Consider the following 57,671-nt stretch of genomic DNA (forward strand, 5'->3'; position numbering starts at 1 on the left):
TCATGATTTCCTTGAGGGGTCGTGGTGTTGTGGGCTGGTTGTCTCATCGTGTTACGGCGGTCATAGCGTCGAGGAAACGCCCGGTTCCATTCCGAACCCGGAAGCTAAGCTTGATTGCGCCGATGGTACTGCACTCGGGAGGGTGTGGGAGAGTAGGTCGCCGCCGGACATCTTCACCGAGAAGGGGTGGGGGAGCCGCTGAGAGCATCGATCGGTAGATCGAATGCATCTCGCCTCCTCCACCCATTTTCGCATGCCCGATTCTTGGTGTGACGTGGCTTACGGGAGCGGGGTGCTACAGCGGGTTCCCCTTGCACCAGGGGTATCGAACGAAGCGTCTATCCGTGCGTTGAAGTTCTGCACCGGTGTTTGAGGAGTCAGCTCAAGGATTTCAGCAGTGCTTTTTTCTGGCTTACAGTGCGTGTCGATGTGTTGGTTTCTATCGAAGTTCCTCTCCGGAAATTGCTGTTTCAATCAGGGTTTCGGGGTGAAGGGGAGATGTGACGCGAGAGCGAGGGGCGGTCTGGCGAGGCCCACTTTTTCTGGGGCGGGTGCGCCGGCTCCGAGATGCAGGGCCGGCCACGACATCATGGGGAGGCTTCCCTTCATGCGACCTCCGACGGCGCGCGGCGTGCCCTGGGGCCGCCTCCGCACGGGGTCTGACGCCGTCGCTGTTGCCCAGCTTGTACTGTGAGCCAGGTGGGTGGTCCGGGTCTCGGGTGTGTGTGCTGGTCCATCGGCAGGCGCCCCAGGCTGGTGAAAGCAGTCACGGATGGCCGCTGGTCACGATGAGGGAACGAAGCCGTCGCATAAAGTTGGCGCACGGACATCGCAACAGAATATGGATGGGCAGCGTGGCGGACGACAGCAAGATCGAGAAGGACCGAGGGCGGGACGACAAGCGTCAGAGCGCCCCGCGCTCCCACACCAATTCTTCCGGAGACCGCCGTCCTCGTGGGAACGATGACCGTGGCGGATACCAGCGACGTGATGGCCGCGGCGGGTACCAGGGCCGTGACGATCGCGGAGGCTCCCAGCGTCGGGACGACCGGGACCGCGGCGGGTACCAGAAGCGCGATGACCGTGGTGGGTACCAGCGTCGTGATGACCGTGACCGTGGTGGGTACCAGCGGCGGGACGATCGGGACCGTGGTGGGTACCAGAAGCGCGATGACCGTGGTGGGTACCAGCGTCGGGACGATCGGGACCGCGGTGGGTATCAGAAGCGCGACGATCGCGGTGGGTACCAGCGTCGTGATGACCGCGATCGCGGTGGGTACCAGCGTCGTGATGACCGCGATCGCGGTGGATACCAGCGTCGTGATGACCGGGACCGTGGTGGCTACGAGAAGCGCGATGATCGTGGCGGGTATCAGAAGCGCGATGATCGCGGTGGGTACCAGCGGCGGGACGATCGGGACCGTGGCGGGTATCAGAAGCGTGATGACCGTGGTGGGTACCAGCGTCGTGATGACCGGGACCGTGGTGGCTATCAGAAGCGTGATGACCGTGGTGGGTACCAGCGTCGTGATGACCGGGATCGCGGTGGCTACCAGAAGCGTGATGACCGGGACCGTGGTGGGTACCAGCGCCGGGACGACCGCGACCGCGGCAGGGACCAGGGTGGATACCAGCGGCGTGATGATCGCGGCGGCTATCAGCGGCGTGACGATCGCACTGACCGTCGGCCGTCGCGACCCGGGCAGGAGGCTCGTGCGGAGCGACCCTACGAGCCGGAGATCCCGGAGGGGATCACCGGTCGGGAGCTCGACGGGGACATCCAGGCTGAGCTGCGCGGACTGAGCAAGGAGACCGCCGAGCGGGTCTCCCAGCATCTCGTCGCCGCTTTCGTCCTCGAGTCCGAGTATCCCGAGCGCTCGCTGTCCCATGCGCGCTTCGCGGCTCGGATCGGCGGGCGCGTGGGCGTCGTGCGCGAGATGTACGGGATCTTCGCCTACCGTCGCAGCGACTACCGCACGGCGAGCCGTGAGCTGCGGACCGCTCTTCGGATCACGGGCCGATCGGACATCATTCCGCTCCTCGCCGACTGCGAGCGAGGTCTGGGCCGCCCTGAACGAGCGCTCGACATCGCCTCGTCCGAGGAGGCGGCGGGACTCGGCGTGGATGCCTCCATCGAGCTCATGATCGTGGTGGCGGGTGCCTACGCGGACACGGGCGATATCCAGACGGCGCTGCGCACTCTCGAGATCCCCGCACTGCGCCATAAGGTCGACGGTCGCTGGCAGGTGCGCCTGTGGGTGGCCTATGCGGACCTGCTCGAGCGTGCGGATCGCGCCGAGGAGGCGCGGCGCTGGCTCACCCTTGCGGCCGACGCCGATACCGACCGGATCACCGATGCCGCAGAGCGGCTCGGACGACCGGCGCCTGCGCCCATGCCGGAGCCTTCCTGGGAGGACGACGAGGAGATCTCCGTGATCGACGTGTTCGAGGATCTCGACGCGTCGGACGAGGATGATCTGGACGACGACATGGCATCGAACGTCGATGACCTCGACGTCGATGCCTCCGAGGCAGACGATGAGGATGCAGCGGAGAGCTCTGCGGACGAGGGCCGTGACGATGAGCAGGTCGATGACGCTGCCGGAAACGATGGCGTCGCTGATGCTGATGCTGATGCTGATGCTGACGCGGATGAGGACGGGGACGCAGCTGAGGAAGAGGGCGCCGACGAGGACAAGGAGGCCGGGCGATGAGCCGCGTTCCCTCGCCCTCCCTGCTCGACGTCTATGACGCGCTGCTGTTCGATCTCGACGGCACGCTCATGCACGGGGCGCAGGCGATCCCTCATGCTCCTGAGGCGATCGAGGCCGCACGGGCGGCGGGGCGCACCGTCGTCTTCGCGACGAACAATGCGTCGCGGACGCCGCAGCAGGCCGCCGACCATCTGGCGGTCGTCGGGATCCCCTCGTCGCCCGAGGAGTTCGCGACCTCGCCGCAGATCGCGTCCGCCCTGCTCGCCGAGCAGCTGGAGCCGGGGGCGAAGGTGCTCGTCGTCGGTGGGCCGAGCCTGGCCGCGGAGATCCGTGCCGCGGGCCTCGAGCCCGTGGACCGCGACGAGCCGGAGGTCGCCGCCGTCGTCCAGGGCTGGTCGCCCGACCTGGACTGGGCTCGCCTCGCGGAGGGTGCCTACGCGATCCGCCATGGCGCGCTGTGGATGGCCACCAACACCGATGCGACGCTGCCGACCGAGCGCGGGATGGCGCCGGGCAACGGTTCGCTCGTCGCCGCGATCGCGCACGCGACGGGAGCCGTCCCGCAGGTGGCCGGCAAGCCCGAGCCGGGAATGTTCCTGATCGCTGCGAAGAACGTCGGCTCCCGCCGACCGCTGGTGATCGGCGACCGGCTCGATACGGACATCGAGGGCGCGCGTCGTGCGGGCATGGACTCCCTGCTGGTCCTGACCGGTGTCAACACTGCCGAGGATGCGCTGCGCGCGGATCCCGGTCTGCGTCCGACCTTCGTGCTGGCCGATCTCGCGACCCTCACCGCTCCGTTCGATGCGACGGTCGTCGAGGGCGATCGCGTCCGCTGCGGCGGCGTCTCCGCGCACTGGGCGGAGGGCGATGTCGTCGTCGAGGGGTCTCTCGACGGGACGCCCGGTGAGGACCCGAGGGCGCTGCGCGCCGTGCTCGCGCTCCTCGAGGAGCGCAGCGGCGACCGGGCCTGGACCGGACGGCTGCTGACCGGCCGCGAGGACGCCGGCGCAGGTGACGCCGACGGTGCGGGAGCCCGCGGAGAGGCCGACGTCCCCGCCGATCAGCGGTGAGCGATCGGTCAGGCGGCGCGCGGAGGCTCGACCTCGCGCTCGCGGAGGAGGGCCTCGCCCGTTCCCGCACGCATGCACGCCGGATCGTCGAGGAGGGCCGCGCCCGGGTCGACGGGCGGACGGTCTCCAAGCCGTCCGCGATGGTCCCGGCCGGGGCGGGGCTCGAGGTCGTCGACGTGCCGGACGGCGTCGAGTACGCCTCCCGGGCCGCGCACAAGCTGATCAGCGCCCTCGACGCCTTCGATGTCGATCCCGCCGGTCTGCGCTGCCTCGATGCGGGCGCCTCCACCGGAGGGTTCACCGACGTGCTGCTGCGGCGGGGCGCGGCGCACGTGATCGCGGTGGACATCGGTCATGACCAGCTGGCCGCGCATGTGCGGGACGATCCGCGGGTCGAGGTCCGCGACGGGATCAGCGTGCGTGATCTCGACGTCGATCTCGTCGGCGGGAGCGTGGACCTGCTCGTGAGCGATCTGTCCTTCATCTCGCTGCGCACCGTGGTGGCGCCGCTGGGGTCCGCGGTCCGCCGCGGCGGCGAGCTGCTGCTCATGGTGAAGCCGCAGTTCGAGGTCGGCAGGAAGGCGCTGCCGCGCACCGGCGTCGTCGCGGATCCGCGGGCGCGGCGGGATGCGGTCGTCGGCGTCGCCGAGGCGGCGGCCGAGGCGGGCCTGCGGATGCTGGGCGTGCGCGCGAGCGGGCTGCCGGGGCAGGACGGCAACCGCGAGTTCTTCCTCCGTCTGCGTGCCGAGGGCACCGCCTGCAGGGTCGATGCGTCGTCCTATGACATGATCGGTGCCGTCGCGGAGGAGTCCGCGGCCGATGCAGCGCGTCCGCCGGCGGGACAGCACGCCGGACCAGAGGAGGAGACCCGGGGATGAGACGCTTCCTCCTGTACGTCCACAGCGGTCGGCGCGCGGCGCTGCGCGCGACCATGACGGTGCTCGAGGAGCTCTCCGCCCATGGAGTGCGCGGAGTCCTCGTCGACGACCAGGTCGACGAGATCCGGGCCCTTCCCCCGCAGGACGTCCCCCCGGGGCTGGTGGACCTCCTGCAGGGAGACAGCGTCGACGTCCTCGACGCGGTCTCCGCCGCGGACCTCGTCGAGCTCGGGATCGTGCTCGGGGGCGACGGGACCATCCTGCGGGCGCTCGAGGCCGTACGCGAGGCCGACGTCCCCGTCCACGGCGTGAACCTCGGCCATGTCGGCTTCCTCGCCGAGAGCGAGGCGGCGGATCTCGCCACCACCGTCTCCCGGCTCCTGGAGGGCGACTACCAGATCGAGAACAGATCGGCCCTGGACATCACCGTCCTGGATGCCGACGACCGTCCCGTCGCCTCGCATTGGGCGCTGAACGAGGCGTCGCTGGAGAAGGCCGACCGGCAGAAGATGATCACGGTGGCCATCGAGATCGACGGCCGGCCCGTGTCCTCCTTCGGATGCGACGGCGTGCTGCTGTCCACCTCCACGGGCTCGACGGCCTACGCCTTCAGCGCCGGAGGCCCCGTGATCTGGCCCGAGGTCGATGCGATGCTCCTGATCCCGATCGCCGCGCATGCGCTGTTCGCGCGGCCGCTCGTGCTGGGGCGCTCGTCGGAGGCCGCGATCGAGATGACCCTCGACAGCCCGGAGGACGGGATCCTCACCCTCGACGGACGGCGCAGCCAGGAGATCCTCGCCGGCATGCGCGTCGAGGCACGGCTGTCGCCGCAGTCGGTGCGGCTCGTGCGGCTGAGCGCCACCCCGTTCGCGGACCGCCTGGTCGAGAAGTTCCAGCTGCCGGTCGTCGGCTGGCGGGGCCGCGGGCCCGGGACGCGCTGAGGCGACCGCATGCTCTCCACCCTCAGGATCCGCCGGATCGGCGTGATCGACGACGCGATGCTCGAGTTCGGCCCCGGTTTCACCGCGCTCACCGGCGAGACGGGCGCCGGCAAGACGATGATCGTCACCGGTCTCAGCATGCTGCTGGGCGTGCGGCTCGATCGCGGGCGCACCACCGAGTCCAGCACGGTCGACGGCGCTCTCGCGCTCGGCGGCCACCATGAGCTCGAGGAGGCGCTCGACGAGCTGGGCGCCGACGTCGAGGACGGCGAGGTGCTCGTCGTCCGCCGGGTCACCCGCGACGGCCGCTCCCGGGCGCAGATCGGGGGCGTGCCCGTCCCGATCGGGACCCTCGCCCGCCTCGTCGGCACCGCGGTGACCGTCCACGGGCAGTCCGATCAGCAGCGGCTGCGCGATCCCGATGCGCAGCGCGAGGCGCTGGACCGCTTCGCCGAGGACGAGATCGGCCCGCTCCTGGCACGGCACCGCGAGATCTGGAGCGAGCGCGCCGCCCTGCGCACCCGCGTCGACGAGCTCGACGCGCTCCTGTCCGAGCGCGACCGTCGTGGGACCGCGCTGCGCGAGGCCCTCGAGCGGATCGAGGGGCTGGACCCGCAGCCGGGGGAGGACGCCGCCCTGCGTGCGGAGCTCGAGCGGCTGGCCAACGCCGAGCAGCTGCGCGGAGATGCCGGGGCGGCGGCCGCGGCGCTCGTCGGCGACGACGACGGCCCCTCCGCCGGGGCGCTGCTGGACATCGCCTCGCAGTCCGCGGGACGCGCCTCCCGGACCGATCCGGGCCTCGCCCCGCTGGTGGAGCGGATCGATGCGGTGCGCATCGAGGTCTCCGACGTCGCCGCGGAGCTCTCCCGCTATGCCGAGGACATGGACACCACCCCCGGTCGCGTCGACGCGGCGAACGAGCGTCTCGCCGAGCTCACCTCCCTGGTCCGCGACCTCGGAGCGCTGCTCCCCGGCGAGGACGGACCCAGCGAGGACGTCACCGCGCTGCTGACCGCCTCCCAGGGGGCGGCCGCCGCCCTCGACCGCTTCGACGGCGCGGAGGAGGAGCGCAGCGTCGCCGCCGCACGGCTCGCCGAGCTCGAGGCGGAGCTGGAGAGCGCCGCGGAGGCGCTGTCCGCGGCCCGCACGGAGGCGGCGCGCGCCCTCTCGACCGCGGTCCAGGAGGAGCTGCGCCATCTCGAGATGCCCGACGCCGCGATCGAGGTCCGCGTCTCCGCGCACGGGCATCGGTCCCACGGCCGGGACGCCGTCGCGATCCTCCTCGCCCCGCATCCGGGGGCCGAGCACCGACCCGTCGCGCAGGCCGCCTCCGGCGGCGAGCTCTCCCGCGTCATGCTCGCCCTCGAGGTCGCCCTCGCCTCGTCCCGCCGGGACCGCACGGCCGCGCCCGTCTTCGTCTTCGACGAGATCGACGCCGGCATCGGCGGGCGCGCCGCCCTCGCCGTCGGGCAGCGCCTCGCCCGGCTCGCGCGGCACGCCCAGGTCATCGTCGTCACCCATCTGCCCCAGGTCGCCGCGCATGCGAGCACGCACCTGCAGATCGTGAAGTCCTCCCACGACGGCACCACCAGCTCCACCGTCGAGTCCCTCGGACGCCCCGAGCGGATCCGCGAGCTCGCCCGGATGCTCGCCGGCGACGCCGCCTCCGACGTCGCGCTCGCGCATGCCGAGGAGCTGCTGGACGAGGCGTCCGCGGTCGCGCGGGAAGCCCGATGAACGGCCGCGCGGACAGCGTCGAGGGCACGGCGCGCCTGGGCCGACGCACCAAGGACCTCACCAAGCGTCTCGTCCCCGGGGACATCGCGGTCATCGACCACGAGGACATCGACCGCGTCGCCGCCGAGGCCCTCGTCGAGCGCCGGCCCGCCGCCGTGCTGAACGCCGCCGCCTCCACCTCCGGCCGCTACCCCAATGCCGGACCGCGGATCCTCGTGGACGCCGGGATCCTGCTGATCGACTCCCTGGGACCGGATCTGTTCGAGACCCTCCGCGAGGGGGACCGGATCTCGGTCGAGGGCGGCGCGATCCTCCGCGACGAGAAGGTCGTCCTGCACGGCACCGCCCAGGACGACGCCGCCGTCGAGTGCTCCCTCGAGCAGGCCCGCGAGGGGCTGTCCGAGCAGCTCGAGCTGTTCGCGAAGAACACGATGGAGTACATGCTGCGCGAGCGCGACCTGCTGCTCGACGGCATCGGCACCCCCGAGGTGCGCACCGCGATGGACCGCCGCCCCGTCCTGATCGTCGTGCGCGGCTACCACTACAAGGAGGACCTCGCGACGCTGAAGCCCTTCCTGCGGGAGAACCGGCCCGTGGTGATCGGCGTCGACGGCGGCGCCGACGCCGTGCTCGAGGCGGGGTGGACGCCCGACATGATCATCGGCGACATGGACTCCGTCTCCGACCGGGCGCTCGCCTGCGGTGCGGAGCTCGTGGTGCATGCCTACCGCGACGGCCGGGCCCCCGGCATGGAGCGGCTCGAGGCGCTCGGCCTGGGGGAGCGGGCGATCCTCTTCCCCGCCTCCGGCACCAGCGAGGACATCGCGATGCTGCTCGCCGACGAGAAGGGCGCGAGCGTCATCGTCGCCGTCGGCACCCACGGCACCCTCGAGGAGTTCCTGGACAAGGGGAGGGCGGGCATGAGCTCGACCTTCCTCACACGTCTGCGGATCGGGTCGAAGCTGGTGGACGCCAAGGGCGTCTCCCGCCTGTACCGTCAGAGGATCTCGACCTTCCAGCTGGTGCTCCTCGCCGCCGCGGGCCTCGTCGCCCTCGCCGTCGCACTGTGGTCCACCGAGGGCGGCCAGGCGCTCGTGCAGATCATCGGCGCTCGTCTGGACGGCCTGCTGTCCCTGTTCACCACCCTGTTCGAGCCCCGGCCCAACGGGACGTAGGAGGAACCCGACCCCGTGATCGACTTCCGATACCACCTCGTCTCCCTGATCTCCGTGTTCCTGGCGCTCGCCGTCGGGATCGTGCTGGGGGCCGGTCCGCTGCGCGAGAGCCTCGGCGACCAGCTGTCCACGCAGGTCGAGCAGCTGCGCACCGAGCAGGATGCGCTGCGGGTCGAGGCCGAGGACCTCGCCTCGCAGAACGACCAGCTCGCGAGCTTCATCACCGAGATCGGGCCCGAACTGGTGGACGCCACGCTGCCGGGCGCGCAGATCGCCGTGCTGACCGACGACTCCTCCACCCGCTCCTCGGTGGAGCGCATGGTCTCGCTCCTCGAGGACGCCGGCGCCGGCTCCGTCGTGACGGTCTCCCTGGAGACGTCGATGTGGGAGCCGGCGCAGGCCGACGTCCGCGCCGAGGCCGTCGCCGAGATCGCCGCCATCGCGCCGGCCCTGCTCACCTCCGGGGATGCCGGTGTCGACGACGCGGAGGCGCTCTCGGCGCTCATCGTCACGCTGCTCCAGCCGCAGGGACCGGAGGACCTCACGGCGGACCTGCGAGGGCAGGTCTGGCAGGTGCTGCAGGACAAGCAGCTGATCGCGGTCGACGGCGGAGACATCGGCACGGTGGACGGCGTCGTCTACGCGGCGGCCGAGCAGAGCGTGTTCGTCGACGAGTCCGACGACGACGCGACGGCCGCCGAGCGCGCCCAGGGCCAGCTGAGCGCGCAGACCGCGATGCTCGTCGCCCTCACCGGGAGCGGACTGCCGGCCGTCGTCGCCGGCGCCACCCCGGGCAACGACGGCACCGTCAGCCTCCTGCGCACCGTCCGCGGGGACGTCCGCTTCGCCTCCCTGTCCACGACGGATCGCCTGCAGGCGGCCGACGGGCCCGTCCTCGCGGTGCTCGCGCTCATCGAGCAGACCCGCGGCGGCTCCGGCGCGTACGGCACGACGACGGAGGCCGACGATCGCCTCCCCGCCCTCCCCGAGGTCCAGTCCGCACTGGCGGGGCAGGCCACGACCGAGACGCCCGATGCCACCGCGACCGACGGGGCGGGGACCGATGGGACCGACGGGACCGACGGCGCGGACTCCGGCAGCATCGCCTCGGACGCCGGCGGGGAGGCCGACGGATGAACCGGCAGAGCCCCTCGAACCCTCAGAGCCCCTCGACCCCCCAGAGCTCCCGGAACCGCCGGAACACCGTGAGCCGCACCGTGGATGCACTCCGCCGGGAGCTGCGCCGCACGAACTTCGCCGGCCGCACCGTCAGCCTCGCGGAGGGGGCGGCCGTCGTCGCGGGGACCGCGACGCTCGCCGCCCGTGCGGGCCGGCCCGCCGACGCCGCGGTGATCGGGACGATCGGGGCGCTGGGTCTCGCGGACGACATCGTCGAGCCGCGCCAGCGCGCGGCCGGCGTCCCGGTCGCGAAGGGCCTGGCCGGGCATCTCGGACGGCTGCGCGCCGGGCAGCTGACCACCGGCGCGGCGAAGGCGCTGGGCATCCCGCTGGTGGCCCTGGCGGGCACCCTGGCGGCGCCGCGGCCGCGCGGCGGCGCCATGGTCCTCGTCGACGCCGCGCTCGTCGCGGGCTGCGCGAACCTCGCCAACCTCCTGGACCTGCGGCCCGGACGCGCCCTCAAGGTCGTCCTCCCCGCCGCGGCGCTCCTCGCCCTGCCGGCGGCCCCGTCGGCCGCCTCGTCGGACGCCCTGCCGGAGGGGACCTCGACGGCGGGCACCCGCGAGCGCCGGGCGAGCGGAGCGGCCGTCGCACGCTCCGCCCTGCTGCCGGGCCTCGTCGCGCTGCCGGCGGACCTGCGCGAGCGCGGCATGCTCGGCGACGCCGGCGCGAACGCGCTGGGGGCCGCCGTCGGCATCGCCGCCGCCCGCCGGCTTCCGCCGGCGGCCCGTCTCGGCCTGCTCGCCGGCATCGGCGCCCTCACCCTCGCGAGCGAGCGCGTGAGCTTCAGCGCCGTCATCGACCGCACCCCGGCGCTGCGCGCGATCGACCGCCTGGGCCGTCTGCCCGTCCCCGCGCCCTCCGGTGCACCGTCGGTCGCCCCGGACGGGGCATCCGCCCCGGACGGTGCGTCAGGGGAGGGCGCATGAGCACGGCCAGCACCGGCGGACGCCGGCGGAGCCCCGCCCCGTCCACTGCCCCGGGTCCCGCCTCGGGGGTGCTGGTGCGTTCGATCCTCCGCAGCGCCGGCCTGATCCTGATCATCACCGTCCTCGCGCGGATCGCGGGCTTCTTGCGCTATCTCGTCTTCGGGGCGAGCGTCGGGGCGGGCGACGTCGGCACCGCGTACTCCACCGCGAACCTGCTGCCGAACGTCCTGTTCGAGATCGTCGCGGGCGGCGCACTCGCCGCCGTCGTCGTCCCGCTCGTCGCCGGCCTCGTCCCCGGACCGGAGCGCCGGCGCGCCCAGGACGTCGGCGCCGCGGAGCGCGCTGAGGCCGCGTCGACCCCTGAGCACGCGGCGACCAGCGAGCACGCGGCGACCAGCGAGCACGCGGCGACCCCCGAGGCGGCGTCGACCCCTGAGACCGCGGCGGTGTCCGACGAGGCGGCGGACGGCGCGGAGCGCGCGAACCGCATCGTCTCGGCGCTGCTGACCTGGACGCTGCTGGGCACCGTGCTGCTCGGCGTCGTGATCGTCCTCGCCTCGGAGCCGCTCGCACAGCTGCTGCTGGACGCCGACGGGCCCGCCGCCCCCGGCGTCGCCCTCGGAGCGCGCCTGCTGCGCATCTTCGCCGTCCAGCTGCCGTTCTACGCGATCGCCGTCGTCGCCGGTGCCTACCTGCAGGCCCGACGACGCTTCCTGTGGCCGGCGCTGGTGCCGCTGATCTCCTCGCTCGTGGTGATGGCGTCCTACCGCGTCTACGCGATGCTCGTGCCGCCCGTCGCGACCGCCTCGACGATCGACGGGGCCGCCGTGGCCTGGCTCGGCTGGGGGACCACCGCGGGCGTCGTCGTGATGGCGCTTCCCGTCCTGATCGTCGCCCTGCGCAGCGGGCTGCGGCTGCGCCCGACGCTGCGGATGCCCGAGGGATCGGGGCGCCGCGCGCTGGCGCTCGGCGGCGCGGGACTGGGCGCCGTCGGCGCACAGCAGGGCGTGCTCGCGCTCGTCATGCTGCTGGCGATGCGCGCGGGCGGGACCGGCACCCTGCCCGTGTTCCAGTACGCGCAGGCGCTGTACCTCCTGCCCTACGCGATCCTCGTCGTGCCGCTGGTGACCGCGGTCTTCCCGCAGCTGTCCGAGATGCGCCTGGTGGGCGACACCGTCGGCTTCGGACGCGTGGCCGCGGCCTCGGTCCGCACGGTCGTGGTGGTCGCCGTGGTCGGCGCCGCGATGCTCATCGCCGGCGCTCCCGCCCTCGAGCAGTTCTTCCGCGTCGTCGACCGCGCCGGCGCGACCGGCGTCGGGTCGAGCACCGCCGCCCTCGCCCTCGGCCTGGCCGGGTTCGCGGTCGCCACGCAGTGCACGCGCGTGCTGTCCGCGGCGCTCCGGGCGCGGGACGCGCTGCTCGTCGGCTCCGTCGGCTGGGTCGTCGCCGCGGTGCTGATCATCCTGCTGATCCTGCCCAGCCCCACCCGGTCCTCGGCCGAGGCCGCGACCTCCTTCGGCCTCGCGATCGCCGCCGGGATGGCGATCTCCGCGCTGGTCGGCTTCGCGCGCATCGCCGACATCATCGAGCCCGGCGGACACCTCCCGCGGATGCGCCGCACCGCGCTGCTGGCACCGGTCGCGCTGCTGCTCGGCGCCGTGCCCGGCTACCTGATCGCCCATCGGATGGTGACCGTGGACACGACCGTGCCGACGAGCATCCTCGCGGGCGTCCTCGCCGGCGCCGTCGCCGCGATCGTCAGCGCGCTGGTGATGGCCGCGGCCGACCCGCCGCTCGCCCGGGACATCCTCGGGCGCCTCCGGCACCGCGACGGGCGGACGGTCGGAGCATGAGGGTCCTCCTGGTCCGGCCGCGCGCGACCGGCGGCCTCGCCGCCCACGTCGACCAGGAGCTCGCGCTCCTGCGGCAGCACGGAGCCGACATCCGGGAGGCCGACGTCCGGATCCGTGAGCGCCCGCGGCCGCTGGCGGACCTCCGCACGGTGCGCGCGCTCCGCGCCGAGGCCCGCGCGCTGCGACCGGTCTCCGTGCACGCCCACGGGCTGCGCGCAGGAGCGCTCGCCGCGCTGGCCCTCGGACGCCGCCCCCGCTCCGGATCCGAGCAGCGGCTCGTCGTGACCCTGCACAACCGCACCGTCGGCTCCGCCCCCGCGCGCGCGGTCGGGGCCCTGCTGCTGCGGCTGCTGGCCGCCCGCGCGGACATCGTCCTGGCCGTCTCCCCGGATCTCGCCGAGGACGCGCGACGGGCCGGGGCACCGGTCGTCCGCCACGCGGTCGTCCCGGCCCCGGGCGGCGACGCGCCGGGCGGCGACGCGCCGGGACCCGCATCTGTGATGGAGAACGCTGCGGCGGCCTCGCCGCCCGACGGCCGTGATGCTCCCCGCAGCCCGGAGCGCCCCGACGGCCCCGATGCTCCCGACGCCACCGGCGCGCTCGAGGTCCTCGTCGTGGCCCGGCTCGCCCCGCAGAAGGGGCTCGAGGACCTCTTCGACGCCCTCGCGCTGCTCCGCGAGCGGGAGCTCCCGCTGCGCGTGCGGATCGCGGGGGAGGGGCCGCTGCGGGAGGCGCTCGCCGAGCGCATCCGCGCCGAGCGGCTCCCGGTCGAGCTGCTCGGCTGGCGCACCGACACGGCGGAGCTCCTGGTCGCGGCCGACCTCGTGGTGTCCGCGGCCCGCTGGGAGGGGCAGCCCGTCGCGCTCCAGGAGGCGCTGCGCGCCGGCCGGGCGATCGTCGCGACCGATGCCGGCGGCACCCGCTGGGTGACCGGGGAGGCGGCCGCCCTGGTGCCCGTGGGCGATGCCCCCGCGCTCGCCGCCGCCGTCGCCGAGCTCGCCGATCCCGACCGTCGGCGCGAGGCCGAGCGCGCCTCGCGCGCGCGAGCCGCCGAGCTCCCCACGGCCGACGACATGGCCGAGCAGCTGCTCGGACTCCTGGTCGTGCGCCCCGCCCGATGGTAGGTTGACAGTCCGTGGCAGATACCAGCGCGAGCACCCCCAGCCAGTCCAGCCCCGGCCCCATCGCCCACGCCGCCTCGAGCGCCGCGGCGAAGCCCTTCCGGAATCCGGGCACCACCAAGCACATCTTCGTGACGGGGGGTGTGGTCTCCAGCCTCGGCAAGGGACTGACCGCCTCCTCGCTCGGCATGCTCCTGAAGAACCGCGGCCTGCGCGTGCGGATGCAGAAGCTGGATCCCTACCTCAACGTCGATCCGGGGACGATGAACCCCTTCCAGCACGGTGAGGTGTTCGTCACCGAGGACGGCGCGGAGACCGACCTCGACATCGGCCACTACGAGCGCTTCCTCGACGAGAGCCTCTCGGCCGATGCCAACGTGACGACCGGCCAGGTGTACTCCGGCGTCATCGCCAAGGAGCGGCGCGGCGAATACCTCGGCGACACGGTCCAGGTGATCCCGCACATCACCAACGCCATCAAGGAGGCCATGCGCTCGCAGGCCGGCGAGGGCGTCGACGTGATCATCACCGAGATCGGCGGGACCGTCGGCGACATCGAGTCGCAGCCGTTCCTCGAGGCCGCCCGCCAGGTCCGCCAGGACGTCGGCCGCGACAACGTGTTCTTCGTGCACGTCTCCCTGGTCCCGTTCATCGGCCCCTCCCAGGAGCTGAAGACCAAGCCGACCCAGCACTCGGTGGCCGCCCTGCGGTCCATCGGCATCCAGCCCGATGCGATCGTGCTGCGCGCGGACCGGCAGCTGCCGGCCTCGGTCAAGGCGAAGATCTCCTCGATGTGCGACGTCGACCTCGATGCCGTCGTCGTCTGCGCGGACGCGTCCTCGATCTACGACATCCCGAAGGTCATCCACGGCGAGGGCCTGGATGCGTACGCGATCCGTCGCCTCGACCTGCTCAGCCATGACGTGGACTGGTCGCAGTGGGACGAGCTGCTGCAGCGCGTCCACCACCCCGCGCACACCGTCACGGTCGCGCTCGTCGGCAAGTACGTCGACCTCCCCGACGCCTACCTCTCGGTGACCGAGGCCCTGCGCGCCGGCGGCTTCCATCACGCGGCGAAGGTCGAGATCCGCTGGGTCGAGGCCGACGGCTGCATCACCCCCGAGGGCGCCCGGCAGCAGCTCCAGGACGTCGACGCGATCGTCGTGCCCGGCGGCTTCGGCGTCCGCGGCGTCGACGGGAAGGTCGGCGCGCTGCGCCATGCGCGGGAGACCGGCCTGCCGGCGCTGGGCCTCTGCCTGGGCATGCAGTGCATGGTCATCGAGTACGCCCGCCACGAGCTGGGCTGGGCCGATGCGCACTCCACCGAGTTCGAGCCCGGCAGCGCCCATCCCGTGATCGCGACCATGGCCGAGCAGGAGAGCATCGTCTCCGGCGGCGGCGACCTGGGCGGCACCATGCGCCTGGGCGCCTACGACCATCAGCTCGCGGAGGGCTCGCTGGCGGCATCGGTCTACGGCACCACGCAGGTCGCCGAGCGCCACCGTCACCGCTTCGAGGTCAACAACGCCTACCGCGAGGATCTCGAGTCCGCCGGACTGCGCATCTCCGGGGTCTCGGCCGATCGCTCCCTCGTGGAGTTCGTCGAGCTCCCCGCGGACGTGCACCCGTACTACATCGGGACGCAGGCGCACCCGGAGCTGAAGTCCCGCCCGACGGTCGCCCACCCCCTGTTCTCCGGGCTGATCGGCGCCGCCCTCGAGGCCCAGCGCGCCACGCGCCTGCTCGAGGTGGATCCGGTCCCGGCGCCCGCGGTCGATCCCGCGCAGGTCGCCGAGGCCGCCGAGGCCGCCGAGGACGGCGAGCAGGAGTGAACGCCCCCATGGCCTCCGACGACCCCTCGCTCGCCCTCGCCGACGCGGTCGGGCAGCGGCCCGTCTCCGCGCGGCGCACCGTGCATGCGGGGATGGTCGCCGACGTCGTCCGCGACACGGTCGAGTTCGGACCGGGCTCGCGCTTCGACCGCGAGTACGTCCGCCATCCCGGCGCGGTCGCCGTGCTCGCGCTCGACGACCGCGATCGCGTGCTGCTGATCCACCAGTACCGGCACCCGGTCGGCCACACCCTCTGGGAGATCCCTGCCGGGCTCCTGGATCTCGAGGGCGAGGCCCCGCAGATCGGAGCCGCTCGCGAGCTCGCCGAGGAGGCCTCCGTCGAGGCCGCCCGGATGGAGACCCTGGTGGATCTCCGACCGAGCCCCGGCGGCAGCGACGAGGTGATCCGCGTCTACCTCGCCACCGGGATCTCGGCCGTCGTCGACGACGCGTACGAGCGCACCGACGAGGAGGCGGAGCTGGTGCTGCGCTGGGTGCCCGTCGCCGAGGCGGTGCGCGCCGTCCTCGCGGGGGAGATCACCAACGCGACGACGGTCGGCGGCCTGCTCGCCCTGCAGGCCTCGCGGACTCTGGAGGATGCGCCGGCGCTGCGTCCCGCGGACGCGCCGTTCATGGAGCGGCCCGGCCGCGACTGACCCCGTGCTCCGAGCTCCGGGGCTCGATGACAGGGTCTGACGACGGGGTCGCCCGGAAGCAGGGACGGGGCCGCCCGGCAGCAGGTCTGCCGGGCGGCCCCGTCGGCCGTCGGCGACGGCGAGGTCAGCCGACGGAGCGCAGATGCTCCGTGAGCGCGCGGTGGATGACCGGGGCGGTCTGCTCGGACTGCCAGCGGCGGGCGCCGAGATCACGCAGCTCCTGCTCGATGACGTCCTCGTCGGGCGCGGTCTCGTGCTCCCACACCCAGCGGCGCAGCAGCGCGGGCTGGAGGAGGTTCTCCGCCGGCATCTCGAGGTCCTCGGCGCGATCGGCGACGGCCTCCCGGATCGGGAGGTAGCGCTCCCATGCCTCCGGATGCTTCTTGGACCAGAGCTTGTGGGGCGGCGGGTACGAGCGCTCGGAGCGTTCGGGCAGATGCGACGGCGGCAGGTCGAGCCCGCTGCGGGCGGCCTTCCACCACACGTCCTTGCGCCGCAGCGGCGCCGGCAGCGCACGGTCGAAGGCGTCGTGGCCCTGCCCGGCGGCCCGTGCGGCGGCCACGATGTCCTTGTCGCGGATGACCCGGTGCGGGGAGAGGTCCTCGCGCGCGGCGATCTCATCGCGGCGCTCCCACATGGCGCGGGCCGCGGCGAGCTGGCGCGCGGTGCGCAGGGCCCCGAGGCCGTGGAGGCCGCGCCAGCTGCTGGAGCGGGAGGGGGAGGGCTCGAGGGTCCGCTCGTGCTCGAACTCCTCGGCGGCCCAGTCGGCCTTGCCCGCCTCCGCGAGACGGCCGGCGAGCACATCGCGGACCTCGACGAGGACCTCGACGTCGAGAGCCGCGTAGACCAGCCAGCTCTCCGGCAGCGGACGACGGGACCAGTCGGCGGCCGAATGCTCCTTGGCCAGCTGCAGGCCGACGGTGTCCTCCACGACGGCGCCGAGGCCCACCCGCTCCATGCCGAGCAGGCGCGCGGCCAGCTCGGTGTCGAACAGGGAGCCGGGGCGCAGGCCGAGCTCGGCGAGGCTGGGCAGGTCTTGGCCCGCCGCGTGCAGCACCCATTCGCGGTCGGCGAGGAGATCGGGCAGCGCCCGCGGCATCGTGAAGGCGAGCGGGTCGATCAGGGCCGTGCCGGCGGTCTCGGTGCGCAGCTGCACGAGATACGAGCGGGAGCTGTAGCGGTAGCTCGAGGCGCGCTCGGCATCGACCGCGACGGGCTCCTCGGGGGCGGAGGCCGCGGCCTCGCACCACTCCAGGAGCATCTGGATCCGGTCGATCACGGGGACCAGGCCGTCGCGCGGCGCGGTCAGGGGAAGGGGACCGGTCTGCCCGGTCGTGCTCAGCGGGGTGGTGGCTTCGTTCACCGTTCGTCCTCGGGATCCGCCGACCGCGGGGCGCGGGCGCGGTGCGTCGGTGCGATGTGGGCGACCTGCGGGGGCGCCGGCGGGAGCCCGCCGGCGGCGGCGAGCATCGCCGTCCAGGCCGCGAAATGGGGGGCGAGGTCCGGGGGACCGTCGGGGGCGCCGTCGGCGTCGTCCTCGGAGGGCGTCCAGGAGATGCGCATCTCGACGTCCACCGTCGACGGCCGCGAGGCGAGCGCGCCGTAGGACTGCGAGACCACCCGGGTGGCCGTGCAGCCGAGCTCGCGCGCATCCGCGCCGTGCAGCTCGAGCGACTCCGTCACCCACGACCAGGCCACGTCGCCGAGCATCGACTCGATCGCGAACTCGGGCTCGAGCTGCGCCTGGACCAGGGCGACCATCCGATACGTGCCGTCCCAGGACTCCTGGCCCTCGGGATCGTGGAGGATCACCAGCCGTCCTGAGGCGAGCTCGTCCTCGTGCGACATGATCTCGCCGGTCGCCGCCCAGGCGGACGGCGCCATGCGCGAAGGCGCCGGGATCTCCCGCCACACGAACTCGGGGAGGACCCGCGCACGGGTCATCGCGTCGACGGCTGCGCGGAAGGCGTCGTCGGCGGAGCGGATGCGATGGACGGACACGCTGGAAGCGTAGTCGCGCGCGCCGACCGGCGACGGCAGGCGCGCCGGACCGCCCGCCCCGCCGATCGGTTCGCGTCGATCGCTGCGGACCGGTCGGCCCGTGTCCGTCCGCTCAGGTTCGCGCAGGATCGCTCAGGCCTGCTCGGCGCCGGCGTCGTCGCTGTGGACGAGGCTGATCGAGTTGATGCAGTAGCGCTGGTCCGTGGGGGTGGGGAAGCCCTCTCCGTCGAACACGTGCCCGAGGTGGGAGCCGCAGCGCGCGCAGCGCACCTCGACGCGGCGCATGCCCATCGAGGTGTCCTCGAGGAGCTCGACGGCGTCCGAGTCGCTCGGGGCCCAGAACGCGGGCCAGCCGCAATGGGCATCGAACTGCTCGCCGGCGGTGAACAGGGTCTCCCCGCAGGCGCGGCAGGCATAGGTGCCGGCGGGCCGGACCTCCTCGTACTCCCCGGTGAAGGGGCGTTCCGTGGCGCCCTGCCGCAGCACCTGGTACTCGGCGGGGGACAGGCGGCGACGCCACTCGTCCTCGCCGATCGCGACGGGGTAGGGGCGCGCGCCGATGGGCTCGGTGGACATGGGTGCTCCGCTCCGCGGCCGCCCCGTCGTGCCGTCGTGCCGTCGGGCCGACGGCGGGTCCTGCGTCGGCACGGGGAGGGGCCGCTCAGCCATCGATCCTACGCCGCGTCTAGACTGCCCGGCATGACCCGTGCCTTGCGTCGATCCTCCCCGCATCCGACGACCAGGACCGGCCTCCACCGGCTGCGCCCCCGGTCGGAAGGGGGGCGATGGGCGGAGGCGGCGTTCGTCGGCGCCGTCGGCGCCGGGGCGGCGTTCACGCTCAGCGCAGGACTGCTCACCGTCGGCGCCCGCGTCATGGCTCGGCTTCCGCTGGTGCCGCAGCTCGGGGCCCGCATGAAGCCGCACCTGCCCGTGCGCGCCGTGCATCCGGACCGCGTCCACCTGGAGGCGACCGCCGAGTCCGAGCGCGCCGGCTACCTGGCGCTGCGGCAGTCCGGCGGGGCCGTGCACGTCCGGCTCGGTCCGGTCGACGGCCGTCCGACGCCGACGACGATCTCGCGCCCGCTGCTGGCGACCGACACCGCCGAACCGCTGCAGCCCGACCGCTCCTCCATCGACGGCTTCTTCTGGCCGGGCACCCCGTGGACCGCCCATGGCCTGCCCACCGAGGAGGTCGAGGTCGAGTCGCCCGTCGGCCACATGCCCGCCTGGATCGTGCGGCCCGATGAGGCCGCGGGCTCGCAGCCGGGCCTCGCGGACACCTGGGCGATCCTCGTCCACGGCCATGGCAGCACCCGCGGCGAGGCGCTGCGCGTGATCCCGCTGCTGCATCGCCTGGGGCTGACGAGCATGGCGATCACCTACCGCAACGACTCGGGCGCGCCGGCCTCAGCCGATCGGATGCACCATCTCGGCTCCGAGGAGTGGGAGGACGCGGAGGCGGCGATCGACCATGCGATCGCGGCGGGCGCTCGCCGGATCCTCCTGGTCGGCTGGTCCATGGGCGGCGGGATCGTCCTGCGCGTCTCGGTGCGCTCGAAGCATCGCGATCGGATCGCCGCGCTCGTGCTCGACTCCCCGGCGATCGACTGGCAGGACATCCTCATCTACCACGCGACCTCGCTGAAGGCGCCCGCGCCGATGCGACGCATGGCCCTGTGGATGATGACCTCCCCGGCGGGCGCCCGGATGGTGCGGCTGCACGAGCCGCTGGCCCTGGACGAGATGCGCCCCGAGTACTACGAGAAGCACCTCATCCACCGCACGCTCCTCTTCCACGCGCTCGACGATTCGACCGTCCCGCCCGCACCCAGCCGGCTCCTCGCCTCCCTGCGCCCGGACCTGATCCGCTTCGAGCCCTTCGAGGGCGCCTCCCACACGCGCGAATGGAACATCGATCCCGTCCGCTGGGAGCGCACCCTCGCCGAGTTCCTCGTGGAAGCGCTCGGGATCGACCTCGACCCCGCGACCCTGCCGCTGCCGATCCGCGATCCCGCGGCGGCGCCCGAGCCGCAGGCGATCGGTCAGCGCATCTGATCCGCTGATCCGCTGATCCGCGATCTGCGCCCGGGCGCGGGGCGCCGCCCCATGCGGACCAAGCGCCCCATGCGCCCCGGTTCAGCGCTCCCGGCGGTAGCGGGCCATCGTCGCGTGCGTCCCGACGACGAGGGAGGCGAGCTCCCAGCGCAGGTCATGCGCAGGGCCGTCGATCACGCGGGAGGCCGAATCCCCGGGGGCGCCTCCGACGGTGCGATGGGTGGTCGAGAAGCACAGCTCGTCGAGGACCCCGTCGGAGGCGAGCCCGCCGAGCATCCGCGGTCCGCCCTCGGCCTGGATCGCCCGCAGCCCGCGCCGCTCGAGCGCGGCGATCGCCGCGGCCGGCCCGTCGGCCCCGAGCACCTGCGCGGACGCGAGGCCCGTGCGTCGGGCCACCGCCTCGACCCGATCCGAGGGGCACAGCAGGAGCGTCGGCCACGCGGGATCGAGCGCGGGGAGATCGCCCGAACGGGTCATGATCGCGAGCACCGGACGATCGGCGCCGCCTGGCCGACGCGATGGGGAGAGCAGATCCTCGCGCCCGTTCGGCCGCGCATAGTCCTCGGCACGGAACGTGCTCGCACCGATCAGGACGACATCGCACAGGGAGCGCAGCACCGAGAAGACCAGGGAGTCGTCGGGATTGCGCAGCGGGCCGCTCGTGCCGTCGGGGCCGACGATCGCGCCGTCGACGGTCGTGTTCATCATCGCGCGCACCGTCGTCCGGTCGGGGGCGAACGCATACAGGTCGGCGATCGTCTCGGCCCCGGCGGCGTCGTCGGCCAGGGGGAGCGGAGCGGGCAACGGCGCTCCGTCGCGCAGGAGCAGATGCATGGGGACCTCTTCCGGACCGGGACGGGCAGGGGGGGCGGCGGCGCCGTGGACCGATCATCCCCCATGCCGCGCCTAGACTGGCCGTCGTGACTGAAGCGCTTGCCGACCGCCGCCCCGAACCGACTCTGGAGCGGCTGCTCGCGGACCTCGTGCCGCCGCCGCGCTTCGCCCGGGCACGACTGGACAACTACGTCCCCGACCCCCAGCATCCCTCCCAGCAGGAGGCGAAGGAGCGCATCGCCCGCTTCGCCGAGGGCCTGGACCGGCCGACGGGCGGATGGCTCTCCCGGCTGCGCCGGAAGACGGCGACAGCCCAGGGCATCTACCTCGACGGCGGGTTCGGCGTGGGCAAGACCCATCTGCTCACCTCGCTGTTCCACGCGGTCGAGGGGAAGCGCGTCTACGGCACCTTCGTGGAGTGCACGGATCTGGTCGGAGCACTCGGCTTCCAGCGTGCGGTGGACCTGCTGGGGGAGTCCGTCCTCGTGTGCATCGACGAGTTCGAGCTCGACGACCCCGGCGACACCCTGCTGATGACCCGGCTGATCCGTGAGCTCTCGGACCGCGGCGTCGCCGTGGCCGCGACCTCGAACACGCTGCCGGAGGCGCTGGGCGAGGGGCGCTTCGCGGCCCAGGACTTCCTGCGGGAGATCCAGAGCATGTCCGAGCGCTTCGACGTCCTGCGCATCGACGGCGAGGACTACCGGCGCCGCGACGGCGTCACCGAGATCGCCGCGCTGGACGTCGGCACCGTCGGACGACATGCCGAGGAGCAGCCGGGGGCGACGCTGGACGGATTCGAGGAGCTGCTCGCGCACCTGTCCGCCGTCCATCCCTCCCGCTACGGCGCGCTCATCGACGATGTCGCCGCCGCGCACATCACGGGCCTGCGGACCATCGCCCATCACCATGACGCGCTGCGCTTCGTCGTCCTCGTCGACCGCCTCTACGACCGCGAGGTCCCGGTGCTGCTCTCGGCCGCCGACGGCCGAGCCGTCGTCGAGGAGCTGTTCACCGAGGAGCTCCTGCGCAGCGGCTACCGCAAGAAGTACTACCGCGCGCTCTCCCGCCTCGCATCCCTCGCGCACGACGGGGCGGCGATGCTGTCCGTCGACGCGGCCTGAGCCGCGGCCGACGCCGTCAGCGGCGCAGGACCAGGACGCCGGGCCCGCCGTCCGGCTCTGCGTTCTCCGGCATCGCGCCGTCGGGCTCTGCGAGGTCCGGCACGGCGCCGTCCGGCACGGCGGGATCGAGGGCTCGGCGGCTCGAGGCCAGGACCTCGGCGCCCCGGGCGTGCGCGCGGAGCACAGCGCCGTCCCCGCGATGGGCGATCACCTCGATGCCGCCCCGACGCATGCGCACGGTGTCGGCGTCCAGGACCTCGACGTCGGTCTCCCGCAGATCGCCCGAGGCGAGCTCGGGCAGCTCCCGGCGCAGGCGCAGCAGCTCCCGGTACCACCCGAGCATCCGCCCGTGCTCGCCCTCCGCACGCTCCGACCATCGCAGCATCGACATCTCGAAGGTGGAGCGCGACTGCGGATCCGGGACCTCGTCCTCCCAGCCCATGCGGGCGAACTCCGCGACCCGACCGGCGCTGACCAGCGGGCCGAGCTCGTCATCGTGGTCCGTGAAGTACGCGAACGGGGTGCTCGCCGCCCATTCCTCGCCCTGGAAGAGCATCGGGGTGCCCGGCCCCAGCAGCACCAGGGTGGCGCCGACGGCGTGCAGAGCGGGGGAGAGGCGATGGTGGATGCGATCCCCGCGTGCCCGATTGCCGATCTGGTCGTGATCCTGCAGGAAGGTCACGAACGAGAGGCCGTCGTAGTCCGCCGATCCCGGGTCCACCGGAGCGCCCCACACGCGACCGCGGAAGCTCGAGAAGGTTCCTGCATGCAGGAACATCCGCGACAGGACCGTGGCCAGCGCCTCCGTGCTCCCGAAGTCCGCGTAGTAGCCCTGGCGCTCGCCGGTGAGCCAGGCATGGATCCCGTGGTGGACGTCGTCGGCCCATTGCAGATCCATGCCGAGCCCGCCCGCGGCGACCGGCGTGACGGTGCGCGGATCGTTGCGATCGGACTCGGCGATCAGGGTGAGCGCGCGCCCCGTCTCCAGCTCCCAGGCGGAGACGGCGAGCGCGAGCTCGGCCAGCAGATGGGGCACGGAGTCGTCATGCAGCTCATGGACGGCGTCCAGCCGGAGACCGTCGAAGCCCAGGTCGACGAGCCACTGCCGGGCGGCACCGAGGAGGAACGCCCGCACCTGCTCGCTGCCGTCCTGGTCCAGGTTCATGGCCTCGCCCCAGGGCGTCGCATGACGGTCGGTGGCGTAGGGCCCCAGCATCCCGAGATAGTTGCCGGACGGCCCCAGATGGTTCAGCACGAGGTCCAGCACCACGCCGAGCCCGCGCTCGTGCGCGGCGGCGAGGAACCGGGTGAGCGCGGCGATCCCGCCGTACGCCTCGTGCACCGCGTACAGGTCGACCCCGTCGTAGCCCCAGCCGCGTTCGCCGGGGAAGGATGCCAGGGGCATCAGCTCGACGGCGTCGACGCCGAGCTCGACGAGCTCGTCGAGCCGGTCGATCGCGCTGTCGAGGGTGCCGGCGGCGCCGTCGGGCCCCGGGGCGAAGGTGCCGACGTGCAGCTCGTACAGCACGGCGCCGCGCAGGGACCGGCCCCTGCCGGGTCGTGCGCCGCCGGACGCTCGGGAGAGCAGGCCCTCGAGGTCCACGACCTCGCTGGCGGCGTGCACGCCGTCGGGCTGCGAGAGGGACCGCGGATCGGGGATCCACGGGCCTTCTCCGTCGAGCCGGAACGCATAGCGCGTCCCCGGCACCGCAGGGACCTCCGGCAGCGTGAACCATCCGTCGTCCGCGCCGTGCATCGGATGGACGGCGCCGTCGAGGCGGATCTCGACGCGGGACGCCGACGGGGCCCAGATCTCGAAGCGGTCCGTGCGGCGCGACCCGGTCGCGGGCGTGCGCGGGGGGAGGCTCATCGCGCGTCGCTCCCGTCGTGCGGGGCCCGTTCGGCCCGCTCCTCCCGCTCGCCCCGTTCGTCCTGCTCGCCCCGCTCCTCCCGCTCGCCCCGTTCGGTGCGCACGAGCAGGGCCGTCGGCCAGTTCTCGAGGAGCTCGGCGAGGAGGACCTGGCCGCCGTCGAGCTCGTGCCCGCTGAGCAGGTCGCGCCAGCGCCCGGCGGGGAGGGCGAGGAAGGCGCCCGCCCAGCCGCCGCGCTGGGCGAGGGACCGCGGCAGACGGGTGACCACGGAGACCGCGTCGATCTCGCCGTCGCCGCCGCACCGTCCGAAGGCGACGGCGTGGCCGGTGGTGGTCGGCAGCGGCCGGTAGCCGGCCCCGCGCCCGGTGAACAGCTCGGGCCGGTCCCGGCGCAGCACGAGGGCGCGATGGGTCAGCCACAGCTTCTCGTCGGCGACGCCGTCGGGTCCGGCGCCGTCGATCATGCGCGCGAGGCGCGCGGCATGGGCGGCGTGGTCGACGGGGCGGCGGTTGTCGGGATCGACGAGGGAGAGGTCGATGCTCTCGTTGCCCTGGTAGACGTCGGGCACTCCCGGCATCGTCAGCTGCACGAGCTTCTGGCCGAGGATGGCGGCGCGCTGCATCGGCAGCGTCCGACGGGTCCATTCGTGCAGGATCTCGGCGACGCGCGCGGAGGCGAGGGCGGCACGGCCCAGGTCCAGCACCTGCCGCTCGTACTCGACGTCGGGCTCCGTCCACGAGGTCGCCTGCTTCGCCTCCCGCATCGCCTTGGTGAGGTAGCCCTCGAGACGCTCGACGGAGATCCGCTCCGCCTCCGCACCGGGAAGCTCCCAGCATCCTGCGAGGACCTGCCAGAGCAGCAGGCGGATCGCCCCGTCGACCTGGTCGCCCCGGTCCTCGGCCGTCGCCGTCTCGAGCTCGTGGACGACCTCCGCCCACTCCTCGGGGGCCTCGCTGAGGACGGCCAGGCGCGCGCGGACGTCCTCGCTGCGCTTGGTGTCGTGCGTGGAGAGGGTGGTCATGCCATCGGGCCAGGTGCGCACCATCCGGGCCGCGTGGTCGTGGAGGTCGTCGGGCTCGACGCCGATGCGATCGGGATCGGCACCGACCTCGGTGACGGGGAGGAACCGCGGGAAGCGGTAGAAGGCCGTGTCCTCGAGCGCCTTGGCGTGGACCGGCCCGCAGGTCTGCGCGAAGCGCACGACGACCTCGGCGCGCTCGGCGGAGGCGGTGCGGCCGGCGCTGCCCGCCTCGTCGCCGCAGACGAGGGCGACGACGACGTCGAGCGCCGCCAGCTGGTCCTCGCCCTCGCCGAGCCGGCGCCGGGCGCGGCGCGCCGCCTGCTCGATCACGGCCCGCTCCGCCCCCGGGGCCGGCTCTCCCGGGACGACATAGGCGCGATAGCGGTCCATCGAGGTCAGCAGTGCCACGAGAGCCCGCTGGATGAGGCGGCGGGTGGTGTCGCGTAGCCGGATGTCCTCCTGGCAGATGCGGTGGACGAGACCGGTGAGCCGCTCGACCTCCGCCCACAGGCTCGTGGAGACGATGAGGTCGGCGGACTCCTCGGCGACGTCCTCGAAGGGCCGCTGGTCGCCGGTCATCCGCTGCCACAGATGCGTCAGCCCGAGCGCGCCGCGCGGGTCGTGGAACAGCCCGCCGACCCTCCAGAGGGCGTCGTAGCCGGTGGTCCCCGCACAGGGCATGTCTCCGGGCAGCGTCTCCTCGTCCTCGAGGATCTTCTCGATCACGGTCCAGGCCCCGCCGCTGGCCCGGTCGAGATCGCGGAGATAGCCGCGCGGATCGGCGAGACCGTCGGGATGATCGATGCGGAAGCCGTCGATCACGCCCTCCGCCTGCAGGCGCAGCAGGGTCGCATGGGTCGCCTCGAACACCCCGGGCAGCTCGACGCGCACCGCGGCGAGGGTGTCGACGTCGAAGAAGCGCCGGTAGTTCAGCTCGTCGTCGGCGACCTTCCAGTACGCGAGCCGGTACCACTGGCGCTCGAGGAGGTCCACCAGGCCCAGGTGCTCGGTGCCGGCCGCGATCGGCAGCGCATGCTCGAAGTAGCGCACCACCCGCTCCTCGCGGACGGTGCCGTCGGCCTGCGGGACCTCGGCCACGCCGACCGAGATCTCCTCATCCGCGAGGACCGCGCCGATGGGCCGGCCGAGGACGGGCACGAGCACCTGCTGGGAGGCCGGGTCGAGGTCGAACCACTGCGCGAAGGGGGAGTCGGGGCCGTCGCGCAGGACGGACCACAGCGCATGGTTGTGCCAGATCGGGGTCGGGATCGCCATGTGGTTGGGGACGACGTCGACGACGAGCCCCATCCCGTGATGGTGCGCCGCGGCCGCGAGGCGGCGCAGCCCCTCCTCCCCGCCGATGTCGGTGCTGATCCGCGAATGGTCCACGACGTCGTAGCCGTGGAGGGAGCCGGGGGCGGCCTGCAGCACGGGGGAGCAGAACAGATGGCCGACGCCGAGGCGTGCGAGATAGGGGACCAGCGCGGCGGCGTCGTCGGCCGTGTGCCCGGCATGCAGCTGCAGCCGATAGGTCGAGGACGGGACCGGACGCACCGGCGGGAGGGACATCGTGCTGGTGATCGGCGGGGTGGTCGGGGTGCTCGTCGGGGTGCTCACAGCGGCTCCTCCTGCATCGGCTCCTGCATCGGCGGCCGCGACCGGTCGGCCGCGGCGGTGCGCCGGCCGGCGCACCGGACGTTCTCAGGCCCGCACGGGGCCCGCCTCGGGCGCGGTGTCGATCGCCCCGGCGGCCTCCGCGGGGCGCATGAGCACCATCATCGAGAAGGAGGGACGGGTGAGCGTCTCCGAGGCCCGCAGCTCGCTGCCCACCTCGATGGTGTCCCCGGTGCCGACGACGACGCTCCAGACCTCCCCGTGCTCGGCGTCCGGGAGCGTGAAGTCCACGTCGTTGCCGGAGCTGTTGAAGAGCAGCAGCGCGGAGTCGTCGACGATCGGAGCGCCGCGCCCGTCGGGCTCGGGGATGGCGGAGCCGTTGAGGAAGACCGTCAGGCACTTGTTCTGCGCGCTCTCCCAGTCCTCGGCGGTCATCGGGGCGCCGTCGGTGCCGATCCACTCGACGTCCGGGAGCGGCGAGGCGGCGCCGTCGCGGACCACGCCCTGGAGGAAGCGGCGGCGACGGAAGATCGGATGGTCCTTGCGCAGGGCGATCATCTGCTGGGTGAACCAGAGCATGTCCATCTGGTCCGGCTCCAGCTCCCAGTGCATCCAGGAGATCTCGCCGTCCTGGCAGTAGGTGTTGTTGTTGCCGCCCTGGGTGCGGCCCATCTCGTCGCCGTGCAGGATCATCGGGACGCCCTGGCTCACCAGCAGGGTGGCCATGAGGTTCTTGGCGCGGCGCAACCGCAGATCGAGCACGTCCCTGTCCGTGGTCGGCCCCTCCGCCCCGGAGTTCCAGGAGCGGTTGTGGGACTCGCCGTCGTTCCCGCCCTCCCCGTTGGCCTCGTTGTGCCGGTCGTTGTAGGAGACGAGGTCGCGCAGGGTGAAGCCGTCGTGGGCGGTGACGAAGTTGATCGAGGCGATGGGGGTGCGCCCGGTGTGCTGGTAGAGGTCCGAGCTGCCGGCCAGGCGCGAGGAGAAGTCCCCGATCCTGCCCGGCTCGGAGCGATGGAAGTCGCGCACCGTGTCCCGGTAGCTGCCGTTCCACTCCGACCACAGAGGGGGGAACCCGCCCACCTGATAGCCGCCCTCGCCCAGGTCCCACGGCTCGGCGATCAGCTTGACCTGCGAGATCACCGGGTCCTGCTGGATGATGTCGAAGAAGGCGGAGAGCCGATCGACCTCGTGCAGCTCGCGGGCGAGCGTCGAGGCCAGGTCGAAGCGGAAGCCGTCCACGTGCATCTCGGTCACCCAGTACCGCAGCGAGTCCATGATCAGCTGCAGCACGTGCGGGGTCCGCATCAGCAGCGAGTTCCCGGTGCCGGTGGTGTCGTAGTAGTGCGCGCGGTCCTCGTCCACCAGGCGGTAGTACGAGGCGTTGTCGATGCCGCGGAAGGACAGCGTGGGGCCCATGTGGCTGCCCTCGGCGGTGTGGTTGTAGACGACGTCGAGGATGACCTCGATGCCGGCGGCGTGGAGGTTCTTGACCATGGTCTTGAACTCCTGCACCTGCTGGCCCCGGTCTCCGGCGTAGGCGTACTCGTTGTGCGGGGCGAAGAAGCCGATCGTGTTGTAGCCCCAGTAGTTGCGCAGCCCCTTCTCCACCAGATGGCCGTCCTGGACGAACTGGTGCACGGGCATGAGCTCGACCGCAGTCACGCCGAGCTCGGTGAGGTGCTCGATGATCGCCGGATGCCCCATGGCGACATAGGTGCCGCGGATCGACTCGTCGATGTCGGGATGCAGCATCGTCAGGCCCTTGACGTGGGCCTCGTAGATGACGGTGTCGTGGTACTCGTGGCCGGGGGAGTGGTCGTTGCCCCAGTCGAAGAACGGGGAGACCACCACCGAGTGCATGGTGTGGGCCGCGGAGTCCTCGGTGTTGCGCGCCGACACGTCCCCGAACTCGTAGCTGTACAGCGACGGATGGTTGCTCGCCATCCCCGAGATCGCCTTCGCATAGGGATCCAGCAGCAGCTTCGAGGGGTCGCAGCGGTGGCCCGCCCCGGGATCGTAGGGGCCGTGCACGCGGAAGCCGTAGCGCTGACCGGGCTGGATGGACGGGAGGTAGACGTGCCAGACGTAGGCGTCGACCTCGGTGATCTCGATCCGACGCTCGGAGCCGTCGTCGTCGAGGAGGCACAGCTCCACGCGCTCGGCGACCTCCGAGAAGATCGCGAAGTTGGTCCCGGTGCCGTCGAAGGTGGCGCCGAGGGGATATGACTTACCAGGCCAGATCTGCATGGGCTCAGGGTAGCGGGGAGAACGCCCGGTGCCGAGGAGCGTCTGCCCGGAACGCGAAGGAGCCCCGGCCGATGACCGGGGCTCCTTCGTGATGGTGGGCGATACTGGGTTCGAACCAGTGACCTCTTCCGTGTCAGGGAAGCGCGCTACCGCTGCGCCAATCGCCCGATGCGCCGTGAGGCGCGGGGAGTGATTGGAGCGGATGACGGGACTCGAACCCGCGACCCTCACCTTGGCAAGGTGATGCTCTACCAACTGAGCCACATCCGCGTATCGGCTTGGCCGACGAGAAGTAACTCTAGGTGTCTTCCGGGGTCTGCGCAAATCGACAGGGCTCCTGGTGGTGCAGGTCACGAGCGCATCCGATGGGTGTGCTTGCGGTGCGGCCCGCGGCGCCGCTCCCGCGCTCCGGCGCGCGGGCGCTCGGACGCATGGGGCGGCGGATGGGAATCGTGCGGGAAGGGCGGCCGATTCCGTGCGGGGCGCGGCGGGCCCCGGCGGGCGATGCCGGGCGGGCTCGACGGCGCGGTGCGGGGCGGCGACCCGCGGGCCGGCCGACCCGCGGGTCGTCGTCCCTCGTGGAGGCGGGGCGGGATGAGCGGAAGGGTGCCGAGGGAGTTGTCGGGGCGATGGGGCGCAACGCACCCGCGCGTCGCGATATAGGACATGACCTGCTGGGAGGCCAGTCGGCGCGCCGACCTCGGCGGGACGACGTAGGTCACACGCCGGATGGCGACAAGCACTGCCGAGCTCATGTAAGCTTCTACAGGTCCGGCCGAGAGGTCGGGCGGAAGAACTGAATACGGGCGATTGGCGTAGTGGTAGCGCGCTTCCTTCACACGGAAGAGGTCACTGGTTCGAACCCAGTATCGCCCACGGTCGGAGCATTGCTCCTTCCATGCGGATGTGGCTCAGTTGGTAGAGCATCACCTTGCCAAGGTGAGGGTCGCGGGTTCGAGTCCCGTCATCCGCTCCCGGGAGACGGCGCACCCGACATACGTCGGGTGCGCCGTCTCGTATGATGCGGAAGCATCTCCGGTGGGTTGGCCGAGAGGCGAGGCAACGGCCTGCAAAGCCGTGTACACGGGTTCGAATCCCGTACCCACCTCCACCGCGTCCTTCGGGCCGCGGCCCGGGCGATTGGCGCAGCGGTAGCGCGCTTCCCTGACACGGAAGAGGTCACTGGTTCGAACCCAGTATCGCCCACCATCACACCCCGCCCCGGCGGGGGACCGGTCATCGGGCCGGAGAGGAAGAGCGGCCCACGGGCCGCTCTTCGTGCATTCCGGGTGCGATCCCGATGCGCCCCCGTGCCGTCGGCGCGGCCGGCGCAGCCGGAACGGCGGCGGACCCGCGGAGACAGGCCGAGGGCCCGCAGTCCGAAGACTGCGGGCCCTCGCTCGCCTCCGCCCCTTCGCTCGCGCGCAGGGGCGGAGCATCATCAGCGGTCGACCTCCGGGGTCTCCGCACCCGGTGCATCGGCCTGCGCGGCCGCTGCGGCCTTCGTCGATGCATCGTCCACCGGGGTGCTGTCCGCCGGGGCGTCGTCCGCCGGAGCGGTCTCCACGACCGCCTCGACGGTGCGCAGCTCGAAGGGCTCGCCGTCATGGCGCTCGACCGCGGTGTCCACCGAGTCCTCGAGGACATGCCGGGCCAGCTTGCTGCGGATCATCAGCGGATCCTTCGACAGGTCCTTCCAGATCGCCACGCAGAGCAGCAGCATCACGATCACGAACGGCAGCGAGGACACGATCGTGATGTTCTTCAGGCCGTTCAGCGCCTCGGAGGGCTCGTCGCCGCCGGCCAGCAGCATGATCGCCGCGACCGCGCCCGTCGCGACGCCCCAGAACACGACGGACTTCTTCGTCGGCTCCTCGGCGCCGCGCTCGGACAGGCCGCCCATGACGATCGAGGCCGAGTCCGCACCGGTCACGAAGAAGATCGCGATGAGGATGACCGCCAGGACCATCAGGACCAGCGTGATGATGCCCGGGACGGGCAGGCTCTCGAGCATCGAGAACAGGACCAGGTCGAAGTTGATGTCCGGGGAGCCGTCGACGATCGTCGAGAGCATCGAGCCGGGATCGTTGGCGGCCTCGGCGCGCTCCTGCACGCCGATCGCCCCGCCGCCGAAGATCGAGAACCACAGCAGCGACACGATGGACGGCACGAGCAGCACGCCGACGACGAACTGGCGGATCGTGCGGCCGCGGGAGATGCGGCCGATGAAGAGGCCCACGAAGGGCGACCAGCTGACCCACCAGGCCCAGTAGAAGATGGTCCAGGTGCCCATCCAGTCCGAGAGCGTCTGATCGCCGGAGGCCGCGGTGCGCGAGGCCATCTGCGGCAGATCGGCGATGAAGCCGCCCACGGCGTTCGGGATCACGTTGAGGATGAAGAGCGTGGGGCCGCCGATGAAGACGATCAGCGCCAGCAGCACCGCGAGGACCATGTTGGTGTTGGACAGCCACTGGATGCCGCGCTCGATGCCGGAGACGGCCGAGGCCACGAAGCAGGCGGTCAGGATCGCGATGATCAGGACCAGCACGGGGGAGCCGACATCGGAGAGGATCCCCGTGGACTCGATGCCGCCGCCGATCTGCAGGGCGCCGAGGCCGAGCGAGCAGGCGGAGCCGAACAGCGTGGCGATGATGGCCAGGATGTTGATGACCCGGCCGCCGACGCCCTCGGAGACGCGCTCGCCGAAGATCGAGGAGAACATCGCCGAGAAGAGCTGCGCACGGCCGAGGCGGTAGGTGCCGTAGGCCATGCCGAGGCCGACGATCGCATACATGGCCCACGGGTACAGGGTCCAGTGGAAGAGGGTCGTGCCCATCGCGGTGGTCATCGCCTCGGGCGTCTGCCCCTCCACGGTCCCCGGCGGGGGAGACATGTAGAAGAACAGCGGCTCGCCGACGCCGTAGAAGATGAGGCCGATGCCCATGCCGGTCGCGAACATCATCGAGACCCAGGAGGCGGTGCCGAACTGCGGCTCCTCGCCGTCCCGGCCCAGCGGGATCCGTCCGAAGCGGCTGAACGCGACGACGAGGACGAACAGCGTGAACACCGTCGCGGCGATCACGTAGAGCCATCCGAAGTGGGTGATGACGCCGTCGAGTGCGGAGGAGGCGACGTCGCCGAGGTTGTCGGGGGAGACGATCCCCCAGACGACGAAGAGGATCGCGACGGCGGCGGCGACGCCGAAGACGATCCGGTCGGTGCCCTGTCGAGGTGGTCGGCGCCGTCGGGGTTCGGCGGCCTTGAGATCGTCGAGGAGTTCCTTGGTGGCCTTCGTGCTGTGACTCATGGGGAGCGATCCCGCTCGCGCTGCCGAGGGAGTCGGCGCGCTGCGGACTCCTTCCTGGGTGGGGGATGTCAGGCTCCAGAACCATATCCGCTGGAATGTCCGACAATCGGATGCGCGGATGCGCGGCGGCTCCGACGTCGCAGGGATCGCGTGAGGCGGGGCACGTCGCCATGCAGGGCGCCGGGAGCGCGCCGACGGGCGGACGAGGGTGCGCGTACGGCCGCCGACGAGCTCGACGCGGTGGTGACGATGCAGGTCACGCACCCTGCGGAGCGTCGGAGCGGCAACCCGGGGCGGGCACGATCGGGGATGCGGCCGGTCGTCGGCCGACGGAGCCGTCCGCGGCGTGCACGAGATCACGCGGGCGCGGGGCGGCGATCGACCGGTTGCGGAGGTCTCGCCCGGCCGTCGGAGGAGCCCGGGCGCACCGGTAGGATCGTCCGCGGAGCCGGCATCGTCGGCCGGCTCGACCCGAACAGCAAGGAGCAGCCCGTGGCACAGATCGCCATCACCCTCGACGGATCCCCCCAGCGCATCGAGGAGGGGACCACGGGCACCGAGCTCTTCGAGGGGCGCACCGAGATCATCGCGCTGCGCATCGACGGGGAGCTGCGGGACCTGTACACGCCGGTGTCCGACGGGCAGGCGGTCGACGGCGTCGCCCTCTCCAGCGACGACGGCCTCTCGATCCTCCGCCACAGCGCCGCGCACGTCCTCGCGCAGGCCGTGCAGAAGGTCAACCCGGACGCCAAGCTCGGCATCGGCCCGCCCATCACCGACGGCTTCTACTACGACTTCGACGTCGCCGAGCCCTTCACCCCCGAGTCGCTCAAGGCGCTCGAGAAGGAGATGGGTCGGATCGTCAAGGAGGGCCAGCGCTTCGTCCGTCGCGAGATCTCCGACGACGCCGCCCGCGCCGAGGAGGCCTCCGAGCCGTACAAGCTCGAGCTGATCGGTCTGAAGTCCAGCGCGTCCGACGCCGCCGAGGGTGCGAGCGTCGAGGTCGGCGAGGGCGGCCTGACGATGTACGACAACGTCAACCGGCGCGGCGAGGTGGTCTGGACGGACCTCTGCCGCGGCCCGCACCTGCCCTCCACCAAGCTGATCGGCAACGGCTTCGCGCTGACCCGCTCGGCCGCCGCCTACTGGCGGGGCAGCGAGAAGAACCCGATGCTGCAGCGCGTCTACGGCACCGCCTGGCCCACCAAGGACGAGCTGCGCGCCCACCAGGAGCGCCTCGCCGAGGCCGAGCGCCGCGACCACCGGCGCCTGGGCAGCGAGCTCGACCTGTTCTCCTTCCCCGACGAGGTCGGGTCCGGACTGCCGGTCTTCCACCCCAAGGGCGCGATGATCCGCATGGAGATGGAGGACTACTCGCGGCGTCGGCACGTCGAGGCCGGCTACTCCTTCGTCAACACCCCGCACATCACGAAGAAGAACCTCTTCGAGACCTCGCGGCACCTGGACTGGTACTCCGAGGGCATGTACCCCCCGATGCACGTCGACGAGGAGCGCGACGCCGAGGGCAACATCACCAAGCAGGGCCAGGACTACTACCTCAAGCCCATGAACTGCCCGATGCACAACCTCGTCTACCGCTCCCGCGGTCGCTCGTACCGGGAGCTCCCGCTGCGGCTGTTCGAGTTCGGGCATGTCTACCGCTACGAGAAGTCCGGGGTCGTGCACGGTCTCACCCGCGCCCGCGGGTTCACGCAGGACGACGCGCACATCTACGCGACCCGCGAGCAGATGCGCGACGAGCTCGCGAGCCTGCTGACCTTCGTGCTCGACCTCCTGCGCGACTACGGCCTCGATGACTTCTACCTCGAGCTGTCCACGCGGGATCCCGAGAAGTCCGTCGGCGACGACGCCACCTGGGAGGAGGCGACCCGCACCCTCGAGGAGGTCGCGACGGCCTCCGGCCTCGACCTGGTCCCGGATCCGGGCGGCGCGGCCTTCTACGGCCCGAAGATCTCCGTCCAGGCGAAGGACGCGATCGGCCGCACCTGGCAGCTCTCGACCATCCAGCTGGACTTCTTCGAGCCCGAGCTCTTCGAGCTCGAGTACACCGCGCCGGACGGCTCGCGGCAGCGCCCGGTGATGATCCACCGCGCCCTGTTCGGCTCGATCGAGCGCTTCTTCGGCGTGCTCCTCGAGCACTACGCCGGTGCGTTCCCGGTGTGGCTGGCGCCCGTCCAGGTCGTCGGCATCCCGGTCGCGGGGGAGTACGCCCCGTATCTCGACGAGATCGCCGCGAAGCTCCGGGCGCACGGCGTGCGCGTCGAGGTCGACGCCTCCGACGACCGCATGCAGAAGAAGATCCGCACGCACACCAAGGAGAAGGTCCCCTACCTGCTGATCGCCGGCGGCGAGGACCAGGAGAAGGGCGCGGTCTCCTTCCGCATGCGCGACGGCAGCCAGGACAACGGCATCCCCGTGGACGAGGCCGTGGAGCGGATCGTCGCCGCGATCCGCGACAAGGCGCAGGTGTGACCGTCCTCCCTCGCGGTCCCGAGGACCCGGCGTCGGCCCCCGCGCCGACGCCGGGCGTCGGGCCCGCATCCGGCGTCGGGCCCGCGTCCGGTGGCGGTCCCGCATCCGGTGGCGGTCCCGCGGGCGCCGCCGGGCCGGAGCTGGAGGAGGCGGAGTCCTTCGCGGGCGTCCCCGACGGCGTGCAGCGGCTGTGGACACCCCATCGGATGGCGTACATCGGCGGCGAGAACAAGCCCGAGGATCCGCATGACGACGTCCGCTGCCCCTTCTGCGCCGGTCCGCGGCGGAGCGACGAGGACGCCCTGATCGTCCATCGCGGCAAGGTCGCCTACGCGATCCTCAACCTCTACCCGTACAACTCCGGGCACCTGCTGGTGTGCCCCTACCGGCACGTCGCCGACTACACGGAGCTGACGGAGGAGGAGGTCGTCGAGGTCGCGGCGATCACGCGGACGGCCATGCGGGTGATCCGCGAGGTCTCCGGCCCCGACGGGTTCAACCTCGGGATGAACCAGGGCCCCGTCGCCGGTGCCGGGATCGCCGCCCATCTGCACCAGCACGTGGTGCCCCGCTGGCTCGGCGACGCGAACTTCCTGCCGATCGTCGGCCGCACGAAGGCGGTCCCGATCCTGCTGGGGGAGACCCGCCGCCTCTATGCGGAGGCCTGGCCGCAGGACCTGGACTAGCATGACCGACGCCTCGGGCTCGACCCCCGGGACGACTGGCCGACGACCGTCTGGCGCGAGGAGACCGCACCGATGAGCACGATCCCTGCCCCGCCGAGCCCGCCGCGCGCCGCGCCGTCCCACCCCGGCGCGCCGAGGCCGGGCGCGCCGCTGGGCGGACCGGCGGCCGCGGGAGCTGCGCCGACGGGATACGGCTACGACGTCGAGCGCCGCGATCCGCGCGGGCCGAGCCGGATGGGTGCCGGCGGGCCGGGCCGTGCGAAGGGCCGACGGGCCTGGGTGCAGTGGATCAGCTGGGGCATCCCGATCCTCGTGCTGATCGCCATCGCCATCGGCGTGTACATCCTCGCGATCCGCCCCATGGGGGTGGGCACCTCCCTCGTCGCCTTCACTGCGGCCCTGGTGCCGGTGGCGATCGTGCTGAGCGCCGTGTGGTGGATCGACCGCTACACGCCGCAGCCGCGCCTGACCCTCGTCTACGCCTTCATCTGGGGGGCGGCCGGCTCGGTCGCGCTGACCTTCCTCTTCGGCGGCGTCTTCACCTCGTGGATCACCCCGGAGGAACCCAGCGAGCTCGTCGCCGACTTCCTGGGGGCGGTGATCCAGGCGCCGGTGATCGAGGAGTCGACGAAGTCGCTTGGCCTGATCGCCCTGGTCTGCTGGGGCCGACGCTTCATCGGCGGCCCGATCGACGGCGTGGTCTACGCCGTGCTGATCGCCGCCGGCTTCGCCTTCACCGAGAACATCCTCTACTTCGGCCAGTCGTTCCTGCAGGCGCAGGCGGCGGGGGAGGTCGCCGTGTTCTGGCAGACCTTCTTCCTGCGCGGGCTCCTCTCCCCGTTCGCGCACGCATCGTTCACCGCGCTGTGCGGCCTGGGTCTCGGGATCGCCGCCGAGCGGCGCTCGGTGATGCTGTACGCGGGCCTCGGCATCGGAGGCCTCGCCCTCGGGATGTCCCTGCACGCCCTGTGGAACGGATCGACCTTCTTCATCGAGGTCGATCCGGAGCGGCCGCTGGCCGGGTTCCTGCAGTACTACGCCATCGTGCAGGTGCCGATCTTCGTGCTGCTGGCGGGTCTGGTGCTGTTCCTCCGGCTGCGGGAGAAGAGGATCCTGCGCCGACAGCTGGCCGACTACGGGAGAGCCGGCTGGTTCTCGCCGGAGGAGGTCGGGATGCTGGTCTCGATGCGCTCCCGACGCCGGGCCGAGCGCTGGGCGGCGCGGCACGGAGCGGTCGCCCGCAAGGGCATGCGGGATCTGATCCTCGCGTCCGTCGAGCTCGGCATGGAGCGCCATGGCGTGCTGCACGGCCGCCAGACGGAGCGCACCCGGATGCGCGAGCGCGAGCTGCTCGAGCGCATCACCGCCGATCGTCGGATGGTGGCGGCACTGGCCTCCCCGGTCGTGCCCGGGGCCGTCTGAGGGGGCCGTCTGAGGGGGCCGTCCGCCGGAATCCTCGAGCCCCATGAGACCGGAGCGGGCCCGCCCTCGGAGCGGCGATCGGGTCGAGCGCGGAGCGGATCCAGGGGCCATGCGGCGCCTGCCCGTATGATGGGGCGGCAATCCACCCCATCACGGCCGTGAGGAGACCGATGTCCGGGCATTCCAAGTGGGCGACCACGAAGCACAAGAAGGCGGCGCTCGACGCCAAGCGAGGGAAGCTCTTCGCCAAGCTGGTCAAGAACATCGAGGTCGCCGCGCGCGTCGGAGGCCCTGATCCCGCAGGGAACCCGACGCTGTTCGACGCCATCCAGAAGGCGAAGAAGACGTCGGTGCCGAACGACAACATCGACCGCGCCGTCAAGCGCGGCGGCGGCCTGGACGGCGGCGGCGTCGACTACGAGACCCTGATGTACGAGGGCTACGCCCCGGGCGGCGTCGCCCTGCTGGTCGAGTGCCTCACCGACAACAAGAACCGTGCGGTCTCCGAGGTCCGCCTGGCCTTCAGCCGCAACGGCGGCAACATGGCCGACTCCGGGTCGGTGTCGTACATGTTCGAGCGCAAGGGCGTCGTCTCGGTCCCCAAGGGCGATCTGACGGAGGACGCGCTGCTCGAGGTCGTCCTCGACGCCGGCGCCGAGGAGATCACCGACGAGGGCGAGAGCTTCGAGATCATCTCGGACGCCTCCGACTTCGTGGCCGTGCGCACTGCTCTGCAGGAGGCCGGGATCGACTACGACAGCGCCGAGGCGCAGTTCGTCCCGAACATGCGGACCCCCGTGGACCTCGACGGAGCGCAGAAGGTCCTGCGCCTGATCGACGCCCTCGAGGACAGCGACGACGTGCAGAACGTCTTCTCGAACCTCGACATCCCCGCCGACGTGGCGGCGCAGCTGGAGGCCGAGGACTGATCCTCCCCGACGGACCCCGGCCCGAGCACGGGCCGGGGTCCGTCGCATCCGGGGCCGTCGCATCACGAGGAGGAGGACGTCATGACGCTGAGGGTGATGGGGATCGATCCCGGGCTGACGCGCTGCGGCATCGGCGTCGTGGACTCCCTGGGCGGGCGGCGCGCGCGGATGGTCACGGCGACGGTCGTGCGCTCGGGCTCGCAGGACACCATCGATCAGCGGCTGCTCGAGATCTCGCGCGGCATCGCCGCGGCGATCGACGAGTTCGGGCCCGATGCCGTCGCGGTCGAACGCGTCTTCAGCCAGAACAACCTCTCGACGGTGATGGGGACGGCGCAGGTGTCGGGCGTCGCGATCCTGGCGGCCGCCGAGCGGGGCATCCCGGTCGCGCTGCACACCCCCTCGGAGGTCAAGGCCGCGGTCACGGGCAGCGGCCGCGCGGACAAGAAGCAGATCCAGGCCGTCCTCGTGCGGATCCTCGGACTGGATGCCCCTCCGCAGCCGGCCGATGCGGCGGACGCCGTCGCGATCGCCCTCACCCAGCTGTGGAAGGGGACCGGCCCGGTGCAGAAGGATGCGACGGGGCGCGCCCGCACGAGCGCGCAGGCGACCTGGGCGGAGGCCGAGCGTCGGGCCCGACTCGCCCGGGAGCGCTCGACATCCCGCTCCTGATCGAACATCCGTTCTAGAGTGATGCCGTGATCGCTTCTCTCACCGGGCGCGTGGCCCGGATCGCCCTGGACGCCCTCGTGCTGGATGTCGGCGGCGTCGGCTACCTCGTGCGCACGACCCCCGAGGCTCTGACCGCCACCCGGCATGACGCGGAGCTGACGCTGCACACCGAGCTCGTCGTCCGCGAGGACTCGATGACGCTCTACGGGTTCCCGAGCCCGGAGGAGGCGGAGCTCTTCCGCATCGTCCAGTCCGTCTCCGGCATCGGCCCGCGCACCGCCCTCGCCGTGCTCGCGGTGATGTCGCCGCAGGAGCTGCATCGGGCGGTCCACGAGCAGGACGCCAAGACCATCACGCGCACCCCGGGCATCGGCCCGAAGGTCGCCGGGCGCATGATCCTGGAGCTGACCGGCAAGCTCCCCGCGCCCGATCCGGTCGACGAGGCCTCGAGCGCGGAGGTGCCCGCTCCGTCCGCGGCGGATGCGGACGTCGTGGCGGCGCTGACCGGTCTGGGCTGGCCGGAGAAGCCCGCCACCGCTGCGGTCGCCGCCGTGCAGGCCGGATACGACGAGGCGGGGGAGGCATCGCCGGACGCCGCCGCGCTGCTGCGCGAGGCGCTCCGTCGACTGGGCGGCGGCCGATGAGCGCCATGGCCGACGATCCGGCGGGCGCGGGCTCCCTGACGAGCGCCGAATCCGGCGCGCCGGAGCGGGCGGCGGAGTCCGCCCTGCGACCGCGACGGCTCGACGAGTTCGTCGGGCAGCGGGTCGTGCGCGAGCAGCTGTCGCTCGTCCTGGACGCGGCGACCGCCCGGGGCCGCGCCCCGGAGCATGTCCTGCTCTCGGGGCCGCCCGGCCTCGGCAAGACGACGCTGGCGATGATCGTCGCCGCGGAGCTCGGAGCGCCGCTGCGGATCACCTCGGGGCCGGCGATCCAGCACGCCGGCGACCTGGCGGCGATCCTCTCCTCCCTGGAGGAGGGGGAGGTCCTGTTCATCGACGAGGTCCATCGCCTCGCGCGCCCCGCGGAGGAGATGCTCTACATCGCGATGGAGGACTTCCGGGTCGATGTGGTGGTCGGCAAGGGCGTCGGCGCGACCTCGATCCCCCTGGACCTGCCGCTGTTCACCGTCGTCGGAGCGACCACGCGCGCCGGTCTGCTCCCGGCGCCGCTGCGCGACCGCTTCGGCTTCGTCGGGCATCTGGACTTCTATGCGGTCGACGAGCTCCACGAGGTGGTGGTCCGCTCGGCGGACCGTCTCGGCGTGGGCATCGACGTGGAGGCCGCGGCGGAGATCGCCTCCCGGGCGCGGGGCACGCCCCGCATCGCGAACCGTCTTCTGCGCCGGGTGCGTGACTGGGCGCAGGTGAAAGGGTCGGGCGCGCTCGATCTCGCCGCCGCGCGCGAGGCGCTGCGCGTGTACGAGGTCGACGAGCGCGGGCTGGATCGGCTCGACCGGGCCGTGCTCGGCGTGCTCTGCCGACGCTTCGGCGGCGGACCCGTGGGGCTGTCGACCCTCGCGGTCGCCGTCGGCGAGGAGACCGAGACCGTCGAGACCATGGTGGAGCCCTATCTCGTCCGCGAGGGGTTCCTCCTGCGCACCCCGCGCGGGCGGGCGGCCGCTCCCGCCGCCTGGGAGCACCTGGGTCTCGAGGCGCCGGAGGGCGAGGACGGCATCGCACCGATGCTGGGCCGGTTCTGAGCCGGCGCTGAGACGGCGCTGACCCGGTTCAGGCGGTCGGTTCCGAGCTGATCCCGCCCCTCGGGCGTGATGCACGGCATAGCAAGGTCGCTCCCGGGGAGAGCCGAGGAACTGCGGGTACAGTGAGGCGGTCAGTCGCCAGCGGCTGGTCCTGGCCCGCGCCGTCGGCGCCGGTCGAACCCGTCCGCCGAAAGGAACCCCGTGGATCTCCTGCCCCTCCTGCTCATCTTCGCCGTCATGATGCTCCCGCTGCTGTTCATGTCGAACAGGCAGAAGAAGGCCCAGCGCGCCCATCAGGATCTGGTGAAGTCGCTCGGCATCGGCGACGAGGTCCGTACGCACTCCGGCTTCTACGGCCTGATCGTCGAGGAGTTCGACGACGTCGTCATCCTGGAGTCCGAGTCCGGCGCGCAGACGAAGTGGGCCCGTCAGGCCATCGCCGGCAAGGCCGAGCCGCTGGTGCCCGAGGTCGAGGAGAGCGCGGCCGACGAGTCGGGCTCCGCGTCGAGCGATTTCGCCGACGGCGAGGTGCCCGGCGTCACCTCCCGCGACGACGACTCCGGCCGTCGCTGACCCTGCCGTTCCGATCGACCGGGTCGATCATGGCGATCCTGTCCGTCGGGGCGATCGGGTCGATCGTCCCGACATGATCGTCAGCCCGATGGCTCCGCCCTCGGGCCCCATCTGTCCATCTCCCAGCTGAGGACCACCGCACCATGCCCGCACGTCGCATCGCCCTCGGGGCTCTCGCGGTACTCATCCTGCTGCTCGGCGGCGGGATCGGTGCCGGCGTCTGGAAGGCCGACTGGGATCCCGCGCCCAAGCTCGCCCTCGATCTCGAGGGAGGCACGCAGGTCGTCCTGGCGGCTTCGACCACCGACGGCTCCGCCATCGATCGCGATGCCATGGAGCAGGCCCGGCAGATCATCGCCCAGCGCGTGAACGCGATGGGCGTCGGCGAGACCGAGATCTCCGTCCAGGGCGGCACCAACATCGTCGTCGACGTGCCGGGCACCCTGGACCAGCAGACCTCGGACGCGTTGCGCGCGACCGCCATGATGTCCTTCCGCCCGGTCCTCGGAGTGGTGTCGCCGGAGGGGACCTCCGCCTCCGACTCCGGCTCCGACGTCTCGGACGGCGGCGACAGCGCGGACACGGGGGAGCAGTCCTCCACCGCGGACGAGACGCAGGCGCTCGAGGACGAGGCGGCGGCCGAGGACAGCGGGGACACCGAGCCCGCGGAGGCGGCCGATCCCTCGCAGACCCTCTTCTCCGGCGTCCTGAGCACCGACTCCTCGCTCGCGCCGGGCGATCTCCAGTACGACCCCTGGTCGCTCGAGTGGCTCGACGAGGACCTCTCGACCGAGCTCATGGAGGTCGACTGCACCGACCCGTCCGCTCAGAAGGAGGCCAACGCCGACGCCGATCCCGATGCGGCGATCGTCGCCTGCAGCGACGACGGCACCCAGAAGCTCCTGCTGGGCCCCGAGGTCGTCGCCGGCTCCGGCGTGAAGACCGCGGGCGTCGGCGCCGAGACCAACTCCACCGGCCAGGCCACGGGCTACTACGTCGTGAACCTGGAGTTCCAGGAGGAGGCCGGCCAGGAGTTCTCCACCATGACCTCCGCGCTCTACAACGGCGAGGGCGCCACGACCGCCTTCGCGATCGTGCTGGACGGCGAGGTCATCTCGGCGCCGACCGTGGAGGGCGTCTCTGCCGACGGCAAGGCCTCGATCACCGGGAACTTCACCCAGGAGCAGGCGAAGCAGCTGGCCGACCAGCTGAAGTTCGGCGCGCTGCCGCTGCAGTTCGACGTGGCCTCCGAGCAGCAGATCTCCTCGACGCTGGGCTCGAACCAGCTGGAGATGGGCCTCATCGCCGGCCTCATCGGCCTGCTGCTGGTGGTGCTGTACGCGATCGGCCAGTACCGGGCGCTCGCGATCGTGACGACCACGAGCCTCGTGGTCATGGGCGGCCTCACCTACGCGGTCCTCACGGTGCTCTCGAACATCCCCGAGATCGGCTACCGGCTCTCCCTCGCCGGCGTCGCCGGCCTGATCGTGGCCATCGCGTTCACCGCGGACTCCTTCATCGTGTACTTCGAGCGCGTCCGCGACGAGATCCGCGACGGACGCGGGATCGTCGCCGCGGTCGACCACGGCTGGGACCGCGCCAAGCGCACGATCCTGGCCTCGGACTCCGTCAACCTGATCGCGGCGATCGTGCTGTACGTGCTCTCCACCGGAAGCGTCCGCGGCTTCGCCTTCGTCCTGGGCGTCACCACGGTGCTGGACCTGGTGATCGTCTTCCTGTTCACGCACCCGATCCTGCAGACGCTCGTGCGGACCCGGTTCTTCGGGAAGGGGCACCCGATGAGCGGGCTCGATCCGGCGATGCTGGGTCGCAGCCTCCCGGCCTACGCCGGGCGCGGACGCATCCGCACCGCCGCCGACCGCGCCGGGGACCCCGAGGCGGGGGAGCGCCGCGAGACCCTCGCCGAGCGCAAGGCGCGGCTCGCCCGCGAGCAGGCCGAGGGCACCGCGCCCGCCTCCGCCGACGGTGCGACAGCCGACGGCGCGACCGTCGACGATGCGACCATCGATGATGCCGCTTCGGAATCCGACCCGTCCGCTCCTGAGGAGGATGCACGATGAGCGAGGCCCTGTCCCGCTTCGGGAACTCCCTCCACGACGGAACCCGATCGCTGCCGATCGTGCGCCGCCGCCGCACCTGGTACCTGGCCAGCCTGATCATCCTGGTGCTGCTCGGATCCATCGCTGGCTTCCGCGGCGTGAACCTCGGCATCGACTTCACCGGCGGGTCCGAGTTCCAGATCCCCGCGGTGCAGACGACGGACCAGACAATCGCCCGCGACACCGTGCGCGACATGCTCCCGGACACGGAGCCGAAGATCACCGTCATCGGCGGCGACACCGTCCGCGTCCAGACCGAGCAGCTGGACTCCGAGCAGACCAATGCGCTCGCGGCGGATCTCGCCGAGGCGTACGGCGTGGACGCGGACACCGTCTCGGCGTCCTACATCGGTCCCGTGTGGAGCAGCGACATCACCGAGAAGATGCTCCGCGGCATCGTGGTGTTCCTGGTTTTCGTCGCGATCGCGATGGCGCTGTACTTCCGCGACGCCCGCGCCTCCGGTGCGGCGATGATCGCGCTGCTGCACGACATGCTGCTCACCGCCGCCGTCTACGGCGTCGTCGGATTCGAGGTCACCCCGGCGACCGTGATCGGCTTCCTGACGATCCTCGGCTACTCGCTGTACGACACGATCGTCGTCTTCGACAAGGTCCGCGAGAACACCGAGAGCCTGGTGCGAGCACCGCTGTCGGTCTATGCGGACCGGGTGGAGCTGGCCGCCAACCAGACCCTCGTGCGGTCCATCAACACCTCCGTCGTCGCGCTCCTGCCCGTCGGCTCGATCCTCGGGATCGGCGCGTTCGCGCTGGGCGCGGGGACGCTGAAGGACATCTCGCTCGCGCTCTTCGTCGGCATCCTCGTGGGCGCCTACTCCTCGATCTTCCTCGCCCCCGGCCTGCTCGTGGACCTCCACCGCCTGGGCGGTCGCGCCTCCGGCTCCGAATCGGCATCCGCGTCGGCAACCGAGTCGAGGGACAGCGCCGACGCAGGCGGCGCCACGACGACGGGGACCGCGGCGAGCACCGTCTGATCCCGTCCCCGCCCACCGGGGCGAGGACGATCCGCACCCATCGCGCCGACCTCGTCGGCGGACTATCCCGTCGAGGAACATCATGACGAACACCGAGACCGCGCCCACCGTCGAGCAGATCGAGGCGATCCGCCTCAGCCACATCGAGGAGTACCCGGACTTCCCCTCGCCGGGCGTCCTGTTCCGGGACATCACGCCGCTGCTGCGGGATGCCGCGGCGCTGCGCCAGGTGATCCGCCACTGGACGACGCTCCTGCCCGAGGGCATCGAGTACGTCGTCGGCACCGAGGCCCGCGGCTTCGTGCTGGGCGCGCCGCTCGCCTATGAGCTGGGCGCCGGATTCATCCCGGTGCGCAAGGCGGGCAAGCTCCCCGGCGACCCGGCGACGCTCAGCTACGACCTGGAGTACGGCAGCGCCACCATCCAGATCCCGCAGGGGGCGCTCCACCCCGGAGCCCGCACGCTCGTCCTCGACGATCTGCTGGCCACCGGGGGGACCGCCGCGGCGACCGTCGAGCTCGTCCGGAGCTTCGACGCCGAACTGCTCGGCGCGAGCTTCCTGATCGAGCTCGAGGGCCTCGGCGGGCGCGAGCTGCTCCCCGACGTTCCGATCACGACGGTCTGGAGCATCCCGAACTGATCCGGGCCCTCCCTCCGGCCTTCTCCTCCGGTCGTCTCCTCCGGGCCCTCCGTCTGCGCTCTGACGTCGAGGACGGATCACCCGCCCCGCGCGCGTAGACTGGCGCATCACAGCCAGGAGGTGGAGATGCCGGAGACCCCGTCGCAGAACGAGACCGCCAGCAGGACACCGGGCCCCGCCCCCGCGTCCCCGAGCTCGCCGTCGTCGCCCGCGGCCGAGCGGATCCCGGCACCGATCCCCGTGCCTGTGCCACGGCGCCCCCGCGCTCGCCGCTCGTTCTTCGGGGCCCGGGCCTCGACTGCCGTCGACCCGCTCCTGGCACCGCTGCTCGAGACCATCTCCTCGGTCAGCCCCAAGGAGGACCTCGCCCTCGTCCAGCGGGCCTTCACCGTCGCGGAGAAGGCCCATCGCGGCCAGATGCGGCGCAGCGGCGATCCCTACATCACGCATCCGGTGTCCGTCGCGACGATCCTCGCCGAGCTCGGGTCCCCGGCCGAGGTCGTCGCCGCAGCGCTCCTGCACGACACCGTCGAGGACACCGACTACTCCCTCGACGACCTGCGCGAGGACTTCGGCGAGGTCATCGCCGTCCTCGTCGACGGCGTGACGAAGCTGGACAAGGTCACCTACGGGGACGCCGCGCAGGCGGAGACCGTGCGCAAGATGATCGTGGCGATGAGCCGCGATGTGCGCGTGCTGCTCATCAAGCTCGCCGATCGCCTGCACAACGCGCGCACCTGGAAGTACGTGCCGGCCGCCTCCGCCGAGCGCAAGGCGAAGGAGACGCTGGAGATCTATGCGCCCCTCGCGCACCGCCTGGGCCTGAACACCATCAAGTGGGAGCTCGAGGACCGCTCCTTCCAGGTGCTGTACCCCAAGGTGTACGAGGAGATCGTCGCTCTCGTCGCCCAGCACGCCCCGGCCCGCGAGCAGTATCTGCGCACCGTCTCCACGCAGATCCTCGAGGACCTCAAGAAGGCCCGGATCAAGGCCGAGGTCACGGGGCGCCCCAAGCACTACTACTCGATCTACCAGAAGATGATCGTCCGCGGCCGCGACTTCACGGACATCTACGACCTGGTGGGAATCCGCGTCCTCGTGGACACCGTGCGCGACTGCTACGGGGTCCTCGGCACGCTGCACGCGCGCTGGTCGCCGGTGCCGGGCCGCTTCAAGGACTACATCGCGCTGCCGAAGTTCAACCTCTACCAGTCGTTGCACACCACGGTCATCGGGCCGACGGGCAAGCCGGTCGAGGTGCAGATCCGCACCCGGGAGATGCATCGTCGCGCCGAGTACGGCGTGGCCGCGCACTGGAAGTACAAGGCGATGGCCGGTAGCTCCGACGGCGGGGGATCGCGTCCCGGCGGCGGCAACGAGGCGGCCTGGCTGCGCCAGCTGATGGACTGGCAGAAGGACACGACCGACTCGGGGGAGTTCCTCGACTCGCTGCGCTTCGAGATCAACACGCAGGAGGTCTACGTCTTCACCCCCAAGGGGGACGTGCTGGCGCTGCCGCAGGGGTCCACCCCCGTGGACTTCGCGTACTCGGTGCACACCGAGGTCGGCCACCGCACCATCGGTGCCCGCGTCAACGGGCGGCTGGTCTCGCTGGAGTCCGCGCTGTCCACGGGCGATGTCGTCGAGGTCTTCACCTCGAAGTCGCCGGATGCGGGACCGAGCCGCGACTGGCTCGGCTTCGTGCGCTCCGCGCGGGCGCGGACGAAGATCCGCCAGTGGTTCTCCAAGGAGCGCCGCGAGGAGGCGCTCGAACGCGGGAAGGAGGAGCTCGCGAAGGCCCTGCGCCGTCAGGACCTGCCGATGCGACGCCTGCTGACGCATGACACGCTCGCAGCCGTCGCCCGCGACCTCAACCTGCCGTCCGTCGACGCGCTGTACACCTCGGTGGGCGAGGGCCATACGGGCGCCCAGCATGTCGTGGACAAGCTCCGCGCGCTGTTCGGCGGCACCGCCGGTGCCGAGGAGGACCTCGCCGAGACGACCGTCCCGTCGCGTGCGCGGACCCGTCCGAAGGATCGGACGGAGAGGCACACCTCCGAGACCGACCAGGGCGTGGTGGTCGACGGCCAGACCGATCTCTGGGTCAAGCTCGCCAAGTGCTGCGGCCCGGTGCCCGGGGACCCGATCGTCGGCTTCGTGACGCGCGGGTCGGGCATCTCCGTGCACCACGCGGACTGCGCCAACGCGGTCCAGCTCTCCGAGCAGCAGCCCGACCGGATGGTCCCCGTCAGCTGGTCCGGACGGCACGGTGCGGCGTACCTGGTGCACATCAAGGTGGAGGCGCTCGATCGGCCGCGTCTGCTGACGGATCTCGCGCTGGTGATCTCCGAGCAGCAGGTGAACCTGCAGTCCGCCTCGGCCCAGTCGAATGCGGACCGCCTCGCCACGACCTTCTTCTCCTTCGAGCTCGCCGACCCCTCGCATCTGCAGTCGGTGCTCGCACAGGTGCGGCGCGTGGAGGGCGTCTACGACGTCTACCGCGTGACCGCCGACGGGAAGCCCGTCGGCTCGGGCGCACCTCTGACGCCGGCGAGCTGAGCACGGCGGGAGATCACCCGCGGCCGCGGGAAGACGCAGACCCAGGGATCGTCGACAGCGAGAGCGGCGGCGAGGGCGGCGGCCTCCGCGAGACGCAGGCGCACGGCGGGCGCCGCCGGATGGCGTCGCATCGACGCCAGGGCCTGCTCCGCCTCCTCCGCCGTCACATGGCCCGCGGCGATCAGCCCCGCGGCCGCGGCGGTGCGTGCGGGCGAGGGATCGAACCGCAGCAGGTCGAAGCAGGTGCGTGCCGGAACGGTCAGGGGGGCACCGGCGAGGGTCTCCACCTCGTGCGGACGCAGTCGGCTGTTGCGGAGCATAGTCCCGGCGAGGGCGCCGCGATGCGTCGTCGAGACGATCTCGATGGACGCGGGCGGGTGACCGCCGAGCCGCACCCAGGCGGCGGTGATCCCGGTGACCACGTGATGCGGACGAAGCCAGGTTCCGAGAGCGGCGCCGACGGCGAGGATCCGCGGCACCGCTCCGCCGGCGAGCACATCGGGCGGGACGTACAGGCCCGGGCGGAGTCGCACGGCGAGGCCTTCGTGCACGAGGGACTCCGCCCCCGGCCCCTCCGGCCAGGAGACGAGGGCGCGGACGACGGGCTCTGCGAGCTCGGCGGCATGCGTCGACCAGGCGGAGCACGGAGCGGGTTCCTCGAGCATCCTCCGACCATGGGCCCTCGCGGCCCCGACGGCAACCGCCCCACCCGTCCTTGTGGACGGATGGGGCGGGGGGAGGAGTGCTCCGGGCGGTCGCGCGGTGGGCGCGGGCACGGGGGTCCTCAGAACGCCGGGATCGGCTGCGGGCCGCTCTCAGCCGGGGCCTGTCGCAGCCGCGGGCCGGTCTCAGCCGAGATCGCGTGCGGAGCGCTCGATCACGGAGAGCCACTCGCGGCGGGCCTCGAGGGCCGCCTCGGCCTCGGCGATGCGGGCGGGGTCGCCGCCGGCGCGGGCCTTGTCGAGGGCCTCCTCATAGGAGGCGATCGCCGACTGCAGCTGCGAGGAGGCGCCCTCGACGCGCGCGCGGGTGCGCGGGTCGGTACGGCGCCACTCGTCCTCCTCGGCCTTCTTCACCGAGCGCTCGACGGCACGGAGGCGCTCCTCGACGCGGCGCATGTCGTTGCGCGGCACCTTGCCGGCGTCCTCCCAGCGGTCCTGGACGGAGCGGAGCTTCTCCTTCGCGGCCTCGAGGTCCTTCGTCGGGTCGATCGACGCGGCCTCCTCGAGCAGGGACTCCTTGACCGCGAGGTTCGCCCGCTGCTCCTCGTCGGTCGCGTGGAGGTCCGCGTTGCGGGCCTCGAAGAAGCGGTCCTGGGCCGCCTTGAAGCGCGCCCACTGCTCGTCGTCCTTCTTGCGGCCGCCGCGCGGAGCCGAGCGCCACTCGTCCATGAGCGCCTTGTACTCGCGGACCGTCGGCCCCCAGTCGGTGGAGTCCTGCATCGCCTCGGCGCGGGCGATCAGCGCCTCCTTCGTGCGGGCGGCCTCCTCATGCTTCTCGTCGAGCTGGGAGAAGAACTGCTTGCGACGGCGATCGAAGGTCGAGCGGGCCGCGGACAGTCGCTTCCACAGCGCGTCCTCGGTCGCCCGGTCGAGGGAGACGTCCTCGGACTGCATCGTCTTCCAGTCCGGGACCATGCGACGCATGGTCTCCCCGGCGCTCTTCCAGGAGATCTGCTCCGGCGGCGTCGCGACGAGGGCCTCGATGGACTCGACGAAGGCGGTGCGTCGGGCGACGGCCTGCTCGCGGGCCGCGACGCGCTGCGACTCGAGCTGCTGGATCTTCTCCTTGGCGGACTCGCGCAGCGTGTGCGCACGCGCACGCAGGGCCGGGATGTCACCGACGACCTGGGGCTCCTTCATGTTCTTGCGAAGCGTCTCGAGGAGCCTGTTGAGCTCGTTGTGCGTGTGCTCGGGGGCGGCGAGCTTCTTCTCGGTGAGGTCGAGGAACGCCACGAGATCGAGGTACGCGTGCGCGAAGGGCGTCAGCGCGGCGTCGGCGTCGACGGGCGCCCCGTCTTCTGCCGGCGCCGTTCCGACGGTCCGGACCTGGGTGCCGTCCTGCACCGTCACGGTGCCGTCCTCGGCGACGGCGCCGAAGGTCTTGGCGGCGGCGACCTGCTCGTCGTCGTACTCCGTGACGGTCGGCGCCGCCGGCAGCAGCGGGGCCGTGGGCTTGCGGCCCGCGAGCGCGGCCGGGGATGCGCCGGCGGGCTTCGGCCCCGGCACGGGTCGCGGGGATCGGGGTGCCGACGGTCGGGGCGTCGGAGCCTGGGCCGTCGTCGGGGCCTCGGGCACGGTGGCGGTGGCCTCGGTCGGGGACTCTGCCCCGGTCTCGGACGGGGACTCGGACGGCTGGGCCGTCGCCTCCTCCGGGGCCGCGGTCTCTGTCGTGGTCGCCTCGTCGGAGGCGGTGCCGTCCTGGACGGAGTCGGCGGGGAGGGGGGTCTCGGACTCGCTCACGATCGAGCTCCTTCTGAGGATTCCGCTGCGGGGCGGGACACTGCCGCCTGTCAGGGCGGCCGGGCGGGACGGCGGCGGAACCCAGGTCGGGAACCGCCGTTCCACGGAACTCTACAGCGACGGGGGCGCTTCCTCGCCTCCGTTCACCAGGGGCGGCAGAGCTCGGTTCCGCAGGGGATAATGGTCCGGCCCCCTCCATCGAACGATCAGAAGGACCGCACCGCATGGCGAAGATCTCCGCCCTCTCCGGATTCCCCGAGTGGCTCCCCGCCGAGCGCCTCGTCGAGCAGCACGTCATCGACGTGTTCCGTGAGGTCGCCGAGCTCCATGGGTTCTCAGGCATCGAGACGCGAGCGGTCGAGCCCATGGAGCAGCTTCTGCGCAAGGGCGAGATCGACAAGGAGGTCTACGTCCTGCGTCGCCTGCATGCCGAGGAGGGCGAGGAGGCCGCCGAGGCCGCCGATGCCTCCCGCCAGCTCGGGCTGCACTTCGATCTCACCGTGCCGCTCGCGCGCTACGTGCTCGAGCACCAGAACGATCTGGCCTTCCCCTTCCGACGATTCCAGATCCAGAAGGTGTGGCGGGGAGAGCGCCCGCAGGACGGCCGCTTCCGCGAGTTCTACCAGGCCGATCTCGATGTCGTGGGCCAGGACTCCCTGCCCGGTCACATCGAGGCCGAGGTCGCGATCGTGATGGCGGAGATCCTCCGACGCCTCCCGCTGCCGGAGGTGAGGATCCACGCGAACACGCGGCGCCTGTCCGAGGGCTTCTTCCGCTCGATCGGCGTCGAGGACCGTGCGGCGGTCCTGCGCAGCCTCGACAAGCTGCCGAAGATCGGTGCGGAGGCGGTCCGCGCTCTGCTGCTCTCCGACGCCGGCGCCACGCCCGAGCAGGCCGACGCCTGCCTCGCCTTCGCCGCGATCCGCACCCGCGACGCCTCCTTCGCGCAGAAGGTCCGCGACCTCGGAGGCAGCGGGGAGATGGTCGAGGAGGGCATCGCCGAGCTCACCGCCGTCGTGGAGCGGGTGGAGGCCGCGGTCCCGGGCGTGATCGTCGCCGACCTGTCCATCGCGCGCGGGCTCGACTACTACACGGGCACCGTCTTCGAGAGCTTCATCGCGGGGCACGAGGGCCTCGGCTCGATCTGCTCGGGCGGCCGCTACGACTCGCTCGCGCAGGACAACCGCCACACGTACCCGGGCGTGGGGCTGTCGATCGGCCTGTCGCGGCTGGTCTCGCGCATGCTCTCGGCGAAGCTCGTCGAGCCCAGCCGCTCGGTGCCGACCTGCGTCCTGGTCTCGGTGACCGACGAGGAGTCGCGAGCGCTCAGCGACGCCGTCGCCCGGGACCTCCGCACCCGGGGGATCTCCTGCGAGGTCGCGCCGACCGCGGCGAAGCTCGGCAAGCAGATCCGCTACGCGGATCGTCGAGGCATCCCGTTCGTCTGGTTCCCCTCCGCCGAGCCCGGTGCCGACGAGGTCAAGGACATCCGCACAGGGGAGCAGGCCGTCGCCGAGGCGACGAGCTGGGAGCCGCCGGCGGAGGACCGCGGAGTGCGCATCCTGGCGCTGTGAGGCGTCGGCGGCGGACCGAAGGGTTTATCGCCTGCGGGCCGGTCTGCCGCCTGCGGGCCGGTCCACTGCCTGTGAGCCGTCTCACCGCTGAAGATGGCGGGAATACGTCGTGAGGACGATGCGTTGCAGCGGTCATGGCTACCGTCACCATGACTTCCGAGAACCACGACTCCACTGTCGAGGACGGCATCGTCCTCATCGACTTCTGGGCAGGCTGGTGCGTGCCGTGCCAGCGCTTCTCCCCGATCTTCGAGGAGGCCTCCGAGAACCACCAGGACGTCACCTTCGCCAAGGTCGACACCGAGGACCAGCAGGAGCTGGCCGCGCGCTACGGCGTGACCTCGATCCCGAACCTGGTCGTCTACCGCGACGGCGTCCCGGTCTTCTCCCAGCCCGGCGCGCTGCCCCAGTCCGCGCTCGAGGACCTCATCGGACAGGTCAAGGGCCTGGACATGGACGAGGTCCGCAAGGCGTACGCCGAGGCGCAGCAGGGCGAGCAGGCCTGAGATCCGCGACCGGAGGCGCTGTCCTCCGATCCCGCTGAGACCCCGAACATATCGAGGGGCCGACACCCGAACGGGTGTCGGCCCCTCGACGCGTTGGGACCGCGATGCAGATCCCTGGACAGTCGGATCGCTGTCTGACCGCAGCAAGGCCGCTGCCGGATCCGGTCCGTCCGGTCCGGAAGGGACCGAGAGCGCGCGGGCCGGGCTCCTCGCGGAACCCGGCCCGGTGGTCGCAGAGCGGTCTCAGCCCTCGTAGGAGCGTCGCGGCCCGCGACGCTTGGAGTCGTACCGGCCGCCGTCGTCGCGACGCCCGCGGCTCTCGCCGTCACGACGGTAGCCGCCGCGGTCGCCTCCGCGATCACGGTGCGAACGGTCATCATCACGGCGGTAGGAGCGCTCGGAATCGCGACGGTAGCCGCCGCGTCCGCGGTCATCGCCGTCGCGCCCACCGCGCCCGCCGCCGCGCGGGCCGTTGTCGGGACCGATGCGGAGCTCGCGACCGGCGACCTTGGCACGGCCGATCTGCGCGAGCTGCTCGTCCCCGAGGGAGCCGCGGATCTGGACGAGGGAGAAGGACCCGAAGATCGAGACCTTGCCGATCTCCTTGCCGGGCACGCCGCCCTCGCCGGCGATCGCACCGACGATCGCCGCCGGCTTCGCGCCGTGGCTGTGGCCGACGCCGATCCGGTACGAGGTGTAGCCGTGCTCGGTGCGGGGCGCATCTCCGCGGCGGTCATCGCGATCGCGATCGCGATCGCGTCCGCGGCGGTCGTCGCGGTCGTTGTCGCGGAAGGAGGTCGGGATCTCCTCGTCCTCGCGCGAGGTGCCGGGGCCCTCGTCGCCGACGGCCATCGCGGCGAGGACGGCGGCGAGCTCGGCCGGATCGACCTCGTTCTCGGCGATGTAGCCGCTGATGAGCTCGCGGTACAGCTCCAGGCGGCCGCGCTCGGCGCGCTCGGGGACCTTCGTCAGGAGGGTCGCCAGGCGATGCTTGGAGACGTCGCGGGGCGACGGGATGACCGCCTCCTCGAGACGCTGCTTGGTCGCGCGCTCGATGTTCTTCAGCGCGCGGCGCTCATGCGGGCCGATGAAGGTGAGGGCCTCGCCGGAGCGGCCGGCGCGGCCGGTGCGGCCGATGCGGTGGACGTAGGCCTCGGGCTCGCGCGGGACGTCGAAGTTGACGACCAGGCCGATCTTCTCGACGTCCAGGCCGCGGGCGGCGACATCGGTCGCGACGAGGACCTTGAGGGATCCGTCGCGCAGACGCTCGACGATCTTCTCGCGCTCCTTCTGCGGGACGTCGCCGCTGATGGCGGCCGCGACGTGACCGCGGGCGACGAGCTCGGTGCCGACCTCCTCGGCAGCGGCGCGGGTGCGCACGAAGACGATGGCGGCCTCGGCCTCCGAGGTGGCCAGCACGCGGGAGAGCGCGCCGGTGCGGTGGCGGAAGGGCACCAGGGCGTAGGTCTGGTGCACGCTCGCGACGGTCGAGGACTGCGGCGTCACGGACACGCGGACCGGATCCTGCATGTGCTCGTCGGCGACGCGGCGGATCGCCGGGGGCATGGTCGCCGAGAACAGCGCGACCTGACGGGTGCTCGGCGTGTGCGAGAGGATCTCCTCGACGTCCTCCGAGAAGCCCATGCGCAGCATCTCGTCGGCCTCATCCAGGACGGCGAAGCGCACGGTGTCCAGGCGGAGGTTGGAGCGGCGCATGTGGTCCATGACGCGGCCCGGAGTGCCGACGACGACCTGGGCGCCGCGCGCGAGGGCGCGCTCCTGCGGGCCGTAGGGGGAGCCGCCGTACACGGCGACCACGTCGAGCCCGCCGATCGGGGCGGCGAAGGAGGCGATCGCGTCGGCGACCTGCATGGCGAGCTCACGGGTCGGCGCCATGACGATGCCCTGGACCTCGCGGACCGAGGGATCGACGGCGGCGAGCAGCGGGAGGCCGAAGGCCGCGGTCTTGCCGGTGCCGGTCTGCGCGACGCCGACGACGTCGCGGCCCTGGAGCAGCGGCGGGATCGCGCGGGCCTGGATGGCGGAGGGACGCTCGAAGCCGAGATCGGCGACGGCGCGACGGAGCGCGGGCGGCAGGTCGAGCGCGTCGAAGGTCGGCCCCTCGGCGGCGTCCGACGTCTCGGAGGAGTCGGACGTCCCGGCGGAGCCCGCCGGCGCCTCGACGGACTCGGCCGCGGCGGTGGGAGCCTCGTCGGTGCCGGTGGCCGCAGGGGCCTCCGGTGCGGTGGCGGACTCGATGGAGGAGGACTCGGCGGGCTCGGACTCGACGGCCGCGGGGGCTTCGGCGGAAGCGGGCCCGGCCGCCTCGGCGGGGGCGGCGGTATCGGCGATGGGGGTGCTGCTGCTCTCGGCTGCGGGGGTGTCGCCTGCGACAGGGGCGGAGCCCTGTTCGTCAGCAGGCTCGGGGGCAGGGGAGACGTCGGTCATGGTGTCCTTCGACGGAGGGGAGATGGGGTCCCGGCCGTCGGCGCAACTCCGGAGGCGCTCTCGGGAAGGCGGGGACACGGACCCGCAGTCCTGCAGGTCGCACGTCGGGCAAGTCTACGGACCGGGGGCCTCCGCCGACAGCGTCCGGGTGGCGAGATCCCTCACCCCGCGCGGTAGTCTGGTGCTCCCGTGCTCTGCGCGCGGGACCTCGGGACTTCGCTGTTCTCGGCAGATGCGCCGGTCAGGGACCCGTACATATGCCTCCTGCCCGCCGGGACGCATCCCCATGGCGCGGCTCGCTCGGAGCCCGCCCCGCCCCATCGTGAAGGACATCTCGTGCTGCGCACCCATCCCGCCGGCGAGCTCCGACCGGAGCACATCGGACAGACCGTCACCCTCACCGGCTGGATCGGCCGTCGCCGTGACCACGGCGGCGTGACGTTCCTCGACCTGCGCGATGCAAGCGGCGTCGCCCAGGTGGTCGTGCGCGAGGACGAGGCCATGCACCTGCGCAACGAGTACGTGCTGAAGGTCGTCGGGACCGTCGACCGCCGCCCGGAGGGCAACGAGAACCCGCAGCTGCCCTCGGGCGACATCGAGGTCACCGCGACCGAGGTCGAGGTCCTCAACGCTTCGGCGCCGCTGCCCTTCCAGCTCGACGAGCACACCGAGGTGGGCGAGGAGGCTCGCCTGCGCTACCGCTACCTCGATCTGCGACGGACCGCCTCCGCGCAGGCGCTGCGCCTGCGCTCGAAGATCAACCGCGCCGCGCGCGAGACGCTCCTCGACCAGGACTTCGTCGAGATCGAGACGCCCACGCTGACCCGGTCCACCCCCGAGGGCGCTCGCGACTTCCTCGTCCCTGCCCGGCTGTCGCCGGGGAACTGGTACGCGCTGCCGCAGTCGCCCCAGCTGTTCAAGCAGCTGCTCATGGTCGCCGGCATGGAGAAGTACTTCCAGCTCGCGCGCTGCTACCGCGACGAGGACTTCCGCGCCGACCGCCAGCCCGAGTTCACCCAGCTCGACATCGAGATGAGCTTCGTGGACCAGGAGGACGTCATCGCCCTCGCCGAGCAGATCCTCGTCAACGTGTGGGCGGTCGCCGGCCATGAGGTGTCGACGCCGATCCCGCGCATCACCTACGAGGAGTCGATGCGCCGCTACGGCTCGGACAAGCCCGATCTGCGCTTCGACCTCGAGATCACCGAGATGACGGAGTTCTTCGCGGAGACGCCGTTCCGCGTCTTCCAGTCGCCCTACGTCGGCGCCGTCGTGATGGCGGGCGGGGCCTCGCAGCCGCGCCGCACCCTCGACGCCTGGCAGGAGTGGGCGAAGCAGCGCGGAGCCCGGGGCCTCGCCTACGTCCTCATCCAGGAGGACGGCACGCTCACCGGTCCGGTCTCCAAGAACATCTCGGACGCCGAGAAGGCGGGACTGGCCGAGAAGGTCGGCGCGAAGCCCGGCGACTGCGTCTTCTTCGCCGCGGGCGAGGCGAAGCCGTCCCGCGCGCTGCTGGGCGCCGCCCGTGCGGAGATCGCGGAGCGCCTCGGCCTGATCGACCACTCGGCGTTCTCCTTCGTGTGGGTCGTCGACGCGCCGATGTTCGAGCCGGCCGGCGACGCGGTCGCCGCGGGCGACGTCGCCGTGGGCTCCGGGGCCTGGACGGCGGTGCACCATGCGTTCACGTCGCCGAAGCCCGAGTTCCTCGGCACCTTCGACACCGATCCCGGCAGCGCCCTCGCCTACGCGTACGACATCGTCTGCAACGGCAACGAGATCGGCGGCGGCTCCATCCGCATCCATCAGAAGGACGTGCAGGAGCGCGTGTTCTCGGTGATGGGGATCGACGAGGAGCAGGCCCGCGAGAAGTTCGGCTTCCTGCTGGACGCCTTCGCCTTCGGAGCACCGCCGCACGGTGGCATCGCCTTCGGCTGGGACCGCATCGCGGCGCTGCTGGCGGGCACGGACTCCATCCGCGACGTGATCGCCTTCCCGAAGTCGGGCGGTGGGTTCGACCCGCTGACGCAGGCTCCCGCTGCGATCACCCCGCAGCAGCGCAAGGAGGCGGGCGTCGACGCGAAGCCCGCCGAGAAGAGCGCGAAGGACGAGAAGAGCGCGAAGGCGGAGGGCGCCGACCAGGGCGCGGCCTCCTAAGCGATCGCCTCGCGAAGCACGAGGGCCCCGCACGGAGATCATCTCCGTGCGGGGCCCTCGTGCTTCTGCGCCCTCGTGCAGCGCCGACGCCGGCTGGACGGCGCCGATCGCGCCGCGCCGGACGGAACGTCCGTCAGCGGACCTCTTCGCCGTGCTTGATCGCGGGCTTGGGGAGGCGGAAGCGGCGGATCTGGATCGCTCGCATCACGCCGTACGAGACCAGGCCCGGGCTGACGACGCCGAAGGCCTCCTCGAGGCGCGCGCGGAGGACGCGGCGCAGGCGGAACGCGTCGACCACGCACAGCAGGATGCCGCCCCACAGCACGACCAGCATGCCGACGCTCATCAGCGTGTACAGATTCGCGTTGATCAGGGGGAGCACGAGCGAGAGCACCATGAAGACGATCGCCACGGGGAAGAAGTACTCGGCGAGGTTCCGGCGCGCATCGACGATGTCGCGCACCAGGCGCCGATCGCGCCCGCGATGCTGCGCGGGCATGTTCTTCTCATCGCCCGTCATGAGCGCGCGCTGCTCGATGCCGCGCGTTCGGGAGGCCTGCTCGCGGCTGCGCCGGCGCGCCTCCTTCCGGTCATCGACGACCAGCGGACGACGGCGTGCGGCCTCGGCCTCCTTGCGGGTGCGGGTGGGACGTCCCTTGGAGCCGGGGCGCGCAGGCTCCGGGTCGGGGGTCGGGGTACTCGACGACTTGCTGAAGATCACCCGGGCATTCTAGGCGGTGCGGCCGGACGGGGCCTGCGAGAGCCGTCCCGTGCCCGGCGGTACCGTGGTCGCATGAGCACCCCCGTCCCCGAACCGTCCTCCCTCGTCGCCCCTGCGGAGGCCTCCGCGCTGCGCGCCCGCCTCGACGAGATCCTCCCGCAGTCGATCGCCGACCTGGAGGAGCTCGTCCGGATCCCGTCGATCGCCTTCGAGGGCTACGACCGCGAGCCCGTCCGCCGCAGCGCCGAGGCCGTCGCCGGGCTGCTGCGCGGCGCGGGCCTGCCCGAGGTGACCATCACGTCGGTGGGGGAGGGGGCTCCGGCCGTCATCGGCCGGCTGCCTGCCGCCCCAGGCCGGCCGACGGTCATGCTCTACGCCCACCACGACGTCCAGCCCACGGGCGACGTCGCGCAGTGGACGTCCGATCCCTTCGCGCCCGAGCGCCGCGGAGACCGCCTGTACGGACGCGGCGCGGCGGACGACAAGGCGGGCGTCATGGCCCACGTGACGGCGCTCCGCCTGGTCGGCGCGCGGCTCGCCGAGGAGGGGATCGGAGTGACGGTCTTCGTCGAGGGCGAGGAGGAGGCCGGTTCGCCGACCTTCCGACCCTTCATCGAGGCGCATCGCGAGCAGCTCGCGGCGGACCTCATCGTCGTCGCCGACTCCGCCAACTGGGCCGTGGGCACGCCGGCCCTCACCACGAGCCTGCGCGGCGTCGTCGACCTCGTGGTCGAGGTGCGCGTCCTCGAGCACGCCGTCCACTCGGGGCTCTTCGGAGGCCCGGTGATGGACGCGCCGACGCAGCTCGCGCGGCTCCTGGCGACCCTCCATGACGAGGACGGCGAGGTCGCCGTCG

The 57,671-nt window shown here is 72.2% G+C and carries 43 protein-coding genes, 6 tRNA genes and 1 rRNA gene (1 of these 50 running past the window's edge); 35 read left to right on the forward strand and 15 right to left on the reverse strand.

Features of this window, described 5'->3' with window-relative positions; all coding sequences use genetic code 11:
• The first annotated feature begins 52 nt into the window (after positions 1 to 52).
• Positions 53 to 169, forward strand: a 5S ribosomal RNA gene (gene rrf / locus ACXET9_RS03775).
• A gap of 436 nt (positions 170 to 605) precedes the next feature.
• On the opposite strand, the gene ACXET9_RS03780 is transcribed toward rrf, so the two are convergent.
• On the reverse strand, positions 606 to 1,889 hold the full coding sequence (locus tag ACXET9_RS03780; protein ID WP_457884998.1) for a hypothetical protein: 1,284 nt from the start codon (positions 1,887 to 1,889) through the stop codon (positions 606 to 608).
• A gap of 30 nt (positions 1,890 to 1,919) precedes the next feature.
• Between ACXET9_RS03780 and ACXET9_RS03785 the strand changes: the two genes are divergently transcribed.
• The 12 genes from ACXET9_RS03785 (at position 1,920) to ACXET9_RS03840 (ending at position 16,088) form a co-directional block, all read left to right on the forward strand.
• Complete coding sequence (locus tag ACXET9_RS03785) at positions 1,920 to 2,714, forward strand: hypothetical protein (protein ID WP_457885000.1); 795 nt, start codon at positions 1,920 to 1,922, stop codon at positions 2,712 to 2,714.
• A complete protein-coding gene (locus ACXET9_RS03790) occupies positions 2,711 to 3,787 on the forward strand; it encodes an HAD-IIA family hydrolase (protein ID WP_457885001.1) in 1,077 nt (358 codons plus the stop codon). The genes ACXET9_RS03785 and ACXET9_RS03790 overlap by 4 nt, the downstream gene beginning before the upstream one ends.
• Complete coding sequence (locus tag ACXET9_RS03795; protein WP_457885003.1) at positions 3,784 to 4,665, forward strand: TlyA family RNA methyltransferase; 882 nt, start codon at positions 3,784 to 3,786, stop codon at positions 4,663 to 4,665. Before ACXET9_RS03790 ends, ACXET9_RS03795 begins: the two co-directional genes overlap by 4 nt.
• Positions 4,662 to 5,606: an NAD kinase gene (locus tag ACXET9_RS03800; RefSeq protein WP_457885005.1), complete on the forward strand. Its 945-nt coding sequence runs from the start codon at positions 4,662 to 4,664 to the stop codon at positions 5,604 to 5,606. The genes ACXET9_RS03795 and ACXET9_RS03800 overlap by 4 nt, the downstream gene beginning before the upstream one ends.
• Before the next feature lie 9 nt (positions 5,607 to 5,615).
• The gene (gene recN / locus ACXET9_RS03805; RefSeq protein WP_457885007.1) at positions 5,616 to 7,343 is read left to right on the forward strand and encodes a DNA repair protein RecN; all 1,728 of its coding nucleotides are present in this window, start codon (positions 5,616 to 5,618) and stop codon (positions 7,341 to 7,343) included.
• The gene (steA, locus tag ACXET9_RS03810; RefSeq protein ID WP_457885008.1) at positions 7,340 to 8,518 is read left to right on the forward strand and encodes a putative cytokinetic ring protein SteA; all 1,179 of its coding nucleotides are present in this window, start codon (positions 7,340 to 7,342) and stop codon (positions 8,516 to 8,518) included. Before recN ends, steA begins: the two co-directional genes overlap by 4 nt.
• 15 nt (positions 8,519 to 8,533) lie before the next feature.
• Entirely contained in the window at positions 8,534 to 9,655 is a 1,122-nt protein-coding gene (locus tag ACXET9_RS03815) for a copper transporter (protein WP_457885010.1), read from the forward strand.
• 68 nt (positions 9,656 to 9,723) lie between these two features.
• Positions 9,724 to 10,626 carry a hypothetical protein gene (locus ACXET9_RS03820; protein WP_457885012.1) on the forward strand — a complete coding sequence of 301 codons (903 nt, stop codon included), beginning with the start codon at positions 9,724 to 9,726 and terminating at the stop codon, positions 10,624 to 10,626.
• The gene (locus tag ACXET9_RS03825) at positions 10,623 to 12,479 is read left to right on the forward strand and encodes a lipid II flippase MurJ (RefSeq protein WP_457885014.1); all 1,857 of its coding nucleotides are present in this window, start codon (positions 10,623 to 10,625) and stop codon (positions 12,477 to 12,479) included. The genes ACXET9_RS03820 and ACXET9_RS03825 overlap by 4 nt, the downstream gene beginning before the upstream one ends.
• Positions 12,476 to 13,603, forward strand: a complete 1,128-nt coding sequence (locus ACXET9_RS03830) for a glycosyltransferase (RefSeq protein WP_457885016.1) — start codon at positions 12,476 to 12,478, stop codon at positions 13,601 to 13,603. The genes ACXET9_RS03825 and ACXET9_RS03830 overlap by 4 nt, the downstream gene beginning before the upstream one ends.
• Positions 13,604 to 13,662: 59 nt before the next feature.
• Positions 13,663 to 15,432 (forward strand): CTP synthase, encoded by a 1,770-nt coding sequence (locus ACXET9_RS03835; RefSeq protein WP_457885853.1) that lies wholly within the window; start codon positions 13,663 to 13,665, stop codon positions 15,430 to 15,432.
• Between the two features lie 8 nt (positions 15,433 to 15,440).
• Positions 15,441 to 16,088, forward strand: a complete 648-nt coding sequence (locus tag ACXET9_RS03840; protein WP_457885017.1) for an NUDIX domain-containing protein — start codon at positions 15,441 to 15,443, stop codon at positions 16,086 to 16,088.
• 124 nt (positions 16,089 to 16,212) lie between these two features.
• On the opposite strand, the gene ACXET9_RS03845 is transcribed toward ACXET9_RS03840, so the two are convergent.
• The 3 genes from ACXET9_RS03845 to msrB all read right to left on the reverse strand — a co-directional run bounded on the left by ACXET9_RS03845 (position 16,213) and on the right by msrB (position 18,665).
• Positions 16,213 to 17,451 carry an HRDC domain-containing protein gene (locus ACXET9_RS03845; RefSeq protein WP_457885018.1) on the reverse strand — a complete coding sequence of 413 codons (1,239 nt, stop codon included), beginning with the start codon at positions 17,449 to 17,451 and terminating at the stop codon, positions 16,213 to 16,215.
• Positions 17,448 to 18,089 carry a DUF3000 domain-containing protein gene (locus tag ACXET9_RS03850; RefSeq protein ID WP_457885020.1) on the reverse strand — a complete coding sequence of 214 codons (642 nt, stop codon included), beginning with the start codon at positions 18,087 to 18,089 and terminating at the stop codon, positions 17,448 to 17,450. Before ACXET9_RS03850 ends, ACXET9_RS03845 begins: the two co-directional genes overlap by 4 nt.
• Positions 18,090 to 18,221: 132 nt before the next feature.
• Positions 18,222 to 18,665, reverse strand: a complete 444-nt coding sequence (msrB, locus tag ACXET9_RS03855) for a peptide-methionine (R)-S-oxide reductase MsrB (protein ID WP_457885022.1) — start codon at positions 18,663 to 18,665, stop codon at positions 18,222 to 18,224.
• A gap of 123 nt (positions 18,666 to 18,788) precedes the next feature.
• On the opposite strand from msrB, the gene ACXET9_RS03860 reads away from it, so the two are divergent.
• Entirely contained in the window at positions 18,789 to 20,144 is a 1,356-nt protein-coding gene (locus tag ACXET9_RS03860) for an alpha/beta hydrolase family protein (protein ID WP_457885024.1), read from the forward strand.
• 81 nt (positions 20,145 to 20,225) lie between these two features.
• Here ACXET9_RS03860 and ACXET9_RS03865 read toward each other — a convergent pair whose 3' ends face one another.
• Positions 20,226 to 20,978 (reverse strand): dihydrofolate reductase family protein, encoded by a 753-nt coding sequence (locus ACXET9_RS03865; protein ID WP_457885026.1) that lies wholly within the window; start codon positions 20,976 to 20,978, stop codon positions 20,226 to 20,228.
• An 86-nt stretch (positions 20,979 to 21,064) separates the two neighbouring features.
• Here ACXET9_RS03865 and zapE point away from each other — a divergent pair, with 86 nt between their 5' ends.
• The gene (zapE, locus tag ACXET9_RS03870; RefSeq protein ID WP_457885028.1) at positions 21,065 to 22,102 is read left to right on the forward strand and encodes a cell division protein ZapE; all 1,038 of its coding nucleotides are present in this window, start codon (positions 21,065 to 21,067) and stop codon (positions 22,100 to 22,102) included.
• 16 nt (positions 22,103 to 22,118) lie between these two features.
• Here the strand turns inward: zapE and treZ are convergent, their stop codons facing one another.
• The 5 genes from treZ to ACXET9_RS03895 all read right to left on the reverse strand — a co-directional run bounded on the left by treZ (position 22,119) and on the right by ACXET9_RS03895 (position 29,125).
• On the reverse strand, positions 22,119 to 23,972 hold the full coding sequence (treZ, locus tag ACXET9_RS03875; protein WP_457885030.1) for a malto-oligosyltrehalose trehalohydrolase: 1,854 nt from the start codon (positions 23,970 to 23,972) through the stop codon (positions 22,119 to 22,121).
• Positions 23,969 to 26,563: a malto-oligosyltrehalose synthase gene (gene treY / locus ACXET9_RS03880; RefSeq protein WP_457885854.1), complete on the reverse strand. Its 2,595-nt coding sequence runs from the start codon at positions 26,561 to 26,563 to the stop codon at positions 23,969 to 23,971. The genes treZ and treY overlap by 4 nt, the downstream gene beginning before the upstream one ends.
• A gap of 132 nt (positions 26,564 to 26,695) precedes the next feature.
• Positions 26,696 to 28,855, reverse strand: coding sequence for a glycogen debranching protein GlgX (gene glgX, locus ACXET9_RS03885; RefSeq protein WP_457885031.1), 2,160 nt, complete (start codon positions 28,853 to 28,855; stop codon positions 26,696 to 26,698).
• Positions 28,856 to 28,947: 92 nt separating this feature from the next.
• Positions 28,948 to 29,022: transfer RNA gene (locus ACXET9_RS03890), tRNA-Val, on the reverse strand.
• Positions 29,023 to 29,049: 27 nt separating this feature from the next.
• A tRNA-Gly gene (locus tag ACXET9_RS03895) sits at positions 29,050 to 29,125 on the reverse strand.
• 534 nt (positions 29,126 to 29,659) lie between these two features.
• On the opposite strand from ACXET9_RS03895, the gene ACXET9_RS03900 reads away from it, so the two are divergent.
• From ACXET9_RS03900 to ACXET9_RS03915, 4 genes are all read left to right on the forward strand, one after another.
• A tRNA-Val gene (locus tag ACXET9_RS03900) sits at positions 29,660 to 29,731 on the forward strand.
• Positions 29,732 to 29,755: 24 nt separating this feature from the next.
• Positions 29,756 to 29,828, forward strand: a tRNA-Gly gene (locus ACXET9_RS03905).
• 64 nt (positions 29,829 to 29,892) lie between these two features.
• Positions 29,893 to 29,966 (forward strand) — tRNA-Cys (locus tag ACXET9_RS03910).
• A gap of 23 nt (positions 29,967 to 29,989) precedes the next feature.
• Positions 29,990 to 30,064, forward strand: a tRNA-Val gene (locus tag ACXET9_RS03915).
• A 232-nt stretch (positions 30,065 to 30,296) separates the two neighbouring features.
• On the opposite strand, the gene ACXET9_RS03920 is transcribed toward ACXET9_RS03915, so the two are convergent.
• Positions 30,297 to 32,162, reverse strand: coding sequence for a BCCT family transporter (locus ACXET9_RS03920; protein ID WP_457885033.1), 1,866 nt, complete (start codon positions 32,160 to 32,162; stop codon positions 30,297 to 30,299).
• A gap of 492 nt (positions 32,163 to 32,654) precedes the next feature.
• Between ACXET9_RS03920 and thrS the strand changes: the two genes are divergently transcribed.
• The 12 genes from thrS to ACXET9_RS03980 all read left to right on the forward strand — a co-directional run bounded on the left by thrS (position 32,655) and on the right by ACXET9_RS03980 (position 46,950).
• Positions 32,655 to 34,655, forward strand: coding sequence for a threonine--tRNA ligase (gene thrS / locus ACXET9_RS03925; RefSeq protein WP_457885034.1), 2,001 nt, complete (start codon positions 32,655 to 32,657; stop codon positions 34,653 to 34,655).
• 140 nt (positions 34,656 to 34,795) lie between these two features.
• Positions 34,796 to 35,341 carry an HIT family protein gene (locus tag ACXET9_RS03930; RefSeq protein ID WP_457885855.1) on the forward strand — a complete coding sequence of 182 codons (546 nt, stop codon included), beginning with the start codon at positions 34,796 to 34,798 and terminating at the stop codon, positions 35,339 to 35,341.
• A gap of 72 nt (positions 35,342 to 35,413) precedes the next feature.
• The gene (locus ACXET9_RS03935) at positions 35,414 to 36,763 is read left to right on the forward strand and encodes a PrsW family intramembrane metalloprotease (protein WP_457885036.1); all 1,350 of its coding nucleotides are present in this window, start codon (positions 35,414 to 35,416) and stop codon (positions 36,761 to 36,763) included.
• A 170-nt stretch (positions 36,764 to 36,933) separates the two neighbouring features.
• Positions 36,934 to 37,692 (forward strand): YebC/PmpR family DNA-binding transcriptional regulator, encoded by a 759-nt coding sequence (locus tag ACXET9_RS03940; RefSeq protein WP_457885038.1) that lies wholly within the window; start codon positions 36,934 to 36,936, stop codon positions 37,690 to 37,692.
• Positions 37,693 to 37,773: 81 nt separating this feature from the next.
• Positions 37,774 to 38,364, forward strand: a complete 591-nt coding sequence (ruvC, locus tag ACXET9_RS03945) for a crossover junction endodeoxyribonuclease RuvC (RefSeq protein ID WP_457885039.1) — start codon at positions 37,774 to 37,776, stop codon at positions 38,362 to 38,364.
• Between the two features lie 26 nt (positions 38,365 to 38,390).
• Complete coding sequence (gene ruvA / locus ACXET9_RS03950) at positions 38,391 to 39,008, forward strand: Holliday junction branch migration protein RuvA (RefSeq protein ID WP_457885041.1); 618 nt, start codon at positions 38,391 to 38,393, stop codon at positions 39,006 to 39,008.
• A 5-nt stretch (positions 39,009 to 39,013) separates the two neighbouring features.
• Positions 39,014 to 40,066, forward strand: coding sequence for a Holliday junction branch migration DNA helicase RuvB (gene ruvB, locus ACXET9_RS03955; protein WP_457885856.1), 1,053 nt, complete (start codon positions 39,014 to 39,016; stop codon positions 40,064 to 40,066).
• Between the two features lie 201 nt (positions 40,067 to 40,267).
• Positions 40,268 to 40,639, forward strand: a complete 372-nt coding sequence (gene yajC, locus ACXET9_RS03960; protein ID WP_457885043.1) for a preprotein translocase subunit YajC — start codon at positions 40,268 to 40,270, stop codon at positions 40,637 to 40,639.
• 143 nt (positions 40,640 to 40,782) lie between these two features.
• Complete coding sequence (secD, locus tag ACXET9_RS03965; protein WP_457885045.1) at positions 40,783 to 42,720, forward strand: protein translocase subunit SecD; 1,938 nt, start codon at positions 40,783 to 40,785, stop codon at positions 42,718 to 42,720.
• A complete protein-coding gene (gene secF, locus ACXET9_RS03970) occupies positions 42,717 to 43,751 on the forward strand; it encodes a protein translocase subunit SecF (RefSeq protein WP_457885047.1) in 1,035 nt (344 codons plus the stop codon). The genes secD and secF overlap by 4 nt, the downstream gene beginning before the upstream one ends.
• Positions 43,752 to 43,833: 82 nt before the next feature.
• Positions 43,834 to 44,391 carry an adenine phosphoribosyltransferase gene (locus tag ACXET9_RS03975; RefSeq protein WP_457885049.1) on the forward strand — a complete coding sequence of 186 codons (558 nt, stop codon included), beginning with the start codon at positions 43,834 to 43,836 and terminating at the stop codon, positions 44,389 to 44,391.
• A 126-nt stretch (positions 44,392 to 44,517) separates the two neighbouring features.
• A complete protein-coding gene (locus tag ACXET9_RS03980; protein WP_457885051.1) occupies positions 44,518 to 46,950 on the forward strand; it encodes a RelA/SpoT family protein in 2,433 nt (810 codons plus the stop codon).
• Here ACXET9_RS03980 and ACXET9_RS03985 read toward each other — a convergent pair.
• Positions 46,887 to 47,615: a hypothetical protein gene (locus ACXET9_RS03985; protein ID WP_457885053.1), complete on the reverse strand. Its 729-nt coding sequence runs from the start codon at positions 47,613 to 47,615 to the stop codon at positions 46,887 to 46,889. The genes ACXET9_RS03980 and ACXET9_RS03985 overlap by 64 nt on opposite strands.
• A gap of 183 nt (positions 47,616 to 47,798) precedes the next feature.
• Entirely contained in the window at positions 47,799 to 49,412 is a 1,614-nt protein-coding gene (locus ACXET9_RS03990; protein WP_457885055.1) for a DUF349 domain-containing protein, read from the reverse strand.
• 224 nt (positions 49,413 to 49,636) lie between these two features.
• Between ACXET9_RS03990 and hisS the strand changes: the two genes are divergently transcribed.
• Both hisS and trxA read left to right on the forward strand, forming a co-directional pair.
• Positions 49,637 to 50,986 (forward strand): histidine--tRNA ligase, encoded by a 1,350-nt coding sequence (gene hisS / locus ACXET9_RS03995; protein WP_457885057.1) that lies wholly within the window; start codon positions 49,637 to 49,639, stop codon positions 50,984 to 50,986.
• 134 nt (positions 50,987 to 51,120) lie between these two features.
• The gene (gene trxA / locus ACXET9_RS04000; RefSeq protein WP_457885059.1) at positions 51,121 to 51,492 is read left to right on the forward strand and encodes a thioredoxin; all 372 of its coding nucleotides are present in this window, start codon (positions 51,121 to 51,123) and stop codon (positions 51,490 to 51,492) included.
• Between the two features lie 243 nt (positions 51,493 to 51,735).
• Here trxA and ACXET9_RS04005 read toward each other — a convergent pair whose 3' ends face one another.
• The gene (locus ACXET9_RS04005) at positions 51,736 to 53,940 is read right to left on the reverse strand and encodes a DEAD/DEAH box helicase (protein ID WP_457885061.1); all 2,205 of its coding nucleotides are present in this window, start codon (positions 53,938 to 53,940) and stop codon (positions 51,736 to 51,738) included.
• A 336-nt stretch (positions 53,941 to 54,276) separates the two neighbouring features.
• On the opposite strand from ACXET9_RS04005, the gene aspS reads away from it, so the two are divergent.
• Positions 54,277 to 56,094, forward strand: a complete 1,818-nt coding sequence (aspS, locus tag ACXET9_RS04010; RefSeq protein ID WP_457885063.1) for an aspartate--tRNA ligase — start codon at positions 54,277 to 54,279, stop codon at positions 56,092 to 56,094.
• 133 nt (positions 56,095 to 56,227) lie between these two features.
• Here the strand turns inward: aspS and ACXET9_RS04015 are convergent, their stop codons facing one another.
• Complete coding sequence (locus ACXET9_RS04015) at positions 56,228 to 56,815, reverse strand: DUF3043 domain-containing protein (protein WP_457885064.1); 588 nt, start codon at positions 56,813 to 56,815, stop codon at positions 56,228 to 56,230.
• A gap of 72 nt (positions 56,816 to 56,887) precedes the next feature.
• On the opposite strand from ACXET9_RS04015, the gene ACXET9_RS04020 reads away from it, so the two are divergent.
• Positions 56,888 to 57,671, forward strand: partial view of a M20/M25/M40 family metallo-hydrolase gene (locus tag ACXET9_RS04020; RefSeq protein ID WP_457885066.1) — the 5' portion only. 632 nt of this gene lie beyond the right edge of the window; the window shows 784 of its 1,416 coding nt (coding positions 1-784); the start codon lies at positions 56,888 to 56,890; the stop codon falls past the right edge of the window.

The organism is Brachybacterium netajii (SeqCode) (genome assembly GCF_054114245.1).

Excerpts from the sequence above, each read along its gene's own strand:
- ACXET9_RS03780 (WP_457884998.1), bottom strand. The coding sequence starts at position 1,889 with ATGGGACAGCGAGCGCTCGGGATACTCGGACTCGAGGACGAAAGCGGC.
- ACXET9_RS03790 (WP_457885001.1), top strand. The coding sequence starts at position 2,711 with ATGAGCCGCGTTCCCTCGCCCTCCCTGCTCGACGTCTATGACGCGCTG.
- ACXET9_RS03800 (WP_457885005.1), top strand. The coding sequence starts at position 4,662 with ATGAGACGCTTCCTCCTGTACGTCCACAGCGGTCGGCGCGCGGCGCTG.
- recN (WP_457885007.1), top strand. The coding sequence starts at position 5,616 with ATGCTCTCCACCCTCAGGATCCGCCGGATCGGCGTGATCGACGACGCG.
- steA (WP_457885008.1), top strand. The coding sequence starts at position 7,340 with ATGAACGGCCGCGCGGACAGCGTCGAGGGCACGGCGCGCCTGGGCCGA.
- ACXET9_RS03825 (WP_457885014.1), top strand. The coding sequence starts at position 10,623 with ATGAGCACGGCCAGCACCGGCGGACGCCGGCGGAGCCCCGCCCCGTCC.
- ACXET9_RS03830 (WP_457885016.1), top strand. The coding sequence starts at position 12,476 with ATGAGGGTCCTCCTGGTCCGGCCGCGCGCGACCGGCGGCCTCGCCGCC.
- ACXET9_RS03840 (WP_457885017.1), top strand. The coding sequence starts at position 15,441 with ATGGCCTCCGACGACCCCTCGCTCGCCCTCGCCGACGCGGTCGGGCAG.
- msrB (WP_457885022.1), bottom strand. The coding sequence starts at position 18,665 with ATGTCCACCGAGCCCATCGGCGCGCGCCCCTACCCCGTCGCGATCGGC.
- ACXET9_RS03860 (WP_457885024.1), top strand. The coding sequence starts at position 18,789 with ATGACCCGTGCCTTGCGTCGATCCTCCCCGCATCCGACGACCAGGACC.
- ACXET9_RS03865 (WP_457885026.1), bottom strand. The coding sequence starts at position 20,978 with ATGCATCTGCTCCTGCGCGACGGAGCGCCGTTGCCCGCTCCGCTCCCC.
- treZ (WP_457885030.1), bottom strand. The coding sequence starts at position 23,972 with ATGAGCCTCCCCCCGCGCACGCCCGCGACCGGGTCGCGCCGCACGGAC.
- treY (WP_457885854.1), bottom strand. The coding sequence starts at position 26,563 with ATGTCCCTCCCGCCGGTGCGTCCGGTCCCGTCCTCGACCTATCGGCTG.
- glgX (WP_457885031.1), bottom strand. The coding sequence starts at position 28,855 with ATGCAGATCTGGCCTGGTAAGTCATATCCCCTCGGCGCCACCTTCGAC.
- ACXET9_RS03920 (WP_457885033.1), bottom strand. The coding sequence starts at position 32,162 with ATGAGTCACAGCACGAAGGCCACCAAGGAACTCCTCGACGATCTCAAG.
- ACXET9_RS03935 (WP_457885036.1), top strand. The coding sequence starts at position 35,414 with ATGAGCACGATCCCTGCCCCGCCGAGCCCGCCGCGCGCCGCGCCGTCC.
- ACXET9_RS03940 (WP_457885038.1), top strand. The coding sequence starts at position 36,934 with ATGTCCGGGCATTCCAAGTGGGCGACCACGAAGCACAAGAAGGCGGCG.
- ruvC (WP_457885039.1), top strand. The coding sequence starts at position 37,774 with ATGACGCTGAGGGTGATGGGGATCGATCCCGGGCTGACGCGCTGCGGC.
- ruvB (WP_457885856.1), top strand. The coding sequence starts at position 39,014 with ATGGCCGACGATCCGGCGGGCGCGGGCTCCCTGACGAGCGCCGAATCC.
- secD (WP_457885045.1), top strand. The coding sequence starts at position 40,783 with ATGCCCGCACGTCGCATCGCCCTCGGGGCTCTCGCGGTACTCATCCTG.
- secF (WP_457885047.1), top strand. The coding sequence starts at position 42,717 with ATGAGCGAGGCCCTGTCCCGCTTCGGGAACTCCCTCCACGACGGAACC.
- ACXET9_RS03975 (WP_457885049.1), top strand. The coding sequence starts at position 43,834 with ATGACGAACACCGAGACCGCGCCCACCGTCGAGCAGATCGAGGCGATC.
- ACXET9_RS03980 (WP_457885051.1), top strand. The coding sequence starts at position 44,518 with ATGCCGGAGACCCCGTCGCAGAACGAGACCGCCAGCAGGACACCGGGC.
- ACXET9_RS03985 (WP_457885053.1), bottom strand. The coding sequence starts at position 47,615 with ATGCTCGAGGAACCCGCTCCGTGCTCCGCCTGGTCGACGCATGCCGCC.
- hisS (WP_457885057.1), top strand. The coding sequence starts at position 49,637 with ATGGCGAAGATCTCCGCCCTCTCCGGATTCCCCGAGTGGCTCCCCGCC.
- trxA (WP_457885059.1), top strand. The coding sequence starts at position 51,121 with ATGGCTACCGTCACCATGACTTCCGAGAACCACGACTCCACTGTCGAG.
- ACXET9_RS04005 (WP_457885061.1), bottom strand. The coding sequence starts at position 53,940 with ATGACCGACGTCTCCCCTGCCCCCGAGCCTGCTGACGAACAGGGCTCC.